The organism is Halomonas sp. HNIBRBA4712 (assembly GCF_043558675.1).
Taxonomy (GTDB): Bacteria; Pseudomonadota; Gammaproteobacteria; order Pseudomonadales; family Halomonadaceae; genus Vreelandella.
This window is the reverse complement of the sequence record NZ_JBIFXR010000003.1, coordinates 168,110-222,494: the sequence shown is the minus strand read 5'-3', so window position 1 is coordinate 222,494 and position 54,385 is coordinate 168,110. Positions and strand designations below refer to the sequence as shown.

Genomic DNA, 54,385 nt, shown 5'->3' with positions numbered 1-54,385 from the left:
CGCGCGCCCGTGATGGCGACGGCGACGAGGCCTATCGGCTCTCGCGCTTTGCGCTTTGCTGGCCGCTGGCGTTTCTGGGCAACGCGCTGTTGATCGTCTCCCGCGATGTGGCGAGTTTCTATCTCGGCTTCGCGCTGATGACCTTCGCCGCCTACTCGCTGGTGTTGCACCACCAGAGCCTTGATGCCAAACGCGGCGCCAGCGCCTACTTGATACTGGCGGTGATCGGCGAAGGGCTGATCCTGGGCGGGCTCCTGTGGGCGGCGGGTAGCGGTGAGGCGACCACGCTCGAAGGCGTGCGCGAGGCGATCACCCAAGCGCCCGGCGGGGTGTGGATGGCGCTTTTGCTCTGGCTCGGCTTTGGGGTGAAGGCCGGCGTGATCGGCCTGCACGTTTGGCTGCCGCTGGCGCATCCGGTCGCCCCGGCACCGGCCAGCGCCGTGCTGAGCGGGGCGATGATCAAGGCGGGGCTTCTGGGCTGGCTGAGCTTTCTGCCGCTGGGGGCCGAGGCGTTGTCCCCGGCCTTTACCACGCTTGGCGAAGCGATGCTCGTGGCCGGCTTCGCCGCCGCCTTTGGCGCGGCGCTTTATGGCGTCGCCCAGGCGCACCCGAAGGCGGTACTGGCCTACTCGAGCATCAGCCAGATGGGCATGCTCACCGTGCTGGTGGCGATGGGCCTGGTCAACGCCGAGGTGTGGCCGCTGCTGCTGCCCGGTATCGTGCTCTTTGCCGGGCACCACGCGCTGGCCAAGGGGGCGCTGTTTCTGGGTACCAGCGTCAGCGAGCACATGCCGCGACTTCCCCGCGCGCTTTTATGGCTTTTGCTGGCGCTGCCCGGGCTTTCGCTCACCGGTGCCTTCGGCGCGGGGCTGGTCAGCAAGTACACTTTCAAGCACGCGCTGGAGGAGATGGCGCACGCCCGCATCGTCTTTTTGCTTACTCTGGCGGCGGTGGGCACCGCGGCGCTGGTGAGCGTGTGCCTGTGGCGCCAGTGGCAAACCCGAAGCGCCGGTGGCAGCGATGCCTGGCAGGTCACGGCTTGGACGCTCGCCGCCGTTGCCGCGCTGGCCGCGCCCTGGTGGCTGCCGCTGCCTGAGGGTAGCGTGTACGTACCGTCGCTCTCATCGCTTGGCTCGCTGGTGTGGCCGCTACCGGTTGGGGTCGCACTGGTGGCGCTGGGCGTGGCGCTTGGCCGGGCGCTTTCGCTTTCGCCCTGGCGCCCCGGCGATCTCTGGTGGGGCTACCGGCCGCTCGGGCTTTTCGGCGTGGCGCTGTGCCAGCGCTTGGCCCAGGCGTGCGGCCGGGTCAAGGGAGGAAGCGTTGACGCCGCGCTCGCCCTCGAGCGGCGCGCCATGGCATGGTTGACCCATACGCTCGAAGGCGAGACGTGGCTTCGCCGCCACGGCAGCGGGCTGATGATGGCGCTGGCCGTGGTGCTGGCGCTGCTACTGATCTGGGAGGGACATGGATGAGCCGATCGAAGCCGGAGGCGACGTCGCGCGGGCGGCGGGCGAAAACCCCCGAGGAGATTCCCTCACCGGGGCTTGTGGACGTGGGCTGGCGCGTGGTTCGCGCCGCGCGGCGCAACCGGCTGACCATGCTGGCGGCCAGCACCGCCTTTTACGCGCTGCTGGCGCTGTTTCCCACCATCGCGGCGGTGATTTCGCTGTGGGGGCTTCTGTTCGACCCGCTGGAGGCGGCCCAGCAGCTTTACGAGATCAGCCGCTTCATGCCGCCGGACACGGCGAACCTGATCGACCAGCAGGCCGAGCAGGTAGTCGAGAACACCGAAACCGGCAACTTCATGGCGGCGATGATCGGGCTTGGGATCGCCATGTTCGTCGCCTCGAAAGGGGTGGCGGTGCTGGTGGTGGGGCTCAACGTCGTCTATGGCGAAAGCGAAAAGCGCCCGTTCCTGCGGCGCACGGTGCTTCTGACCGTGCTCACCCTGGGGCTGATCGTCATGACGTTGATTTCACTTGGCTTCATCGCGCTGATTCCGATGGCGGTGGAGTCGCTCGCCGTCCAAGCGCCGCTCGACAGCGTGATCAACTGGCTGCGCTGGCCGGTGCTTCTGCTCATCACCAGCTTTCTGATCGCGCTGCTCTACCGCTTTGCCCCTTACCGGCGCAAGCCGCGCTGGGAGTGGCTCAACTACGGCACGCTGTTCGCGACCGTGGCCTGGCTTCTGGGCTCCGCGGCGCTGTCGTTCTACGTGCGCACCTTTACCACCTTCAGCGAGGTGTACGGCTCGCTGGGGGCGGTGGTGGCCATGATGATGTGGTTCTGGATCTCGGCGTTTCTGGTGCTGTTCGGCGCCGAGCTCAACTGCGAACTGGAGCGCCAGACCCTGAAGGATACGACGGTGGGAAGCCCGCGCCCGCTCGGCGAGCGCGAGGCCTTCGCCGCCGACACGGTCGGGGTGACCAACCCGATGAGCGAAGACAAGAACGCCGATAGCCAATGAAAACTAGCCAATGAAAACGCCGCCCGAAGGGGCGGCGCAGATAGGTGATCACGCTTGGGTTATACAACCAGAGCCATAGAACCAGCGCTATAAAAGCTCTTCGGCGGCCAGCGCCAGGCGCGAGCGCTCGACGCTTTTCAGCGTGATGTGCCCGGCGTGGGGCCAGTCGCGAAAGCGCTCGACTACCGCCGCCATGCCGCAGGTATTGGCGGTAAGATAGGGCGTGTCGATCTGGCCGACGTTGCCAAGGCAGACGATCTTGGTGTTGCGCCCGGCGCGGGTCACCAGGGATTTCAGCTGCTTGGGAGTGAAGTTCTGCGCCTCGTCGATGATCAGGAAGGTGTCGTTCAAGGTGCGCCCGCGCATGAAGCTCGGCGAGCGGATCTGCACCCGCGAGCCGATCAGCTGGCGGGTCGCGCCGTTGTCCCAGCTCGACTCGCCGTCGTCGTTACGCAGAAGGTTATCCATGTTGTCGTGAAACGCCCCCATCCAGGGCGACATTTTCTCCTCCTCGGTGCCGGGTAGAAAGCCGATGTCCTCGCCCATGGGGATCGGCGCGCGGGTGAACACGATGCGCTCGAACTGCTTGGCATCCAGGGTTTGCTGAAACGCTGCGGCCAGCGTCATATAGGTCTTGCCGGTACCGGCGTTGCCGGCGATGGTGACCAGGTCGATCTCCGGGTCCATCAGCAGGTTCAGGGTGAAGTTCTGGCGGCTGTCGTGGGCGTGTACGCCCCAGACGCCGGCGTGATGGCGGTAGTTGGTCAAAAGCTTGAGCGTGGCGCTTTTGGGTCCGAGCTCGCGTACGACGGCCTCGAATTCGGCGCCGTTTTCGCTATCCGAGACCAGCATGCCGACGTGCCACTGGCGGGGCATGTCGCCTTTCAGGTGGTAGAAGGTGTGGTGGCCTGCGCGCTCGACGTCGACTTCGACATTGAGCGCCTCCCAGAGCGACGAACCGGCGATCCCCACCTGCTCGTAGACGCTTGCGCCTTCGATCATGGCGTCGCTGTCTTCGAAGGCGCGGTCGTTGTGGTAATCCTCCACCGGCACCTTGAGCGCGGCGGCCTTGATGCGAAGGTTGATGTCCTTGGTGATCAGGATGACCGAGGCGTCCGGTTGCTCGTCGCGAAGCCTACAGGTTTCGGCCAGTATGCGGTTATCCGGGGTGTCGCTGACTTCGTTTAAAAGCTTTAGATCGCTGTAGCAGAGAAAGTGCAGGCGGCCGCTGTCGCCGCTGATGCGGGGAATGGGAACGCCGTCGTGAACTTCCTTGAAGGTGACCTGACTGGTGAGATCCGAGAGCGTACGGCTGATCTGGCGCGCCGTGCGGGCGATTTCGCGAATGCCGTTTTTATGCTTGTCCAGCTCCTCGAGGACGGTCATGGGGATGACCACGTCGTGCTCTTCGAAATGGTAAAGAGCCGCAGGGTCGTGAATCAGAACGTTGGTGTCGAGCACATAAAGCCGTTTGGCTTTCTTATCGAGTTTGACCATCGTGGAAGTCGCTCCTGGGTTGACGGCAACATCGACACTGGCAGGGCTTTTTGACGCACGCATGACACTGCCCGTGTTTACGCTCTAACGTGGTCGGCTTTCTCCTCCTCTGTTTTTTTATAGCGTGGTGGGCATCGCCTATTTGCGCCAGTAGCGTTTTTCAACGAAACGCGGCTGAGCTGCGTGCGCTAATTTGTGCGGGCGAGAAAATGGCTCACCCGCTGCAAAAGCTGAGTGGCCACCGGCCCCTGGTGGGCGTGGGTCAGGGTGCGGTAGTGGTGGCTCTCGAAGGCGAGTTCGTGGGGCAGGCGGCAAAGCGTGCCGGCCTTTAAAGCGTCGCTGACCAGCAGCGATGGCAAAAGCGCCCAGCCGGTGCCCTGGATCGCGGCGTCGCGCATCAGCTCGAACATCGTCACGCTCAGGTAGTTGGCGGAAAACAGCGCTTCGCTCACCAGCCGGTCATCCTGCAAATGGCTCAGGCACACCTGGGTGTACTGGGCGAGATCGTCACGGCGTACGCTGGGCAGCCGGCTCAACGGGTGGTGCGGCGCGGCGACCAGGCGCATGTCGACCGGTGCCAGGCGCTTTGCGTAGTGGGGCAGGGCCTGGTCGGTGTAGAGGCCGAAGGCGATATCCACCGTTTGGCGGGCGATCAGCGCCGGGTGGGTCTGGGGCGGGGCAAGATACACTGACACTGCGGTCAGCGGAAAGCGGGTCTTGATCTCGTGCATCACGCCCTGCCAGAAGCTCTCCGGTAGCGCGTCGTCGCGGGCGATGCAGAGCTGGCTTTCCACCCCCAGCGTGTGCTGCTGGCAGTACTTGTCGATGCGGGTGGCGCTGGTCACCAGGCGGTAGCAGTCCGGCAGGATACTTTCGCCAAGCGGCGTGAGCGCAAGACTATTGCCGGAGCGCTCGAACAGCGCCACGCCCAAGTGATCCTCCAGCGCACTGACAGCGGCACTCAGGGTGCTGCGCTTTGTGAGCGTTTGGCGCGCCGCAGCGGCGAAGGAGCCGTGTTCGGTAACGTCGATGAAAGCCTGGATCTGTTCGATACGCATGACGCATCCTTTTTGAACGTATTTTTAGATTAGCGGATGCGTTAGCGTCGAGCGACGAAAAAAGTGGCGCTGAGCGATTCGCCCTGCCCAAGCGCTTTGGGTAGGCTACGCGCTGCTTGATATGCCTCATAACCTTTCATGTTGGAGCAGTTCCCGATGTCCCCCCTGATTGCTGAGCGGCGTGCGCTGAAATTTTCGGCCGTCTCCGCCAGCCTGTTCGCCCTGACCGGGCTCGTGCTGGGCCTTGCCAGCGGCTCGATCACCATCCTTTTCGATAGTGCCTATTCACTCCTGAGCCTCGTGTTGGCGTCGCTATCTTTACTGGCACTCCAGCAGGCGCGCAAACCCGCCGACGAACACTTTCCCTTTGGGCGGCTCACCGTCGAGCCGCTGGCGGTGCTGCTCAAGGGCGTGGTGATTGCGCTGGTGTGCCTGTTCTCGCTGGTATCGGCGCTGTGGAGCCTGGTGCAGGGCGGGCGCGAGGTAACGCTTGGTTTGGCGCTCGGTTTCGGTATCGTCAACGTGCTCGGGTGTGTGCTCACCTGGGGCGTGCTCAAGCGCTATGCTCGCATCGCCAACTCCTCACTTCTGCGCGCGGAGCTGCGCCAGTGGCAGATGGATACCTGGCTGAGCACCGCTGTCGTGGTAGGCTTTATGCTCACGGTGGGGCTAACGCTAAGCCCCTGGGCCGCCTACGCCCGCTTTGCCGACCCGGTGATGGTGCTGCTGATAGCGGGCTATTTTCTGCCCATACCGGTGCGCATGATGCGCGAAGCCCTGCGCGAACTCATGTTCGGCGTGCCCGCCGGGCCCATCCAGCGCGACGTGGTACGTGAGATAGAGGCCTTCGACGTCGAACCCGAAGACGTGCGCATCGCCCAGGTGGGCAGCTTCTTGATGGTGGATATCCAGCTCGACAAGCAGCAGATCGAGACCGCCGAAGAGATCGTCGATAGCGTCGAGGCGCGCTGCGAGCGACTCAATCTGCGCCCGGTTACCAGTATTACCTTGGTTACCTGAGACTTAATGAGCTGAGAGAAAATGGGGGCGGAGAGGAAAAAGATTGACCCGGTCATGAGGCGAATGATATTTAGCGCTACCGACAACGGGTGTCGGTCTTGTATCGCTTCTTGAGGGTTCGACGACATGCCTTTGCGCCGCTGTTTGTCCGTACTGATGGTGACCGCTGTGGTCGCCGGTTGTGCCAGTAACACCATTGCACCGCGTTATACCTCCGACCACCCCGATATCCTGCGAATCGGCGGCGAGCGCCCGGCCAATAAAGACACCGTCGTCGAAAACGCCGGCTCCTTCTGCCTCGAAACCTCCGAGCGCTGGAACGATCACGGCCGCACCCCCGACGGCCAAACGCTATGGGCCAAGGATACGCTGCGGCGTGTAGTGCCGTGTAACTAAGTTTCGTGTATCTGGGCTCCGTGTGGTTATTGAGCAAAGGGCAGTATCAAGCCTTTGTTAAAAAATCTCGCGGGGCTTGATATTGTATATAGTTCAAAGGCTTGGGTTTTTTTAAACATTTTTCAGAGAAGTTCAGCGTTATGGACAGGTCGCTCCGTAGTGGCCTTGAGAAAGCAAGCTATGCTGTACTGTAGTGATAAACTATCAAGTGGCAGCGAATTTATACGTTATAGTAGCCATTCATTCGGAGATCATTCAAAAATCAAGAAAGAGAGTGATAACAATTTAAGGGGACAAAATGCTGTACGCCTGGGTTAATGGAATGAAACGTCCGCCCATTATCAAAGGCGAAAACACGACATGCCGTGATTGCGGGGGCATACTTACTTCCGTCATTCCCATCGAGAACGTAAAGCACTGGCGACACAAGGCGGGCGATTGTGACTCCTGGAGCGAACCAGAAGGCCCTTGGCACCTCGGCTGGAGAGAGGCATTCCCGGAGGATTGCCGCGAGATCGGCCTAATCGACCCCATGACAGGTGAGCGCCACAGAGCAGATGTGCTTTGCGGTGCTGGCACGCCGCGCGCGACCGTACTGGAGCTGCAATACTCCCCGATATCCGAAGATGAGCGCGCTGCACGCGAGGCCTTTTACCGGCAAGACCATCGCATGTTTTGGCTCGTACATGTCCATGACAGTTCATCGAGTTTCACGGGTTGGAGTTTCTCCGCGTCGCTGGATTGGCAATCTCTGCCTGTCGATATCGATGGTCGGCGCTTTGCAGTCATGCAATGGTTCGGTCGTAGCAAACAGTTCATTGAGAAATGGAAGCGTGCGACTGCGTACGTCTTCTTCGAGTGCCAGGATCGAATTTTCTTTCTCGCAGGCGATGCGCTAGCACGGCGCATAATGGGTGGCGCTCCGCTAAAAAAAGGTCAATACGCCCTGTGCCATCTGACGCGTGACGAATTCATCCGCTCCATTCAAGGAAGCAACTAACGATGACCGACGATGGCGTGCGCGTTGTGATTGAAGGCGGGATCGAGTCCTATATGGCTGCCGCCGATGAAACGACGGCCGAATTACTAGCGTCTCACGATCCGATAGTTGCGGCACTTCGGGAGTACGACACCTATTTTCGTGAAGGGCTTTGGCGGCAGTATCAGCCATCTGCTGTCCCCCTCATGCTCTGCATGAACGCGTATCAACTTTTCCTAGCTAGTTCGCGCATGGCTTTGAGCGGCCATTGCGCCGCCGTTTTCCCACTGCTGCGCACAGCGCTTGAATCTGCGGCATATGCAAGCTTGATGACGCAAAAACCTGAATTGCAGGAGGTTTGGACCCGCCGACATCACGGCGAGGCTGAAAAGAAAGCCTGCCGCAAAGCATTCACTTTCGAGAAGGCAATCGGAGTACTGAAAGATCGTGCTCCCGATATTCATGCGCTTGCTGTTCTTGGCTATGAAGGGGCAATTGACTACGGAGCGCATCCCAACGTCAAAGGCGTTTTCGGCCACGTGTCCATAGACGACCAGGACGATGACTTTTTCGCAGTCAGCCATACCAGTCTTTATGGGGCAACTCACATCGATACAATCCGCGGCCTATGCTCCTGTCTCGATTTCGGCTTTGCCATTATCGGTATCATCGCACTGTCATCCCACGAAATCAGCGATATACTACTGGCCGACCTTAGTCACCTCAATGAGGCAAAGAACGCCGCAACTGAGCGCTACGAGCCAGCAGCCGATGCAGTGGCGGAAAATCATGTCTGAGCTGAATCCAATCCGCATTGCCCATTTGCTTGGCCGGCCGCGCTTGCCCACCGCGTTGGGGAAGTAGGGCGGCGACAGCGCATCGTCCAGCCGCTGCCATGGAACCAGGGCATTCATCTGGAGCAGGAACCGTTCTCGGCGGGTAACCTTCTTCTTGTTCTGGTACTCTGCCTGAGCGAACAAGATCTGCTTCATCGGATGGCTCTGCCACATATTGGCGGTGTAGCCCGATTTTACCCCGTCGGTGGTTACCAAGTAGTTCCGGCGGGTTTTATGCAGCTTTTCCTTAAGCGTCTGCTTCTGGCCGATATCGGACATTAGCGAATTCTGTTCATATTTTGCTACTTTTGCCTGGCCACAGCCTGAGCCCCAGGATGACTCAGCCTAGTGAAGTGAAACACTGGTGTCGCTGCGAAAAAAGCGCCCAACGGCAACACCGCCGGGCGCTTTTCATTCGATACGACCTCAATCCCCTTTCTTCTCAGGCTTACCCTTGCGCTTGGTGCTGGCGAAATCCTCGAGCTCCTGCTCGTTCATCGAGTCGTACATCTCCTTCGATGCGCCGACCAGCTCGCTGGGTTTGGTGTCGCCGCGTTTGGCGGAAAGGGCGGCACCGGCGGCTTTTTGCTGGGCTTTTGATTTTGCTGGCATGGTGGATCCTCCGTTATCCTGTCGCCTCTGTTTGGATGCACTGCTTACCTTGGGAAGTCTAGCACTCGCTCGAGCGCCGACCAGCCGTTGAGGATCACCATGACGCCCGCTATCAATACCGCCAAAAAGGCGGGGATTACGTTCAGGATTCACGAGTACGTGCATGAGAGCGGCGCTCCCTCCTATGGCCTGGAAGCCGCCGAGAAGCTGGCGGTCGCGCCCGAGCGGGTGTTCAAGACGCTGGTAGTGGCGCTCGAGGGCAAGGCGCTGGCGGTGGCGATCGTGCCCGTGACCCATCAACTGGGGTTGAAGCAGGTGGCCAAGGCGGCCGGGGCGAAGAAGGCGGCGATGGCCAGTGCCGACGTGGTGGAGCGTACGACCGGCTACGTGCTGGGCGGTGTGAGCCCGCTGGGGCAGAAAAAACGCTTGCCGCTGTTCATCGATGAAAGCGCCGAAGCGCAGCCGACGATTTATGTCAGCGCTGGCCGCCGAGGGCTCGAGATCGAACTCGCGCCCGGTGATCTTGCGGCGCTGACCCAGGGGCGCTTCGTGGCGCTTTCGGTATGACGCGCGCGGCGCCTTCTTCGGCCGTCACTTTCTGGTAAGGTGGCGGCTATTGTTTCCCCTTACTGCTACGAGACGCTGCCGTTGACCGCCACCGCCTTTGACTCGCTTCGCCTGCCGGCGGAGCTGCTCGATAACCTTCACACCCTGGGCTACCACCAGATGACCCCGGTGCAGGCCCAGAGCCTGCCCTTGATGCTCGAAGGCCGCGATGTGCTGGCCCAGGCCAGAACCGGCTCCGGCAAGACGGCGGCCTTTGGCCTGGCGCTGCTGGCCAGGCTTTCGCTCTCTGGCACGAACGTTCAGGCGCTGGTGCTGTGTCCCACCCGGGAGCTGGCCGATCAGGTCGCCGAGGCACTGCGCAAGCTCGCCCGCACGCTTGCCAACGTGAAGGTGCTTACCCTATGCGGCGGCGCGCCCTTCGGCCCTCAGCTCGCCTCGCTCGAACACGGCGCGCACATCGTGGTGGGCACGCCCGGGCGTATCGACGAGCATCTGCGCAAGGGGTCGCTGTCGCTTGCCGGGCTCACCACCCTGGTGCTGGACGAAGCCGATCGCATGCTCGACATGGGCTTTCGTCCGGCCATCGAGGCGATCATCCAGGCCACCCCGAAGACGCGCCAGACGCTCTTGTTCAGCGCCACCTTCCCCGACCAGCAGGGCGAAGGGGAGCTTGCGACGATGACCCGGGGCGTACTCACCGAGTACGCAAGCGTGATCGTCGAGGAGGAGCACGACGCGAGCACCATCGAGCAGCACTTCTACGATGTGCCTGCCGACAAGAGCCGAAGCGGGGCGCTGGTGGATCTGCTTTTGCACTACCGGCCCGCCACCAGCGTGGTGTTCTGCAATACCAAGCGCGAAACCGACCAGGTGGCGGATCAGCTCTCAAGCGCGGGCTTCAGCGCCGTGGCGCTGCACGGCGATCTCGAGCAGAAGGATCGCGACCGGCTGCTGGTGCTGTTCGCCAACCGCAGCGTGTCGATTCTGGTGGCTACCGACGTGGCGGCCCGGGGGCTTGACATCGAACGGCTCGACGCGGTGTTCAACTACCAGATCGCCCGCGAGCTGGACGTGCACGTTCACCGTGTAGGGCGTACCGGCCGGGCCGGCGAGCGCGGCATCGCCGCGACCCTGGTCGCCCCGGAGGAGCATTACCGGCTGGAGCGGTTGGGCGAGCGCGTTGGTGAGGCACTCGCCCTGGAACCCCTGCCCAAGCCGCGCGACCGGGGCCCCTTCACCGCCCCCATGACGACGCTGCAGCTCGGCGGCGGCAAGAAGGACAAGCTGCGCCCGGGGGATATCCTCGGGGCGCTCACCGGCGAAGGCGGCCTGCGCGGCGATCAGGTGGGCAAGATCAAGGTTCAGGCAAAGAGCGCCTTCGTTGCCGTGGAGCGCGGCGTGGCTGACAAGGCGCTGGGCAAGCTCGAGCGCGACAAGCTCAAGGGCCGCGCCTTTCGCGTTCGCCGTATCGACTATTGATATGGTCAGCATGACGCTATTTCGCATACGCACTCAATCAAGGAGCGACGGCCGCAAGCCATGAAGATACCCAAACGACTACAGCCGCTGGTCGATGACGGCCTCGTCGACGAGGTGCTGATGCAGCTGATGAGCGGCAAGGAAGCCCAGGTGTACGTAGTGCGCGCAAGCGGTGAGAAGCGCTGCGCCAAGGTGTTCAAGGAGGCCAAGCAGCGAAGCTTCAAACAGGCCGTGCAGTACCAGGAGGGGCGCAAGGAGCGCAACAGCCGCCGGGCCAGGGCAATGGCGAAAAAGACCCGCTATGGCCAGAAGGAGCAGGAGCAGGCCTGGCTCAGCGCCGAGGTCGATGCGCTCTACCGGCTCAATGGCGCCGGCGTGCGCGTGCCCACGCCCTACGGCTTCGTCGACGGCGTGCTGCTGATGGAGATGATCACGGACGCCGAAGGCGACGTGGCCCCCAGGCTTGGCGACGTCGAGCTCACTGAGGCCCAGGCGCTTGCCTACCATGACAAGGTGATTCGGGATGTGGTGCGCATGCTCTGCGCCGGGCTCGTGCACGGCGATCTTTCCGAGTTCAACGTGCTCGTCGATGCCGACGGCCCGGTGATCATCGACCTGCCCCAGGCGGTGGACGCCGCCGGCAACAACAGCGCCGCGGCGATGCTCGAGCGCGATGTGAACAACATGCGCGCCTATTTCGGCCGCTACGCCCCGGCGCTTCTAAAGACCCACTACGGCAAGGAGATGTGGGCGCTTTATGAAGCCGGCAAGCTCACCCCGGAGAGCAAGCTGACCGGCCACTTCGAGTTCGATACCAAAAGCGCCAACGTCGCCGAGCTTCTCGACGTCATCGACGACGCGAAAGAGGAAGAGGCCGAGCGGCTGGCCCGGCTTCGCGGCGATGAAGATGACTTTAACTAGTGTGCCTTTGTTGTTTTGCCTCGTGGGAAAGTAGTGTCCGGGCCGTTTGTAAGACGTTCTCGACCGTAAAGCCGAAGTGCTTGAACAGATCCCCCGCCGGGGCGGACTCGCCAAAGGTGGTCATGCCGATCACCCGGCCGTCGAGACCCACGTACTTGTACCAGTAGTCGGCGTGGCCGGCTTCGATGGCGATGCGTTTGGTCACCGCGCGGGGCAGCACGCTCTCCTTGTACTCGGCGTCCTGCTCGTCGAAGCGGTCGGTCGAAGGCATCGACACCACGCGCACCGCGTGGCCCTGGCCTTCGAGGGCGGCGGCGGCGTCCATGGCCAGCGCCACTTCCGAGCCGGTAGCGATCAGGATCAGCGACGGCGTGGCGTCACTCTCCTTCAGCACGTAGGCGCCGCGGCGGATATCGGTCAACTGCGCCCGGGTGCGTGCCTGGTGCGGCAGGTTCTGGCGCGACAGCACCAGCGCCGTGGGGCCAGAGCGACGCTTGAGCGCCGCGTCCCAGGCCGCCATGGTTTCGACGGCGTCACACGGGCGCCAAGTGGCGAGATTCGGCGTGGTGCGAAGGCTGGTGAGCTGCTCGATCGGCTGGTGGGTCGGGCCATCCTCGCCAAGGCCAATGGAGTCGTGGGTGAACACGTAGACAGCGTGATTACCGATCAGCGCAGCCATGCGCACGGCGTTGCGCATGTACTCCATGAAGATCAAGAAGGTCGCCCCATACGGCACGAAACCGCCGTGAAGGGCGATGCCGTTCATCACCGCGCCCATACCGAATTCGCGCACGCCGTAGTGCAGGTAGCTGCCGCCGGGGTTCTCGGCGGTGATCGCCTGGGTGCCTTCCCAGTAGGTCAGGTTCGACGGCGCGAGATCGGCGCTGCCGCCAAGAAGCTCCGGCATCTGCGGGCCGATGGCGTTGAGCGCGGAGAGCGACGCCTTGCGCGAGGCGATGCTCTCGCCTTTCTCCTGGGCTTTCTCGATCAGCGCTTCGGTGCCAAGTTCGGCCGGCAATTCGCCTTTCATGCGGCGCTGGAACTCACGGGCGAGCTCCGGGTGGGCGTCCGCGTAGCGGGCGAAGCGCTCCTCCCAGGCCTCTTGCTGCTTCTTGCCCGCCTCGCGAGCGTCCCAGGCGGAGTAGATCGGCTCGGGAATATGGAAGGGCGCGTGCTCCCAACCCAACTGCTGGCGCGCCGCCGCCACTTCCTCGTCACCCAGCGGGGCGCCGTGAGCGTCCTCCTTGCCCTGCTTATTGGGTGCGCCGAAGCCGATGATGGTCTTGCAGATGATCAGGCTCGGCTTGTCGCTCTGCTTGGCGAGTTCGATGGCGGCCTTGATCTCATCGGGTTTATGGCCGTCGACGTTGGGCACCACGTGCCAGCCGTAGGACTCGAAGCGCTTGGCGGTGTCGTCGGTGAACCAGCCCTCGACCTCGCCGTCGATGGAGATGCCGTTGTCGTCATACAGCGCGATCAGCTTGCCCAGCTGCTGGGTACCGGCAAACGACGCCGCCTCGTGGGAGACACCCTCCATCAGGCAGCCGTCGCCGAGAAAGCACCAGGTGTGGTGATCGACCACGGTATGGTCCGGACGGTTGAACTGCGCGGCCAGGGTACGCTCGGCCAGGGCAAAGCCCACGGCGTTGGCAAAGCCCTGACCCAGCGGGCCGGTGGTGGTCTCGATCCCCGGGGCGTAGCCGAACTCCGGGTGGCCGGCGGTGGGCGAGTGGAGCTGGCGAAACGCCTGCAGGTGCTCCAGGCTCACGTCGTAGCCGGTGAGGTGCAAAAGCGAGTAGAGCAGCATCGAACCGTGGCCGTTGGAGAGCACGAAGCGGTCGCGGTCGGCCCACTTCGGATCCTCCGGATTGTGCTTGAGGAAGTCGTTCCACAGCACCTCGGCGATGTCCGCCATTCCCATCGGGGCGCCGGGGTGGCCGGACTTGGCCTTCTGGACGGCATCCATGGAAAGGGCGCGAATGGCGTTGGCCAGCTCAAAACGGCTGTTCATATATCGATATCCCTTGGTATTCGTTGTTGTATCGGAGCGACTAACGTGAGTTACGGCCCTCCAAGAGCGGCTACCCGCGGGCCGCCAAGCGTTGGTCGATCAGCGACTCCAGGGTTTGCTGGTCATGAGCAAAGCGGCGAATTCCATCGGCCAGCATCTCGTTGGCCATCGGATCCTGATTGTGCCTCCAGCGGAAAGTCGATTCCGAAAGAGGCGCAGGCGCGGCGCGCCGGGGCAGGTCGGTTTGAATGCGTGAGGACACCTCGCCTTCCAGATTATCGAGCTGCTCGAGCAGGGCCGGGGAAATCGTCAGGCGATGGCAGCCCGCCAATGCCAGCACCTGATCGGTCGTGCGAAAGCTGGCACCCATTACGATGGTGTCGTAATGCCAAGCCGCAGCGCGCTCGCAAATGCCCTTGACGAAGGCCACGCCGGGGTCTTCAGCGGGGGCGTATGGTTGATCGGCTCTCTTTTTGTACCAGTCGCTGACGCGCCCAACGAAGGGGGAAATCAGGTAGACACCGGCATCGAAACAGGCCTGCGCTTGAGCGTCGCTGAACAATAGCGTCAGGTTGCAGTGAATGCCGTCACGCTCGAGCTGCTCGGCGGCGCGAATGCCTTCCCAGGTGGACGCAAGCTTGATGAGAACGCGGTCGTGTGAGATTCCCGATTTTGCGTAACGCTCGATCAGCTCATGGGCCTTACGAATACTCGCTTGAGTATCGAACGAAAAGTGAGCGGAAACCTCTGTCGAGACGCGCCCTGGGATCACCTTGCAAATCTGCTCTCCGATAGCCACGCAAAGCTTGTCGACCACGTCCCCCGAGGCGATCTTTTCACGCCGTGATTCATCGATGATCCGCTCGATCATTGGTTGATAGCCAGGTAGCTCAAACGCTTTAAGAATCAACGAAGGGTTGGTCGTTGCATCCTGCGGTCTATAGCGCTCTAACGCGTCCAGATCGCCAGTATCGGCGACCACCAATGAGTGTTCGCGTAAACCTTCCAGAAGCGACATCGTTTTTCTCCTTGTATTATGAACGCTTGGTGATCAAATGATTATTTATTTTGGTCGGTATCGTCAAACATGACGCGCGATTTAAAGCCTCTTTTCGGACTATACAAAAGTATAATGCTGTTCATGACCACGTGATTATCTTGAAAAAAACTTTATTATTCATTGTTTTATTTAATTTAATGCCAATAATCTCGTTTTTATGCACCGTATCGCAGAAATAACTTTTGATCACTGTATTTACAAAAGAACGGTTGGTGATAGATTGAAAGCCTCGGTGGAAGGTCGTTCGCGATCATTTGATCGTCGCCGTTGGGACCGCCGGGAGTTTAATCAATCGAAAGGGGAGAACAGGAATGCTTGATGCGACGCCTTCTCTCAGAATCGCAGTCGGTGGTGATGAAGCGGCTTACGAGCTGAAAGAGATTCTGGTGAGTCATATTCGCGAGCTGGGCCATGAGGTCGAAGATTTTGGTACGTTCGCAGCCGAGCCCGTGCTCTATCCCGACGTTGCCTTCGAAGTGGCGACAGCCATCAAGGAGGGGCGCTTTGATCGAGCGGTGTTGGTTTGTGGAACGGGCATCGGTGTGGCCATTTCGGCCAACAAGGTGACCGGTATACGGGCCGCCCAGGCTCACGATACTTATTCGGCGGCCAAGGCCCAGACCAGTAACAATGCGCAGATCGTGACGCTGGGAGCCAGGGTCGTGGGGCCGGAGTTGGCCAAGTCGATTGTCTCGACCTTTTTGAGCAATACTTTCTCCGGCGGTGCTTCCGAGCTGAAGATCGCTAGGATTACGGAGTACGAGTCTCGCCTGAGCGATCGATAAACGTAAGCCGCAAGCATTCGTCGACACCGATCAAAAACAATACCGCGCAAGCTGTGATGACGCAGTTTGTCCTCCTTCCAGAGGATATAACGATGACACGCCTATTTAACGACCCGAATGATTTCCCCGAGGAAGCCCGCCTTGGGCTGGTGGCTGCCCACCGCGATAAGCTGATGGCCGTGCCCGGTGGGGTAGTGCGCAGCACGCGCAGCAAGCCTGGTAGTGTAGCCGTGGTGATCGGTGGCGGAAGCGGCCATTATCCCACCTTTGCCGGTTTGGTGGGTCAGGGGCTGGCCCATGGTGCCGTCATGGGTAATCTGTTTTGCTCGCCCTCGGCCCAACAGGTCTATTCGGTGGCCCGGGCGGCAAACAATGGCGGTGGCGTGCTGCTTTCGTTTGGCAACTACGCCGGCGATGTACTGCACTTTGGCGAGGCGCGTGAGCGCTTGATCGAAGAGGGTATTGCCTGCGAGATCGTGCTGGTCACCGATGATGTGGCCAGTGCCCCTTTGGATGAGTTCGACAAGCGCCGCGGTATCGCCGGTGACTTGACGGTGTTTAAGGCCGCCGCTGCCGCCGCCGAGAAGGGGCTTTCGCTATCGAGAGTGGTCGAGGTCGCGCAAGAGGCGAACCGCCGCACTCGCTCGTTCGGCGTTGCCTTCGCTGGGTGTACCTTGCCGGGTGCGCCGGATGCGCTTTTTCACGTGCCCGAGGAAAAGATGGCGATCGGGCTAGGCATCCATGGCGAACCGGGGATCGATGAGGCGAGTATCCCTACGGCCGATGGGTTGGCGCAAATGCTGGTGGAGCGCTTGTTGGAAGAGGTGCCGGAAGGGGTGCGCATCGACGGGGCGCGCGTGGCGCCGATACTCAACGGCTTGGGTACGGTCAAGTACGAAGAGCTGTTCGTGATCTATCGTAAGGTAGACGAGCTCTTGCAAGAGGCGGGTATACAGGTCGTGGAGCCCGATGTGGGGGAGCTCGTCACGAGCCTGGATATGGCCGGCGTTTCACTGACGCTTTTCTGGCTCGATGAGAAAATGGAGCCACTATGGACGGCGGCCACCGATGCGCCTGGCTATCGTAAAGGTAGTGTGGCGCCCGCACAGTTGCTGGACCCGGCCGATGTGGATCTGGTCGAGCAAAAAGCCATTCCCCGGGCGAGTAAGGCGTCACGCCAGCTGGCGCACGGTGTGGTAGAAGGGCTTGAAGTTCTCTCGCGCACAATGGAGGAGCACCATGAGCTGCTGGGTAGGATCGACGCGGTCGCAGGCGATGGTGATCACGGAATTGGTATGCAGCGCGGTAGTCGCGCAGCTCTCGAGGCATCTCGCGAAGCGCTCGCGCAAGGGGCTGGTGCCGAGACCGTGCTTCAGTGGGCGGGGCAACGCTGGTCGGATAAGGCTGGTGGTACCTCCGGCGCCATCTGGTGCGTCATCCTGAAAACGCTGGGTGAGGCGTTTGGCGACGAAAAGCCGCTCTCTGCCGGGCGCATGGCGGGTGGTGTCGACCGGGCGCGGCAGCGTGTTATGGAGTTTGGTAAGGCCGAGCGCGGTGACAAAACGCTGATCGACGTTCTGCTGCCTTTCACCGAGGCGCTATCGAGCGAGGTGGAAAAGGGGGCTGCGTTGGTCGCTGCCTGGGAGGTCGCCTCGCGGGTAGCCAACGAAGCGGCGGAGGCGACGGCGCAGTTGCTGCCACGGGTGGGGCGTGCGCGGCCGCTGGCGCAGAAGAGCCTGGGAACGCCCGACGCGGGCTCGGTGTCGCTGGCGCTGATCACTCAAGCGCTCGTTCCCGTGTTGAAAAAATGCGAGACAAGCTGACATCATACGCTTTTGTGCAGGCTTCGCCCTCGCTGGGCGCATCCCGCTCTTTCGAGCGTCGCGTGACGCTTTTGGACCACACTGGATGCCACGAATGAACAGCCAGGATGCCGCCGACATCGATCTGATGACGGAAATTTCAACGCTTTATTATGTGCAGGGAGAAACGCAGGAAGCGATTGCTAACCGTTTGGGGCATTCACGCGTTCGCATCGGGCGGCTGCTCAAGCGTGCCCAGGCCGAGGGTATCGTGGATGTTCGGGTGCGCCTGCATCCGGCCGTCAGTGTCGAGATCGAACAGGAGCTCAAGCGTCGCTTCGGCTTGAAGCGCGCGCTGATCGCGCTGGATAACTCGGACCCCGAGGTGCAGCGATCCGCCGTGGCCAGTCTGGTGGCGGATCATCTGTCGCGTAGTTTGATCGATGGTCAGATCGTGGCTGTCGGCATGGGCCGCAACGTTGCCGCCGTGGCGGATAATGTTTTTCGGGCCGAACCGCTCAGGGCGTCGTTTGTATGCGCGATAGGCGGCTCGCTGCGCGCTGGCGAGTACATGAACCCGGATCATATCTGCCGGCGTTTGGCGAGCCGCTTCGGGGGTGACAGCGAAACACTTTACGCGCCGGCGCTGGTGCAAAACAGCGAGGTGAGAGATGCACTCTATGAAAACTCCACCGTGCGCCAGGCCCTGGACCGAGCTCGACGAGCGGACGCGGCGCTGATTGGCGTTGGCGATGTCAGTGAAGACAGCAACATGGTTCGTATGGGCTGGTTTTCGGCCCAGGAGATCGCGGAGGCCAGGCTTTCCGGTACCGTGGGTGACATGATGGGGTACGACTTCATCGACATTCATGGCCAGCCCTCCGACACGCGCATGCAGGGGCGGATCGTGGGGCTCAATATACAGGATCTTGGGCGTATACCGGATGTCATCGCGGTGGCCAGCGAGAACACCAAGGCGGTGGGCATACTCGGAGCGCTACGCACTGGCGTCATTGATACGCTGGCCACCAGTGTAACCAATGCCCATACCATTCTTCGTCTCGATAAGGCGACCCAAGCCGAATAAAGCCCGGTCATCTTTCACCGGCCCCCGGTCGTCTGGTAAGGCGCCGGGGTTGGAGTGTCTGATTGCGTCATCCGTGTTGGTCGATCGAACGCTTTGCCCGCTCTTTTCTTGAAAAATCTTTCATATTCCGCATGGCAGGATCGGGCAGCCATGGCTCGCTTGCACCGGTGACTTATTCATTATTCGGCATCTCTACGCCGCTTTAGCTGAACATTTGAAATATGCTTGACCATAAATCGACGGTGACTTTTTTTAGTCCTGCTGTTATTTCCTCTCGAGAGGGCGGAATATTTATGAGCTTTTATTTTAATTTCATATATTTGAGCGGTAGCCTAAAGTATTAGTCTGATAGAAGCCCAAATCCATTGACTCTTCAAGCCTTAAGGTACTTAATTCATATGTACATCACATGATCTTTTGTAAAAGTGTGGTTGCTGGCCGCCGCACTACGAGGAGTCGGTTATGAACAACAACAGCCAATACCCAAAACTACCATCGACCATGCGTGCGGTTGTAGCCTACGCCCCCGGTGATTATCGCCTTGAAGAGGTCGCCGTGCCCGAGGCGGGCGAAGGTGAGGTACTGATCAAGGTTGAAGCATGCGGTATCTGCGCTGGAGATCTAAAGGCATACGAAGGAGCGCCCAGTTTTTGGGGTGATGAAACTCAACCGGCTTACATAAAAGCGCCAATGGTTCCGGGGCACGAGTTCATCGGTCATGTGGTAGCGCTCGGCGAAGGTGTGACCGAGTTCGCTATTGGCGAGCGCATCATCTCCGAACAAATTGTGCCCTGCTGGAACTGCCGGTTTTGCAACCGTGGCCAGTACTGGATGTGTGAAAAGCACGACGTTTACGGTTTTCAAAATAACGTTAACGGCGGTATGGCCGATTATATGGTTTTCCCCAAAGAGGCGATCAACCACTCGTTGCCAAGCGACATTCCCATGGAGAAGGCAGTGCTCGTCGAGCCCTACGCATGTTCACTGCATGCGGTTAAGCGCGCCCAGATTGAACTTGGCGATGTGGTCGTATTGTCCGGTGCGGGTACGTTAGGGCTCGGCATGATCGGCGCGATCAAGAAATCCGGGCCGGCCAAACTGGTGGTGCTGGATCTTAACGAAAAGCGCCTGGCGCTTGCCAAGGAGTTCGGGGCGGACATCGTGTTAAACCCTGCCGAAGTCGACGTGGTCGAGTATGTGAAAAGTATCACCGATGGTTACGGCTGCGATATCTATATCGAGGCGACGGGTGCGGTTCAGTCGGTGCAGCAAGGCCTTTATATGATTCGTAAACTTGGCCGATTCGTCGAGTTTAGCGTTTTCAAGGAACCGGTGACGGTGGATTGGAGCATTATCAGCGATCGCAAGGAGTTGGATGTACTGGGTGCTCACTTGGGGCCTTATTGCTATCCATTGGTGATCGAAGGCATTGGTAACGGTGACTTTCCGACCGATCATGTAGTGACGCACACGTTACCCCTGGAGAAGTTTCACGAGGGGCTGGAGTTGATGCGCAACGAGCCCGACGCATTAAAAGTGGTGCTGATTCCCGGGGCTTGATAGTAGGTCCACCTTCATTTTGATAGCTACAGCTCACAATAAGCAGCTACTGACTATCATCGATAACGCTAACCGGGGTAGTTATGTCGGCGACATCCAATTCCGTACCCGATACCAGGCGTATCAAACTCTACGCGGTGAGTATTTTCGCCGTCGTGCTTCTGATGCTGATGGCCCTGGATACCAAAGTAGTCACGCTCTCCGAACTCGAAAGCGAAGTTGGATTTTCCCCGGAGCAGTTTGCCCAGGATAGCTTTTCCGATATTCGCGAGTATATCGAAGCCAACGCCGTCGAGGCGTCGATTCTGGCGCACGAAGCGCTTCAAAGTCCGGGGGATGCGGGCGAGCAGTACGGTATTGCCTCGGGCATCGGTCATGTTATCCCGGTCTCTGTGACGGGCACGGCCATCGAGCAACAGGCCGGTATTTACACCTTGGAGGTGGAGGGCGTCTCGGACGAGGTGGTCGTGCGTGTCCAGATGGGGCCGGCCATCAACGGTACGGTGCTACGCGATACGACTGGCAACATTCAATTCAGTGATTTCACCAATCAGATTGAATATCAGGATGCCGGAGCCGCCCTGAACGAGGAGATGAAGCGCCAAGTGCTTACCGGCGTCTCCACGCAGGACTTGATTGGTCAAACGCTCAGCATTACTGGATCTTTCAACATGATCAATCCGCAAAACTGGTTGATCACGCCCGTTAACGTCGTGGTCGATGAGTAAGGAGGGGATATGAGTGACAATCAAACCTCAGTCATGGAGAGGGCGCTCCCCGAGGTGATCCTGTCGGCACGCCACGTCGAGAAGCGTTTCGGCGCCGTACAAGCGCTCAAGGAAGTGAACTTCGATATTCACCGGGGCCAGGTAACGACGCTTTTCGGGGAAAACGGCGCGGGCAAGTCTACATTAATGAAGATTCTTTCCGGCGTTATACCTCAAAGCGCCGGCGAGATCGTACTGGAAAACGAGACGGTGCGTTTTTCGTCGCCCGCGGACGCCGAGGAGCTGGGCATCACGATCATTCATCAGGAGCTTAGTTTGGCTCCCAATTTGAACGTGCGCGATAACATCTTCATGGGTCGCGAGCTCACCAAAGGAGTCGGTAGCGTCGACTATGAAGAGCAGGCGCGCCAGACGCGCCTGCTAATGCAGGAGCTGGATGAGCCCATCGACCCCCTTACCCTCGTGGAGGATTTGCGCGTAGGTCAGCAGCAAATCGTCGAGATCGCGCGCGCCTTGTCCAAGAACTCTCGTATTCTCATCATGGATGAGCCCACCTCTGCCTTGAGCGCCACCGAAGTTGAGACACTGTTCAAGGTGGTCAGAGACCTCAAGGGCAAGGGAGTGTCGATCGTCTATATCTCTCATCATCTCGAGGAGGCGCTTCAGATCACCGATCACGCGGTGGTTCTGCGCGATGGCGTCATGACGGCTTATGCACCGCGTGACCAAATCGATCTCCAGTGGATCGTACGGCACATGGTGGGAGAAAGCTTTGACCTTGGGTCGCCACCGACCGGCTATGAGCTGGGCGAGCCGGCGCTCTCCATTCAGGGGCTTTACCTAAACGACGATGCCACCGGCCGTTACGTTATCGATGACGTATCGCTCGATGTCCGTGCCGGCGAGATCGTGTGCATTTATGGCTTGATGGGCGCCGGCAGAACGGAGCTTCTCGAATGCCTGGCCGGAAGAGGTCGGCCAAGCCGGGGAGCGATTCTGCTTCAAACCAACGACATCGCGCATTTGAACATCGCTCAGCGTATCGAGCGCGGCCTGGTGCTTGTGCCCGAGGACCGTCAACGTGATGGACTGGTACCGACCATGAGCGTGGGAGGCAATCTCTCTCTTGCCAGTATCGATGCGTTCACTCGTCAAGGGTTGACGTCATCGAGGCTCGAAGACGCCATGATCGACTCGGCGATAAGCCGGGTTCACATTAAAACCGACGGTGGCAAGGCGGGAATAGGCTCCTTGTCCGGTGGTAATCAACAAAAAGTCGTCATCGGCAAGATGCTCGCCACCAACCCCAGAGTGTGCATGCTCGACGAGCCAAGCCGCGGTATCGATATTGGCGCCAAGGCGGAAGTGTTCAAACTGCTCAGCGAAGGGGCACGCCAGGGGCTCGCGGTCATGTTCACCACCTCCGAGGTTAGCGAGTGTTTGAGTATTCCGCACCGCGTGGTGGTGATGAACAAGGGGAAGATCGTCGCGGAGTTTGGCCCGGGCGTGACGAAAGACGAAATCATGGCCGCCTCCGGCGAGTCATTCGCCGCATGATTATTCATTCCAGGGGTATTTAGTATGTCTGATCACAACAATAACGGTTCGCGGGTTCAAAAGCGCGATATTGATATCACCAGGATATTGCTGGAGGGCCGCGCTTTTTTTGCGCTGATTGCCATCATCATCGTTTTTTCAATCCTGTCGCCCGTGTATTTTTCGATGGGTAATTTTTTGACCATGTCCTCCCACGTGGCGGTGTTCGGCTTGCTGGGAATTGGCATGTTATTCGTCATTTTGACCGGCGGTATCGATTTGTCGGTGGGCTCGACCCTGGCGCTTTGCGGCGTGTTCGCCGGATTGTTGATGGGCGGTGTGGAAATTCAGGCACTGGATTTGGTGTTTTTCCCGCCGGTATGGGTGGTGGTGGTACTGACCTGCCTGCTGGGCGCGCTGGTCGGCAGCATCAACGGTGTGTTGGTGGCTTACTTCAAGGTGCCCGCGTTCGTGGCCACTCTGGGCATGCTTTACGTGGCGCGCGGTGCGGCGCTATTGCTGACCGATGGGCTGACCTTCAATAACTTGAGCGGTGACCCGGCGCTGGGTAATACCGGGTTCGAGTGGCTCGGGTTCAACAGACTCATGGGCATTCCTGTCGGCGTATTGATCCTCTTGGCCGTGGCCGTTGTTTGCATGCTGGCACTGGGACGCACGCCTTTCGGTCGCTGGATCTACTCAACCGGCGGCAATGCGCGCGCCGCCGAGCTCTCTGGTGTGCCGGTGAGGCGCGTCACGCTCTCGGTCTATGTCATCTCCGGGGTGTGTGCCGCCATAGCGGGTATCGTACTGGCCTCGCAGTTGACCTCCGCCGGCCCTACGGCGGGTACCACCTACGAGTTGACCGCTATCGCCGCCGTTGTCATTGGAGGAGCGTCACTGATGGGCGGGCGAGGTTCGGTAAGAAACACGCTGCTCGGCGCCTTCGTCATTGGCTTTTTGGCCGATGGGTTGGTCATTATCGGTGTATCTGCCTACTGGCAAATGGTCTTCACGGGCAGCGTCATCGTTTTCGCCGTCATGCTGAATAACGTCCAGTACAGGGTGAAGCGCAAGCCCACCGAGCCCGCGCAAGAAAAGCTCGTGGAAACCACCAGGAGTTCTAGCGCAACGGCCACTTGAATGGCCATGCCTGGAAGTATGGCCTCAAGAGGCCGATCACCAATGCTCTAACAAAGATAACGATGGAGTCGTAAAGATGTTTTCAATCAAGAAGAAACTGGCCTTAACCGCCATCGCCGGGGCCTCCATGATGCTGAGCGGCGTGACGGCCGCCCAGGAGAAGGGGCTCATCTCCATTATCGTGAACGACATGTCCAACCCTTACTGGCAAACAGAGGGTACGATCGCCGAGCGCACCGCTCGGGAGCTTGGCTATGAGGCGAACGTGAGCTCGCACGTTGGAGATACCAATACCGAGAGTAACCAGGTCGATACCGCCATCACCAACGGCGCGGACGCTATCATCCTCGACCCGGCCAATGCCGATGGCTCTATCGGCGCCGTTCGTCGCGCCGTCGATGCAGGCATTCCCGTATTTATTATCAATGCGGAGATCAATCAGCAGGGGCTTGCACAGGCGCAGCTGGTATCGAACAACGCGCAAGGTGCCGCTCTTGGGGCTCAGGAGTGGGCGAGGCAGCTAGGCGGCGAGGGCTCGTATATAGAATTACAGGGGCCGCCCTCCGACAATAACGCGGCCACCCGCTCCAACGGTTTTGACACCGTGCTTAGCCAGTACCCCGACCTGACGTTAGCAGCGTCCGATATCGCCAATTGGGACCGCACCGAAGGGCGCAATAAGATGCAAAGCATGTTGCGCTCCAATCCCGATATCCGCGGTGTGATCAGCGGTAACGACGAAATGGCGCTGGGCGCTATCGTGGCTTTGAAGCAGGAGGGCTTGCTGGATGACGTTCTCGTCGGCGGATTCGATGGTTCTCCCGACGCGGTGGATGCGGTGCGTGCCGGCGAGCTGGCCTATACGGTGCTGCAGCCGGTTGCAGTGTTTGCGCAAGCCTCCGTCGAAATCGCTGACCGATACATCGAGACGGGTGAGACGGGTCTCGATAGTGAAAAACAGCTTTATGACTGCATTCTCATCACGCCCGATAACGTTGATGCATACATCTCACCGTTCGTGCTCGAAGGGTAAAAAACGCCGCAGAGCTTCATCAGGCCGGCCAGCTCCCAAGCTGGCCGGCTTTTCTTATGTGTGGAGAGTCTCATGATATTCAACTACGGCTCCATCAATATCGACCATACCTACCGCGTGAGCCATCTCGTGCAGCCGGGTGAAACCTTAACCAGTGATGACTACAGCGTCAGGTTGGGAGGAAAGGGGGCCAATCAGTCGTTGGCGGTGGCCCGCGCGAATGGACTGATAAGCCACTGGGGATGCATATCGTGCCACGATAGCTGGATCATCGAGACGTTGAAAAGCGAGGGCGTCGATACACGTGGCGTGGCGTTAACGCAGGATCCCAGTGGGCATACAGTGATTCAGGTAGATGAAAAAGGAGAAAATGCCATCGTGCTCTACCCCGGCGCGAACGCCTGTTTCGATGAGGCGCGTATCGTCGCCTTGCTTTCGATGACGCGGCCGGGCGACATGCTGCTCATTCAAAACGAGTGTAGCGGCCTTGAGCGCATTATCCCGATGGCGGTGAGCCACGGCTGTCGCGTCGCCTTCAATCCCGCGCCCATGGGAGCGAACGTCAAGGAGCTGGCGCTCGACCAGTGTGAACTCCTCTTTTTCAATCGTGTGGAAGCGGCTTCGCTGCTCGGTATGCCCATCGAGTCAAGCGCCCGGGATCTACTGAGGCGTTTGCACCATGTATTGGGTCAAGTCGATGTCGTGCTGACCCTGGGTGGGGAGGGGGCGTGGTATCAGTGCGCCACCGAAACTCATTTCCAAGCTGCGCTGAAGGTAGAGGTCAAGGATACAACAGCGGCGGGCGACACTTTTATTGGCTACTTTCTCGCCGCTCGCCAAGCGGGGGCCTTGCCACGCCAGTGCTTGAGAAAAGCCACTGCCGCCGCCGCCCTAACGGTTCAAAGGTATGGTTCTTCGGCCAGCATACCGGCCCACGAAGAGGTGGAAGAGCTGCTCCAACAAATAGGCGCGTTCTAAACATATTCTCTGCCCCCTTGGCGATGACTCGATTATGATAGGCTTTGTTCTTATTTAGCCGCTTAACGATTGGCGTTGATCGTGCCCTGGCCAGAGAATTTTAGTGAAGCACGTACCAAGTAAACACACGATCATGGGGTTTTTGACCTCACTTGGTCTTGGCGCGGTGGGTGGGGCGGTGTTTCAACTGACCGGCTTGCCGCTTGCCTGGATGCTGGGCCCCTTGATTGCCAATCTGCTGCTCTCCTCCAACGGCGTGCACGTGGTGGTGCCCGAGCGGGTGCGTAGCGTTTTTCTGGCGGTGATGGGGCTGGTGTTGGGCAGCCAGGTGACGCCGCAGCTGGCTCATCGCGTAGGCGACTGGCCGGTCTCGGCGGTGCTTTTACTGTTGGGCGTGGCGGCTTCGACGGCCGTCGCCGCCGCCTGGTATCGCCGCTGTGGCTTCGATTCGACCAGCGCCTGGTTCAGCGCCGCGCCAGGGGCGATGACTGCGATGATTTTGCTTGGCGATCAGTGCGGGGGCGACCCGCGGCGTATCGCCGTTGCCCAGTCGCTTCGCGTGGTGCTGGTGATACTCTTCTTGCCTGCGTTTTTCTGGCTCGTTAGCGGCGACGGGCCCAGCGCCGAGCCGCCCGACACCGTGCTGTCAGATGGCTGGATGCTTTTACTGATCCCTCTCGTGCTGCCTCTGGGGCGCTGGCTGCGCGTGCCCAGTGCCGCGCTGCTGGCGCCGCTTTTGGTCGCTGCGGCGCTTTCGGGGTTCGATATCGCAAGCCTTACGCTACCGGAGTGGGGCATGAATCTCATGCTTTGGGTGCTGGGCAGCGCCATCGGTTCGCGCTTCAAGGGCCTGAGCGGGCGCCAGCTCTCGCGCTACATGTGGCAGTCCGGTGTGGCCACGCTGCTTGCACTCGCGGTGTTGGCGCTATTTGCCGAACTGATCCACCAGTTTCTGGGCGTGGGGCGCGATGTCGCGATTCTGGCACTGGCGCCCGGCGGTATTGGTGAAATCGCCATTCTGGCGGTCGCGCTCGAGATCGACCCGGTGTTCGTCGCCTTTCATCATCTGCTGCGCATGATCACGCTGATGATCGTGGCACCGTTCTGGGCGCGCTATCTCGCCGGTCGTCGCTAACGCGGTTCAGCCCACTTTTCCACCACCTTTTTAACCACGGGTTTCAAGGACCTTCCATGCTCGCTCGCTCGATGAAATCGATCTTTCACTATTTCGAAAGTCGCGTGAATCCCTACCCGGAAGGGCGGGTCGAAACGCCGCCCAGGGGGCTCTTGCCCTTCATCTGGCACTTCTCGAAGCCGATCTGGCCGCTGTTGCTGGCGATGTCGCTGGTCACCGGCGCGGTTTCTGCCGCCGAGGTGTTCTTTTTCAGCTACATGGGGGAGCTTGTCGACTGGCTCGGCGAGGCCGAGCGCGCGGGCTTTTGGGCGCAAAACGGCGCCTGGCTCGCCGGGGCGGGGCTTCTGGTGATCGTTGGGCTGCCGCTTTTGGTGCTGTTGCAGTCGCTGATCACCCACCAGAGCATTTTCGGCAACTACCCGATGATCGGGCGCTGGCTTTCGCATAGGCACATGCTGAGCCAAAGCCTGGCGTTCTATCAGGATGAGTTCGCTGGCCGCGTGTCGCAAAAGGTGATGCAGACCGCACTCGCCATCCGCGAAACCGTGACCAAGGTGATGGACCTGCTGGTCTACGCGCTGGTCTATTTTACCGGCGCGGCGTTTCTGCTCGGCCGCGCCGATCCGTGGCTTTTGCTCCCCTTGGGGCTTTGGCTCGTTGGCTACCTGGGCATCATGCGCTACTTCGTGCCGCGGCTTCGCGATGTCTCCATGGCTCAGGCGGATGCCCGCGCCGAGATGACCGGGCGGGTGGTGGATAGCTACAGCAACATTCAGACCATCAAGCTATTTGCCGATACGGTGCGCGAGCAGCATTACGCCAAGAGCGCGATGGAAGGATTTCTGACCACGGTGCACCGCCAGATGCGCCTTGTCACGGTGATGAGCGTGTGCCTGACGCTGCTCAATACGCTGCTGCTGGTGGGCATTGCCGCCATGGCGATCAGCGCCTGGTATTTCGAGGCGATTTCGCTCGGGGTGCTGGCGATTGCCATTGCACTGGTGATGCGCATACGCTTCATGTCCGACTGGATTTTGTGGGAAGTGGCCGGGCTTTTCGAGAACATCGGCACCGTGCAGGACGGCATGAACACCATCGCCCAGCCGCCGAGCATCAACGACGCCCCGAATGCGGCGGCGCTCACCGTGCCCAGCGGCGAGATCAAATTCGAGGCGCTCACTTTCCACTACACCCAGGCGAAGGGCGAGCACCGCACCGTGTTCGACGGCTTCGATCTGACCATCAAGCCCGGCGAGAAGATCGGCCTGATCGGCCGCTCCGGGGCGGGCAAGTCGACGCTTGCCAATCTGCTTTTGCGTTTTTATGACCTGCAGGGCGGGCGCATTCTGATCGACGGCCAGGACATCAGCCAGGTGACCCAGACCTCGCTTCGCCACCGCATCGGCATGGTCACCCAGGACACGTCACTTCTGCACCGCTCGCTTAGAGACAACATCCGCTACGGAAGCCCCGACGCCAGCGACGAGGACGTATGGGAGGCGGTGCGCCGGGCGCATGCCGATACCTTCCTCGCGGATCTGGTCGACCCCCACGGGCGGCGCGGGCTAGACGCCCACGTCGGCGAGCGCGGGGTCAAACTCTCCGGCGGGCAGCGCCAGCGTATCGCCATCGCTCGGGTGCTTTTGAAGAACGCGCCGATTCTGGTGCTCGACGAGGCGACCTCGGCGCTCGACTCCGAAGTCGAGGCGGCGATTCAGGAGCAGCTCGACGCGCTGATGGAGGGCAAGACCGTGATTGCCATCGCCCATCGGCTTTCGACGATCGCCATGCTCGATCGGCTGATCGTGGTCGACGGCGGCGAGATGGTCGAAAGCGGCACCCACCAGGAGCTGCTGGCGAAGGGCGGCATCTACGCCAACCTCTGGCAGCGTCAGTCCGGCGGCTTTTTGGGGCTCGACGTGTCGGATGGGGATTCGTCTGCTAACGTGACGTAGACGCAGTAGACCAGTTGATTAATGGATCAATCAGGAGGATTGAATGGCCAACCGTACCGTTACCCTGAAGGCCCCGGGCGGGCTCGACCAGCTCCAGGTGCAGGAGCGCGAAGACGCCGCCGCGCCAAACGCGGGCGAGATTCGCGTGCGCCTGCACGCAAGCTCGCTCAATTTTCACGACTACGCCGTGGTCGCAGGCATGATCCCGACCCATGATGGGCGCATCCCGATGTCCGACGGAGCCGGTGTGGTCGAAGCGGTGGGCGAGGGCGTCAGCGAGTTCGCGAAGGGCGACCGGGTCGTCTCGACCTTCTTCCCCGCTTGGCTGGAAGGCCCGGCTCGGGTCGGCGATTTTCGCACCACCCCTGGCGACGGCGTCGACGGCTACGCCCGCGAGCAGGTCACCCGCCCGGCCACCTGGTTCACTCACCAGCCTGACGGCTACAGCCACGCGGAGTCCGCCACGCTTACCACCGCAGGGCTGACCGCCTGGCGGGCGCTGGTGGTGGATGGCAAGTTAAAGGCCGGCGACACCGTGCTGGTGCTGGGCACCGGCGGGGTCTCGATCTTCGCGCTGCAGTTCGCCCGGATGATGGGCGCGCGCGTGATTGCCACGTCTTCTTCCAACGAGAAGCTCGAAAAGCTCAAGGCGCTTGGCGCCGAGCACGTTATCAACTACCGAGAGACGCCGGAGTGGGGCAAGAAGGTCAAGGAGCTGACCGGGGGTGAAGGGGTGGATCACATCGTCGAAGTGGGCGGGCCGAAAACGCTGCCCCAATCCATCGACGCGGTGAAGATCGGCGGGCACTTGGCGCTGATCGGTATTCTGACCGGCCGCGAAGGCGATATCCCGACCGCCAAACTGATGGCCAAGCAGGCCACGCTCAAGGGGCTGATCGTCGGCAGCCGGCGCGACCAGCTCGAGATGATCCGCGCTATCGAAACACGCGATGTGCGCCCGGTCATCGACCGCGAGTTCGATCTGGCCGAGATCGCCGATGCGTTTCGTCATCAGGAGTCGGGCAAGCACTTTGGCAAGATCTGCCTGACATTCTGATTTATTCGAGCCAAAAAACGCCGCACGCTCGAAAGCGTGCGGCGATAGCTGAAATAATCGGATGACCCCGGCGAGCGCCGGGGTTTTGGCGTCAAGCGCGCTGCTTGACCGGCTCGCTGATGCGGCTGTACACCACGCCCTTGACCTCGAGCTCCTGGATTTCCTGATAGGGGTGAATCACGCCCTCGATGTCGCCCAGGTCACCCGCAGTGTTCTTGATCAGCGCTTCGGGAATCACCCGGACGCCCTTGGTGCCTGCGTGCTGGATGCGCGCGCTGAAGCGATTGCCGTCGTGCTCGATCAACACGCGCTCGCCAGCGATGCACTTGCTCAGTTTTTCGTGAAGCTCACTCTCATTAACCGGAACAACGCTCATTGCGACCTCCCGTTTTGCACTCGCTCACGTTTGCCCTGAATACGCTAACGGCCTCATTGAAGACCGGGGTATTCGAGGCAGGGGTGAGCTTTCAAGTTACACCCTTACTGCGACTATTTCCTGGCCGGTAAGTTCGAAGCGCCGTCGCTTGGCTCGCATCGTGCTACGCTTGAGCGTCCATACAATCACTTGAGAAGCTACATGGCCAAGCGTTTCGCCGATGCCGCGCCCGGATGCTGGGAGGTCGTCGAACTGGAGGCGTTTTCTACCCCGAAGAAGACTCGCCAATCCCGGCGCCAGCGCTATCTGAATGCGATCAGGATCTGGCTGAACGGCAAGCGCGATGCCGAGCGCCAGGCGATGGAGGAGAAGTCGCTTCGCAAGCTGCCGGAACTGCGCCTTGCTCATCTTGTGCCGCCGATCGACTGGCGCCGTGCCGCCGCGCCCTTGAACGAGGCGATCACGCGCGGCCACGCCGACGAACCCGTGGTGTTTTTCATCACCCCGCCTCACGGCGGCCACGCAAGCATCGTGCGCGAGTGGGCGCGCACTCAAGCGGTGGCTGTGTGCGAGGCGCCTAACAGCGACGCGCTGCTCGAAGGGAGGAGTGACTGGATCGCGGCCTTCGACGGGAAACCCCGCTGGGCGCTGCCCGATCTGGAGCACTGCTTTCTGCGCAACCGCGACGGCGTTCAGGGCGTGCGTGCCTTTCTCCAGGCCGCGCTGACCGGCCAGCTTGGCCAGGGCGTGATCGGCTGCGATAGCTGGAGCTACGCCTACCTCAAGCACCTGGTGGGCCTGGACAGCGTACCCACCCTGACCCTGCAGGCCCTGGAGGGGGACCAGCTAGCTGCGTATTTTCTTCGCCAGGACCAGCACGGGCTAACGGTCTACAGCACGCGCACCGGCAAACCGCTAATCGGCAGTGAACACCGCGCCGAAAGTGAGTTGGAGGAGCTGGCCGCCTACTGCCGCGGGCATCTGGGCGTTGCCTGGCACTACTGGCGCGAGCGGCTTCGCGAGCCCGCCCCGGACATCGATGAAAAGGCGAAGCGCGACGATAAGCTCTGGCTGGTCGATGCGCTCAACGACGCCGAACTCACCAGCGACACCGGCGATGTCGCCGTGCTGACGCTACATTCGCTGTTGATCCATGGTGGCCTCGACGACCAGGCGCTTTGCAAGGTGCTGCCGTTCTCCGATTACGAGACGCTGAATGCCCGGCTGACGCTTGCCCGACTCAAGGTGGTGGATCAGTTTGATCAGCGCTGGCAGGTGACGCCCTTGAGCTATACCAGCGTGCGCGAGCTTCTCGCCTCGCGTAACTATCTGGTCGACCCGCTCTAACGGGGTTTCGATTCAACCGGCGCCGCGAGCGGCGCCTTCAGGAGAGCCCATGGACGAGCGCAGCGACTACGCCAAGCTGTTCAACGATATCGGCACCCCCGAGGTCATAACGGTGGCGGCGATCGTGCTGGCCACGCTTTTGTTGATCGTACTCAGCCAGCGCGGGCTCAACTGGCTGGCCAATCGGCTTCACGGGCAGCTGCGTTTTCGCGTCTTTGCGCTGGTGCCGCTGACCAGGCTTTTGATTCTGATCGCGGCGATCGTGTTGATCGTGCCGATCATCATCGAGCCGTCGCTGCGTAACATGGTGACGCTGTTCGGCGCGCTGGGGCTCGCAATCGGGTTCGCGCTGAAGGATTACGTGAGTAGCTTGATCGCCGGCGTGGTATCGGCGGTGGAGCTTCCCTACCGGCCCGGTGACTGGGTGAAGATCGAGGACACCTACGGCGAGGTCAAGCACGTGGGCATGCGCACGGTGCATATCCAGACCCCGGACGACGACCTGGTCGCCATGCCGCATCTCAAGCTGTGGGATACGCCGGTGTACAACGCCAACAACGGCGGGCCCACGCTTCAGTGCGTAGCGAGTTTCTATCTCTACGTGGAAGATGCGTCGGGCTGGGTGCGCGAGGCGCTCAAGGATGTGGCGCTGACCAGCGCGTATTTGAAGTTCGACGCGCCGATCATCATCGTCGCCGAAGAGAAGCCCTGGGGGACGCACTACCGCATTCGCGCTTATCCAGTCGATCCGCGCCAGCAGTTTCTGTTCATCACCGATTTGACCGTGCGCGGCAAGAAGGTGCTCAGCGAAGGCGGGGTCACTTCGGCGCTACTGCCGCCGGATACCGCGCTGGACGCTGGCGGAGAAGTGGCGGGAGCGTCGAGCTCGCCGCGCGGTTAGCGCGCGGCGTGGCCTGAGCTTACGCAGACTCCGGCAGCTCGGCGCTGTGGAAGACGTTCTGCACGTCGTCCAGGTCGTTGAGCATGTCGAGAAATTTCTCGAACATCACCGCGTCGTCGCCTTCCACCGGGGTGGTGGTCTGAGGCAGGAACTGGATCTCGTCGGCGTCGAAGTCGATCTCGCCGAAGGCATCGATCAGCGCCTGCTTGGCCCTGGCGTACTCGGTGTGCGGGGCGAAAACGGTGATCTGCTCCTCCTCCTGTTCGATGTCGGTGACATCGACATCGGCTTCCATCAGCGCTTCGAGCACCGCTTCCTCTTCCTTGCCCTTGAAGGCGAAGATCGCGCAGTGGTCGAACATATGGCTGACGCTTCCGGGGGTGCCGATCTTGCTTTTGGTCTTGGTGAAGCAGCCGCGCACGTCGCCGAAGGTGCGGTTGGGGTTATCGGTCAGGCAGTCCACGATCACCATCGCGTTGCCGGGGCCGAAGCCTTCGTAGCGGGCGGTGGAGAAGTCCTCGCCGCCGGCGCCGGAGGCCTTGTCCAGCGCCTTGTCGATCACGTGCGAGGGTACCTGGTCCTTTTTCGCCCGCTCCATCAAACCGCGCAGCGCCAGATTGCCGTTGGGGTCGGTGCCGCCGGACTTGGCGACGACATAGATCTCGCGCCCGTACTTGCTGTACACCTTGGTTTTTGCCGCGGCCGTCTTGGCCATCGATTCCTTACGGTTTTGAAACGCCCTACCCATATCAACGTCCTTTCATCGCCTAAAGCTGCCTGAACGTCAGGCGCCTGTTCATCCGGTTTATGCCCATCGAAGGGAAAAATTTTACCCAACAGCGTAACATGCGAACAGCGTTATTTAAGGATGCGCGAGGGCGGGTTGCGTTCGTGTGCGTGGCCCGCAGGCTCCATCAATAAAACGAAAAGGGAACGCAATGCCGCTATCACTTTGGCTGTCGTTGGCCGCCATTTGCGCCATGGGGGCGATGTCGCCGGGGCCGAGCCTGGCCCTTGTACTGCGTCATACGCTCGGCGGGGGGCGCCTTTGCGGGGTCACCGCGGCGCTGACCCACGCGATGGGTGTAGGTATCTACGCGCTGCTCACGGTGCTGGGGCTGGGTGCGCTGATCATTCAGTACCCCCAGGCGTTTCAATGGGTCACCTGGCTGGGGGCGGCGTACCTGGCCTGGCTTGGGGTGAAGGCGCTGCGCGCGGGGCGCGCCGGAGTGCTGTCACCGGCGCACGTGGCGACCACTCAAGCCCAGGCCGCGCGGGAAGGGCTCACGGTCGCGCTGGTCAACCCCAAGCTGATTCTGTTTTTCGTCGCGCTTTTGAGCCAGTTCGTCAGCCCCGACATGGGCCTTGGCGCCAAGCTGATCATCGTGATGACAGCGGTGGTGATCGACGGCGGATGGTATCTGATCGTGGCGCTGGGGCTTTCACACTCTTCCGTACTGCCCTGGCTTCAACGCCACTCGCACTGGATCAATCGCATCACCGGCGTTATTTTGTTGGCGCTGGCACTACGCGTGGCCGCAGGCCCGCTCATCTGACGGCGCGCCCCGAGCGGGCCGTCATGCCACCCATTCAAGACATTCAGCGGGGCTTTCAATGACCATTTTCGAGCAGGACTGCTATACCCACCAGGGCGACCCTTTCAACCTGCGCGCGTTGAAAGGGCAGGTGCTCTTGGTGGTGAACGTGGCCAGCCAGTGCGGCTTTACCCCGCAGCTCGAGGAGCTCGAAAGCCTTTATACCCGCTATCGCGACCGGGGTTTCACCGTGCTGGGGTTTCCCTGCAACCAGTTTGGCCGCCAGTCGCCGGAGAGCGCCGAGGCCTTCTGCCGCTTCGGCGAGCAGCGCTTTGGGGTGCATTTTCCGCTGATGGAGAAGGTCAAGGTCAACGGCCCCGACGCGCATCCGCTGTTCACCGCGCTCAAGGGCCAGGCGCCGGGGGTGCTGGGCACCCGGGCAATCAAGTGGAACTTCACCAAGTTTCTGGTCGGCCGCGACGGCGAGGTGATCGCCCGCTTCGGGCCCAGAGAGCACGGCGTTACGCTTCGCAAGGCGGTAGAGGCAGCGCTGGACAAGTAGGCCGATTGAGACCGTCGACAGGCAGGGTTAGACCTCGCCGCGTGCGACCATCAGCCGGTTCATCAGCGCCCCCCAACGGTGGCGTACCATCATGGTGGTGAGCCCCGAGAAAAGCGCCCAGCCCTTGCGCCGCCAGCCTTTCAAACGCAGGTTGTGAGAAACCAGCTGCTGCATCAGCTTGCGGTCGTCGAACGCCCGCCATTCGCTGGCAATGGAGAGCTGGTGGCGAGACATCACCGGTGCCAGCTCCAGTCGAAACAGCCACTCCAGCTCCTTTGGCGATAGCCCGTGGGCCTGAATCACCTCGATCATGTGGGCGTAGTCGCGCTCACCGGGCTCGCGGTCGAGCCAGAGCGGGGCCAGCGCCAGCCACACATCGCCGCGTTCATCGACTAACTGCTGTGCGTTCATCGGGTTTTCGTCACTCTTTTTGCCCGCCTCGAAACGGCGGTTGGCTAAACCTGAATATCCTGACGCGAAAGCCTGGCAACCTCAAGTGCGGACAGCGCCGCCCCGGGCCGCTAGAATAGGCACCAACGCGGCGGCTTAACGCTTGCGACGGCCATTTTTCGATAAGGAGATCCCTGTGATCATCAAGCCCAAAGTACGCGGTTTCATCTGCACCACCACCCACCCCAAGGGCTGCGAGCAGAACGTGCGCGAACAGATCGAAGCGACTCGCGCGCGCGGTCTGGATAAAAACAACGGGCCGAAGAAGGTGCTGGTGATCGGCGCTTCCAGCGGCTACGGCCTGGCCGCGCGCGTCACCGCAGCGTTTGGTTACGGCGCCGACACTCTGGGCGTGTTTTTCGAAAAGCCCGGTACCGAGAAAAAGCCCGGCACCGCCGGCTGGTACAACAGCGCGGCGTTCGACAAGTTCGCCAAAGAGGAAGGCCTCTACAGCAAGGCGATCAACGGCGACGCTTTCTCCCATGAGGCGCGTGAAAAAGCCATCGAGCTGATCAAACAGGACCTGGGCCAGGTGGATCTGGTGGTTTACTCGCTCGCCTCACCCGTGCGCAAACTGCCGGACTCCGGCGAGCTCAAGCGCTCGAGCCTGAAGCCGATCGGCGAGACCTACCGCGCCACGGCGATCGACACCAACAAGGACACCATCATCGAAGCCGAGGTCGAGCCCGCAACGCAAGAGGAGATCGACGACACCATCACCGTGATGGGCGGCGAGGATTGGGAACTCTGGATGAAGGCGCTGGATGAGGCCGGCGTGCTGGCACCGGGCGCGAAGAGCGTGGCGTTCAGCTACATCGGCACCGAGATCACCTGGCCGATCTACTGGCACGGGGCGCTTGGCAAGGCGAAAGAGGATCTGGATCGCGCCGCCACCGCCATCGACGACAAGCTGGGTGAAACCGGCGGCCAGGCGAACGTGGCGGTGCTCAAGTCCGTGGTCACCCAAGCCAGTGCGGCGATTCCGGTCATGCCGCTCTATATCGCCATGGTCTACCGGATCATGAAAGAGCAGGAGTTGCACGAAGGCACCATCGACCAGCTCAATCGTCTGTTCGGCGAGCGCCTCTACGCCGACAAGAGCGCCCAAAAGCTCGACGAGATGGGGCGTTTTCGCCTCGACGACTGGGAGCTTCGCGACGACGTGCAAAAGGCGTGTCAGGATCTGTGGCCAAACGTCACCAGCGACAACCTTTTCGAGATTACCGACTATGCTGGTTACAAGCATGAGTTCCTGAAACTGTTTGGCTTCGAGCGCCAGGACGTCGACTACGACGCCGAGGTCAACCCGGAGGTCGACTTCGACGTGGTCTCGCTCTAGCGCTCGGCGCTACCCTTGAGAGGCGGGCGCGCGAGCGCCCGCCCACGAGAGGCGACCATGGATACGCGCGAAAGCAGCACCCGCGAAGAGGAGAAAGAGCACGTGTTGGGCCAGCGCGACCCCGAACGCGAACCCCAACCGCCTGCCCACCGCCAGCCCGAAGCCCGGCGCTCCCCCCGCGGGCTTTACAAACTCCTGCCCATTATCGTTGCGGCGATTTCCGTGACGCTCGCTCTGATCATCATTGTCGGTATCGTTGGCGGCGAGTGACGCTTTGACCGCGCTTCCCGAGCGTTGAGCGCGCGGGCGCAAAAGAGTTTGCGCATCCTCGGTTTGCTCACTAGCTTCAATAGGGTCGACCCACAACAAGGAGATACCCCATGAAACGGACAGCATTGGCGGTTGCCATCGCCGCGATTTGCGCCGGCATGTCGTTCAACGCGTTGGCTCAGCAGGATGAGGCAACCAGCGGCGGCTCCAACGAGCAGCAGGAAACATCGGGGGCGGCGGCACAGGGCGCGCAGGGTGCACAAAGCCAGACCAGCACCGAAGATGACACCGACGGCAGCGACGTTCAGAGCGGCGACACCAGCGCCAGTACGGAGTCAGCGACCGACACCGAGAGCGATGCGGATAGCGCGACCACGGGCGGCGACGATGAAGCCGCAGGCCAGATGGACGGCGAGCAGGGCGCTACCGACAGCGACGCCATGAGCGACGACGAAAGCGACAGCGAAGGCCAGATGGCGCAGCCGATCGACTCCGACGACGCCACCTCCGAGGAGGCCACTTCTACCACCTCTGCCGAGGCCGTTTCGCCGGATGACGATGAAACCGCCGGTAACGCCGAGGGCGAGATGGAAAGCCAACCCATCAACTCGAGCGACGCCACCTCCGCCGATGCCATTCCCACGGATGACGACGAAACCAGCGCCGGCGACGAAGACGCCGAGGGCCAGATGGGCAGCGGTAACGAAGGCCGCACCACCAACGCGCTGGAAGACCCGGACAACCGCGAGCCCGACGAGAGCCTGGCCGAAAACGATACCCAGGGCGGTCTGATGTCGCTGACCATCGGCGATGTCGAGGGTATGACCGTGGTCAATCAGCAGGGCGAAGAGATCGGTGACGTGGATCGCGTCGTCGAGCACAACGACTCCGGCGATCTCTACGCGATCGTCTCCATCGGCGGCTTCTGGGGCTTCGGCGCCACCGACGTTGCGCTGGCGCTGCAGGAGATTACGCTGGAAGACGATCAGCTCGTCATGCAGACCACCTACGGTAGCGACGAGATCGAGTCCGCCACCGAAGAGTACAACGAAGACAACTACACCCAGGTCGACGGCACCATGCAGGTGGGCGAGCTGGCCAATCACCCGAATCGTAACCAGTAACGGCGTCGTACCCGCACCACGAGAAGGCAGGGCGTTCCCTGCCTTTTTTTTCGTACCCACACGTCGATACACCGCTTTACCCCGCGCCGCGCTGATTTAAAAGCCTCGATTGGTTAAAATGAGCGCTTCTCTTCAATTGGCGGTTTTTCATGGCGCACGCCCCGCACTCTTCACCGTCTTCGGCTTGCCAGCGCATTGGCGTGCTGCTGCTGCCCGGCTTTTCGCTCATGGCTCACGCCTGTTTGGTCGAGCCGCTGCTGCTCGCCAACCAGCAGCGCGGTCAGGGAAGCTACCAGATCGTGACGCTGGGGTTGGAGAAGGGGAGCGTACGCAGCGGCGCGGGGCCCCGTATCGAAACCGATTACGGGCTCGACCAGGTACAGGGCGATTTTGACGGAGTGTTCATCGCTGCGCCCTCGCCGCTGCCGTATCCGCTGCCGGCGCGGCTGGTGGGGTGGCTTGGCTCGCTTGGTACCCGCACGGTGCTCGGGGGGCTGGCCGGGGGGAGCGAAGTGCTGGCGCGCTGTGGTTTACTCGATGGCTACAGGGCAACGCTCGACCCGCCGCGGCTGGACGCGCTGGGCGGGGCCTATCCGAGCGTCACCTTCACCAGCGGGCCGTTTGAAATCGACCGCGACCGCATGAGCAGCGCTAGCGGCATTGCCACGCTCGAGCTGGCGCTGGCGCTGCTTCAACGCCGATGGGGCGAGGAGGCCGCACGCGCGGTCGGCAAGCAGTACGCCGGGTCGCGCCCTGGCTTTGAAGAACCTTCGCCGTGCGCGCACGCAAGCAAGCCAGGCCACGCTCCGCAAAGCCTCACTGAGGCGCTGGCGCTAATGGACGCCAACCTCGAGGAGCCGCTGTCGACTCAGGAACTCGCCGCGCACTTGGGTATTTCGCGCCGCCAGCTCGAGCGGCTCTACAAGAAGTACCTGCATACGGTGCCCAGCCGCTACTACCTGAATCTGCGCCTGCGTGAAGCGCAGCGGCGGCTGCGCGAAAGCGACCAGCCGATCGGCGAGATCGCGCTCGGCGTCGGGTTCTCGTCCGGGGCGCACTTCTCGACCGCCTATCGCAACCACTTCGGCCTTACGCCCCGCGAAGAGCGGCTGGTGCCCTGAGGCACAAAAAAGCCGCGGACGCGCCGCGGCTTTTGCAGGCATTTGGCATCAGGCCATGGTGTCGACGATGCCGCCCTCGACGCGCAGCGCCGCACCGGTGGTGGCGCTGGCCTGCTCGGAGGCGACGTAGACGCACAGATTCGCCACTTCCTCGGGCTCGGCGACGCGATGAATGATCGACGAAGGGCGGTTTTCATCGATGAACTGCGTCTCCGCCTCCTCCACCGAGATACCCTTTTCGCGGGCCATGTCTTCCATCATCTTCTTGACGCTGCGCGAGCGCGTCGGGCCGGGGAGGATGGCGTTGACGGTGACGCGGGTGCCGGACAGCGTCTTGGCCAGCCCGCGCGAGACGGCCTGAAGGGCGGCCTTGGTCATGCCGTAGTGCACCATCTCGGTGGGAATGTTCAGCGCCGACTCGCTGGAGATGAACTGAACGCGGCCCCAGTCGCGCTCGCGCATGCCCTTGGCGTAGTGGCGTGAAAGACGCACCGCGCTCATCACGTTGGTATCGAAAAAGCGCTGCCAGGTCTCGTCGTCGGTATCGAAGAAGCCGCTGGGCTCGAAAGTGCCGACGTTGTTGATCAGAATATCGGCCTCGGGCACGCGCTCGATCAGCGTCTGGCAGCCGTCGGCGCTGCTCAAGTCCGCCGCCACGCCAGTGGCGCTGGCGTTGTCGACTTCGCGGCTCAAGGAGTCGAGCGCCTGGTCCACGCTCTCCTTGCTGCGCCCGGTGATCACCACCCTGGCGCCAGCGGCGGCGAGCCCCTTGGCAATCGCGTAACCGATGCCGCCGGTCGAGCCCGTGATGACCGCACGCTTACCGCTCAAATCGATGTTCATGCTTCTCTCCCTGAGTGGATCTTGCCCTGAGTGAATATTGCCCTGAATGACGCTTGCTCTGAACACATCGTAGACAGCCTCGTCAGCCGGCTCCGTGTTAGCAGGCTAAGCACTAACGTCTACTACTATGGTCGCCAGCCACGGAAAATCAAGTCGGTAACGCCGCCGGGCGCGTGTCGTTGCTGGCGGTTTGAACGGGATTTTCGTAAGCCGGGGCGCCACTTTACGCAATTCGCCGTCCCATTCGTGAAAGTGCGAAACATCACAAGCTGCGTATACTGAATCTCTTTTACCTCAACGGAGAGTCCCATGAGCCATACGCCCAGCCGCCAGGATTTCGATACCTACATGACGCCGAACTACGCGCCCCAGCAGGTGGTGCCGGTGCGCGGCGAGGGCAGCCGCCTGTGGGACCAGAACGATCGCGAGTACATCGATCTTGCCGGCGGCATCGCGGTGAACTCGCTCGGCCACTGCCACCCCGCGCTGGTGGGCGCGCTCAAGGAGCAGGGCGAAAAGCTCTGGCACCTCTCCAACATCTACACCAACGAGCCGGCGTTGAACCTGGCCAAAAAGCTGGTCGACGCCACCTTCGCCGAGAAGGTGTATCTCTGCTCCTCCGGCGGCGAGGCCAACGAGGCAGCGCTGAAGCTGGCCCGGCGCTACGCTTATGATCACTTCGGTGAGCGTAAGGACAAGATCATCTCCTTCAACCAGTCCTTTCACGGGCGCACGCTGTTCACCGTCAGCGTTGGCGGCCAGCCCAAGTACTCCCAGGGGTTCGGGCCGATTCCGGGGGCCATCGAGCACGCCGAGTACAACGATCTCGACAGCGTGCGCGCGCTGATCGATGACAACACCTGCGCAATCATGGTCGAGCCGATGCAGGGCGAGGGCGGCATCATTCCGGCTACCCAGGCATTTCTCGAAGGGCTGCGCGCGCTGTGCGATGAGCACCAGGCGCTGCTGATCTTCGACGAGGTACAAACCGGCGTCGGCCGCAGCGGCAAGCTCTACGCCTACGAGCACTATGGCGTGACGCCGGATATTCTCACCAGCGCCAAGTCGCTGGGCGGCGGCTTCCCCATGGGCGCGATGCTGACCACCGCGAAGATCGGCGCTTCGCTGGGGTTTGGCACCCACGGCTCTACCTACGGCGGCAACGCCCTGGGCTCGGCGGTGGCGCTTGCCGCGCTCGAAGTGATCGACACCCCGGAAGTGCTCGGCGGCGTCGAAGCGCGCCACCAGCGGTTTCGCCAGCATCTCGAGGCGATCAACGAGAAGTACGGCGTGTTCAAGGAGATTCGCGGGCTGGGGCTTCTGATCGGCGCGCAGATGAGTGACGCGTACGAGGGCCGGGCCAAGGATATCCTGCCGCTCGCCATCGAAGAGGGGCTGATGGCGCTGATCGCCGGGCCCAACGTGCTGCGCTTGGCGCCGTCGCTGGTGATCCCCGAGGCGGACATCGACGAGGCGATGGCGCGTCTCGAGCGCGCCATCGAACGCTTCGTGCGCTCATGAGCGTGGGACAGGCGCAGATGCCTGGCGGGCTCGAGGGCCTGGTGGTGCGGCCGGTGGCGATGGCGGATCTCGACGCGCTGACACGGCTTGCCGAGAACGCCGTGCCCAGGCTCACCAACCTGCCGGCCAACCGGGCGCGGCTCGAGGAGCGCATCGCGCGCTCGCTCGAGGCCTTCGCCCGCCAGGCCGAGTTTCCCGGCAACGAGCACTACACCTTCGTGCTGGAAAAAAGCAGCGAAGGCGGCGCGCCCGGCGAGGTGCTGGGTACCGCCACCATTCGCGCCCAGGCCGGGGCCACGGACGCCTACTACACCTACCGCCAGGAAACGCTGATCCACGCCTCCCAGCAGCTCAACGTGCGCCGCGAGGTGCAAACCCTGGCGCTTTCCCACGAGGTGTCCGACGCTACGCTCTTGTGCGCGTTCTCGCTCGATGCGCGCTACAAGGGCACCCACGCCGAAAGCCTGCTGCGCCGCGCGCGGCTTCTGTTCATCGCCCAGTACCCGGAGCGTTTTTCGAACGTATTGGCCGTGGCGTTTCCAGGCTATCTCGACGACGCACAGCAGTCGCCGTTCTGGGAGAGCGTGGGTAATCACTTCTTCGCCCGCAGCTTTCAGGAGATCAATCACATTGCCGGGATGCGCTCGAAGAGCTTCATCGCCGAGGTGATGCCGCAGTTTCCGCTCTACCTGCCGCTTTTGACGCCCCAGGCGCGCGCCGCGATCGGCCGCGAGCACCCGGTGCACGAAGGCCCGCTTCAGGAGATGCTCGCCGAAGGGTTTCTGCGCTCGCGCCACGTCGATATTTTCGACGCCGGGCCGATTCTCAAGGCCGAACCGCAGCGGCTCGAAACTTTCCGCCAAGCGAGCTGGCACCCGGTGCGCATTCGCCCGGCCCATACGCTGCCGGATGCGGAACCCGCACTGATCGCCAATCAGAGCGACGACTTTCGCTGCCTGGTGGCGCGCTACGCGCTTTCGCCCACCGGTCAACTGATGCTCGACCCGGAGCACGCCAGGCGGCTCGAGGTCGAGGAGGGGCGCGCGGTACTGGTGGCGCCGCTCACCCTGCCAGGCGCCCAGGACGTTCTCGACGAGGGAGAGATGTAATGCGCATTCGCCCCATTGCCCGCGATGACCTCGACGGTCTTCAGACGCTGGCACAGCAGGCCGGCGTCGGCTTTACCTCGCTTCCGGATAACCGCGAGTTTCTCGCCGGCAAGATCGAATCCGCCGCTCGCGCCTTCGAGGAGCGCACGCCTGTAGACGACCGGCTCTACTTCTTCGTGCTCGAGGACGACGCCACCGGCGAGCTCGCCGGCTGCTGCGCCATCGAAGGCCAGGTCGGACGCGAGGTACCGTTCTACCACTACCGGCTGGGCACGCTCGCCCACTCCTCAATACAGCTCGATTTGCACCGCACCGTCGATACCCTGTTCTTGAGCTCGGACCACACCGGCGACGCCGAGGTGTGCTCGCTGTTTCTACGCCCGGAGTTTCGCGGCGAGGCGAACAAACACCTGCGCAACGGCGCGCTGCTCTCCAAGGCGCGCTGGCTCTTCATCGCCCAGTTTCGCGACCGCTTCCCGGACAAGGTGCTCGCCGAGATGCGCGGCGTCTTCGATGAGGAGAACCGTAGCCCCTTCTGGGAGAGTTTGGGCAAGCACTTCTTCCCGATGGATTTCAACGAGGCCGACCGGCTCACGGGCCTAGGGCAGAAGAGCTTCATCGGTGAGCTGATGCCGAAGTTTCCGATCTACACCACCTTCATGTCGGCCGAGGCGCGCGCCTGCATCGGCCAGGTACACCGCCACACCCGCCCGGCGCTCGAGATGCTGAAAAAAGAGGGGCTGCGCTGGGAGGGTTACATCGACATCTTCGACGGCGGCCCCACCGTCGAGGCCTATATCGACGACGTGCGCGCGGTGCGTACTTCTCACGTCTACCCGGTGGAGATCGCTCGCCACGCCGCGCCCCAGAGCATCAGCCGCTGGCTGGCGGCGACCACCGGGATCAACGCGTTCCGCGCCGCCTGGGTCGGGCGCGGGCCGGACGAGAACGGCACACTCGTGCTCACTGAAGAGGAAGCAAGACGGCTGGAGGTGAGCGCCGGCCAATCGGTTCGATTACTCGATACGAAGGAGACGTCATGACCGCATCCCTACTCAACGCCCGGGCGCAGCAGCTGATCAATGGCCGCTGGCAGCCAGGCGAAGGCGCCGAGCTTCTTAAACAGGACCCGGTCGGCGGCAACATGCTATGGCATGGCCCGGCGGCCAGCGCCACCCAGGTGGGCGAGGCGGTGGAAGCCGCCCGCAGCGCCTTCGCCGAGTGGGCGCGTACCTCGTTTGAACAGCGCCGGGCGCTGGTCGAGCGCTTCGCCGAGGTGGTCAAGGCGCGTAGCGAGGAGCTGGCTGTGGCCATCGCTTCCGAGACCGGCAAGCCGCACTGGGAGGCGCGCACCGAGGCGGCGGCGATGGCGGGCAAGGTGGCGCTTTCGATCAAGGCGCACGATGAGCGCGCCGGCGAGCGCGAAAAGGCGGTCGGTAGCGCGAAAGCCGTGTTGCGCCACCGCCCCCACGGCGTAATGGCGGTGTTCGGCCCCTACAACTTTCCCGGTCACCTGCCCAACGGCCACATCGTGCCGGCGCTGTTGGCGGGCAACACCGTGGTGTTCAAACCGAGCGACCAGACGCCCCTGACCGCGGATCTCACGCTTCAGTGCTGGGAAGAGGCAGGCCTGCCCAAAGGGGTGATCAACCTGATCCAGGGCGGTGTCGAGGTCGGCCAGGCGCTGGCGGGGGATGCCCGCATCGACGGGCTGCTGTTTACCGGAAGCGCGCGGGTGGGCGAGCTGCTGCAGCGCCAGTTCGCCGGCCAGCTCGACAAGATTCTGGCGCTCGAGCTTGGCGGCAACAACCCGCTGGTGGTCAAGGACGTGCGCGATGAGCGCGCCGCCGTCCTCACGATTCTACAGTCGGCGTTTCTCTCCGGCGGGCAGCGCTGCACCTGCGCGCGGCGGCTGATGGTGCCGAACGGCGAGGCGGGGGATCGACTCATCGATGCGCTCTCGAAAGCGATCGAGTCGCTTCACGTGGCCGGTCAGTTCGAAGAGAACCCGGCGCCGTTCTACGCGGGGCTGGTAAGCCCGGAGGCCGCCGAGAGCCTTTTGAACGCTCAGGAGGAGCTCGAAGCGCTGGGCGGCCGGGTGATCAACCGTATGCGCCGCCTGAAAGAGGGCACGAGCCTTGTCAGCCCCGCGCTGATCGACGTGACCGGGCTTGCCGTGCCCGACGAAGAGCATTTCGGCCCGCTTTTGAAGATTCATCGTTTCGATGGCTTCAGCGAAGCGATTGAGCTTGCCAACGACACCCGCTACGGGCTCTCCGCCGGGCTGATCGGCGGCGACCGCCGGGACTGGGACGAGTTCTTGCTGCGCATTCGCGCCGGTATCGTCAACTGGAACCGCCAGACTACCGGCGCCTCCGGAGACGCGCCCTTCGGCGGCGTCGGCGACAGCGGCAACCACCGCCCCAGCGCCTATTACGCTGCGGACTACTGCGCCTACCCGGTCGCCTCGATGGAAGCCGAGTCGCTGGAGCTGCCCGACACTCTGCCGCCGGGAGTCACGCTATGAGCCGCGTCGATGAGAGCGTGCGGGAGGTCAACTTCGACGGTCTGGTCGGCCCCACCCATAACTACGCAGGCCTGGCGGCAGGCAACCTGGCCTCAAAACGCCACCAGGGCCTCACCGCCAACCCGAAAGAGGGCGCGCTTCAGGGCCTGGCCAAGATGAAATCGCTGATGGAGGCGGGCTACGCTCAGGGAGTGCTCCCACCCCAGCAGCGCCCGGATATCGGCGCGCTGCGCGAGCTTGGCTTTGGCGGCAGCGACCGCGACGTGCTGGCCCACGCCGCCGACCAGGCGCCGGAACTGCTGCGCGCGGTGTGCTCGGCCTCTTCGATGTGGACCGCCAACGCCGCCACCGTGACGCCGAGTGTGGACGCGCCGGATCGCCGCGCGCACTTTACCCCGGCCAACCTGCAGTCGAGCTTCCACCGCTTTCTGGAGCCGGAGACGACCGGGCGAGTGCTCAAGGCGATCTTTCGAAACGAGCGCCACTTCGCCCACCACCCGGCGCTGCCCGCCACGCCTGCGTTTTCTGATGAAGGCGCGGCGAACCACACAAGGCTTGGCGGTGAGCACGGCGAGCCGGGCGTGCACCTGTTCGTTTATGGCCGCCGGGCGTTTGGCTCTGTGGCGGGCGATGGGCGCGAGCCGACCCGCTACCCGGCGCGCCAGACATTGGAAGCGAGCCAGGCCGTGGCCCGCCAGCATGGCCTGACGGATGCGCAGACCGTCTTCGCCCAGCAGCACCCGGACGCGATCGACGCCGGCGTCTTCCATAACGACGTGATCGCCGTGGGCAACGGCCCGGTACTGCTCTACCACGAAATGGCCTTTCTCGACGAGGAGAGCACTTTGGAGGCGCTGCGCGCCCGGATGGAAACGCCGCTGATCCCGGTGCGCGTGCCCGTCGAGGCGATGAGCCTCGACGACGCCGTCGGCTCGTATCTCTTCAACTCGCAGCTTTTGAGCAATCCGGACGGCAGCATGACGCTGGTGGTGCCCGGCGAGTGCCAGGCAAACGAGACGGTCTGGCGGGTGATTCAGGATCTGATCCTGGCGGGCCACAATCCAATCGGAGAGGTGATCGTCAAGGACGTCAAGCAGAGCATGCAAAACGGCGGCGGCCCGGCGTGTCTGCGCCTTCGCGTGGCGCTTTCGAGCGCCGAGCGCGAGGCGATCAAGGCCCGCGTGCTGCTCACGCCTGCGCTGCATGAGGATCTCACCGCTTGGGTCGAGCGCCACTATCGCGACCTCTTGGCCCCTGAGGATCTGGCCGATCCGCAGCTAGCAAGTGAGTCGCTCACCGCGCTCGACGAGCTGACCGGGCTTCTGGAAATCGGCTCGGTGTATCCGTTTCAGTTGGGGTAGGCAGTAATACAAAAAGTAGTGTTTAGGGTAATGCTCTTTAGTCACGCATGGATAGCCCTTGTGGGAGGGAGCTTCAGCTCGCGACGGGTTGCCAGGCCAAGGCACCTGACGGCGCCATTCGCTGAGCTCTCGGCACACGGAAGTATCTACCCATGCTTAAGCGGCCTTCCACGGTAGATTAGCCAAGCTCCATGGGTAGTTAGATACCTTAACTGACCGGCATTGGAGCGTGCTCGGTCGGTAATGCCAAGGCGGTTATGCAGTACGCCCGTGCCGGGATAGCAATAAGGATCCTGGCCGGTGCCGTACTTGTCCATTAGCGCGCTTTATATCTTGTGTACTTCGACAGCACCTCGGCCTTGTTCGCTTTGGGTGCCCGAGAATCGACCGATATACCTTCAAGTGCCATGCTGGCCAGGTAGTTCGAGCGGCGTGCCTTGGCATGGTAGCGACGTTTGGTTTCAAGCGTAGCATTGTTCATGCTTCCTCCTTTCTCCGGCTTAGTATAACCCAAGGAGGGGCAGGCCTCATCCAGCAAACGGGAAGGAGAGCGTCTTGAAAAAGACGGAAATGTCGATCATTCCCACCCGCGATCACGCCTTCGCCTCGGCGCTTATTCAGCGCAACATGGGCGGCTATTTCGAGGCGCTGGGCCTTCGCTGGGACGAGGCGCTGTTCGCGCGTCAGTGGCGTGAGATGGAAAGCTACCTGCTCGTACGCGACGACTGCCCGGTCGGGCTTTTATGCCTCGACCCGACTTGGGCGGCGTGTCATATCCGCGAGCTTCAGATAGAGCCTGCGTGGCAGCGCCAGGGGCTGGGGGCGGTGGCGCTCGATTTCGCGCTTTCGCGAGCCGTTCAGGCGGGTAGCGCCGCGCTGCGGCTCCGGGTGTTTTGCCGCAACCCGGCGGTGGCGTTCTATGCGCGCCACGGCTTGGGTATCGTCGAAACCGGCACCCATACTCTCGTCATGGAGCGGCGGCTGGATTAAAGCGCCCACGGCGCGGTTTTGCTATCGTTTCACCCTGCCAAGGTTGAGCAGCGCGATCCCCGCGCCGATCAAGAGCGCGCCCGGCAGTAACCCTTCCGGAGCGCTTTCGCCCTGTAGAAGGATTGCCACCGGCACGCCGAACAGCGCCCCCACCGAGCCCAGCAGGCTCAAAAGCACCGGGCCGCCGCTTTTTTGCAGCAAAAACAGCAGCAGAAACTGCCCGGCGAAGACCAGCGCTTGAACCGCTACCAGCAGAAGCGTTTTGAATCCAGCAGGCATCGTGAGCGAGAAACCCGGCAGCAAGCTCACCCCCAGTAGCAGCGCCACGGCGGCGATGAGCATACCCGGCGCCAGCGCTTCGCTTGCCACGCCCGGCGGCCAGCGCAGGGTACGGTAAAGATTGCCGATGGCCAGCAGTACCGGGCCGACAAGCGCCAGCAGCACCCAGCGCACGTCGGCCTGCGGGGCGGCGAGCTTGTGGGCGGCAAGGGTGACCGCGCCACCCAGCGCGAACGCCACGCCCAGCGCGCGCAGTGTCTCAAAGCGCTCCATTCTTAGTGCCAGCGCCCCGAGGTAGGTCAAAAGCGGCGGCAGGGTGATCACCAGCGCCACGAACCCGGCGCCGATATGGGCAATGGCGGAGAAGAACAGCAGGTTGGAGCCCGCCACCCCCACCAGCGCCGAGACCCCGTAGTACTCGATCGTGCGGGTGTTGACCGGCGGCCACTGGCCGCGCAGAGCGGCCAGCACGAGAAGTATCAGCGCCGCGCCGCAAAGCGACCAGAACAGAAACGCCAGCGGTGAAAGCGCCAGCTCCCCGGCGAACTTGGCCAGGTTGGTCGAAAGCCCCAGCAGCATTCCGCCGGCCAGTAGATAACCCAGTGGTACCAGGCGCGTACCCTTTGACGGCGCAATCGCTTTGGGAGTAAGAGAAACATCGTCAATTCGGGCCATACTCATACTCGGTGATTTATCTTGAGTTCAAGGTATATGTCGATTTGTCTTGACGTCAAGATAAAATATCGTAAGCTCGCCGTATGGATCATATCGCTTCGATACTTACTCAATGGCGGCGCGAGCGCCCGGAGCTCGATGTTGCCCCCATGGGCACACTTGGCCGGCTCAAGCGGCTCGATCACGCCCTGATGCGCACCATGGAGAAGACCTGGGCGCGCTTTGGCTTGAGCGAATCGAGCTTCGACGTGCTCGCCACGCTGCGACGCGAAGGCCCGCCGTTCGCGCTTTCGCCAAGCGCCTTGATGGCCTCCACCCTGGTAACCTCCGGTACCATGACCCACCGGATTCAGCAGCTCGAAAAGGCCGGTCTCATCGAGCGGGTCAAGAACCCCGCCGATGGGCGCGGCTTTCTCATTTCGCTCTCCGAGAAAGGTTTTGCGCTGATCGACGAAGCCGTGACCGCCCACGTCGAGACCCAGCACGCGCTGGTCAGCGGCCTGAGTGATGCCGAGCGCAGCGAACTCGATGCGCTGCTCACCCGGATGCTGGCGAGTCTCGAACCACCCACCCACGAATGAACACGAGGTAAGCCGCGATGGCGCTCGTATTGAAATGTCTGCTCGGGGCGCTGGCGGTGCTCTTGATCGCGCTGCTCTCGCGCACTAAAAGCTTCTTCATCGCCGGGCTGGTGCCGCTGTTTCCCACCTTCGCGCTGATCGCCCACTACATCGTCGGCTCTGATCGCGGCATGGCGGATCTGCGTACCACGGCGCTGTTCGGGCTCTGCTCGCTGATTCCCTACGCGGCGTACCTCGCCGCCATCTACTACGCCAGCTACCGCTTCACCCTGACCGGCACGCTGACCGTGGCCACTCTGGTGTGGCTGCTCTGTGCTCTGATACTGCTCTGGGGCTGGACGCGGCTTTATTCGGGCTAGCGAGCGAACGGTTCAGGTCGAGCCGGCCATCCGCTGGCGTATGCCCTCGGTCATCGCTTCCATGAAGGCGCGCACGCGGGCCAAGTGGCTAAGGTCAGGGTGTGTCAGCAGCCAAAGCGGCGTGGCCAGCACCTCGATAGGGGGCGTAAGTCGCACCAGCGCCGTATCCGCATCGCCCAGATAGCAGGGCAAGACCCCCACGTCGGCGTCGTGGTGCAGCGCAAGCTGTATCCCCAGCAGGCTGTCCAGCCGGTAGCGCGTCGGCTTGTCTTTCATCCATGTCTCCAATACCGGGTCGCCCAGATGAACATCCGGGCCGATCCAGCTCTGCGTGCTCAGGGTGTCTTCGGCTAACGAAGCGCAGGTCTGCCAGTGCGCTTTGGCGCCGTAAACCGCTTGGGTAATGAACTCTACCCGCCGACCCACCAGCGTCTCCGGCGGTGCGGGGGTTGGGCGTAGCGCAATATCGGCTTCACGTTTGGAGAGGCTCTGCTGCTGATTCGAAAGGACCACCTCGAGGGTGGTGTCAGGATAGCGTCGGCGAAAATCCGCGAGCAGCGGGCTCACCAGACCGGCAAAAAGGGTATCCGTGGTGGTCAGGCGAATCGTGCCGCCAGGCTTGTCGTCCTGGCCGGCCAGGCGCCGCTCGGTGGCGTGAACCTCGGCCTCCACCCGGGTAGCGGTGGCGGCCAGATCCTCCCCGGCGGCTGTGGTGACGTACCCTTGGCGATGACGCTCGAACAGCTGTACGCCCAGGCGCTGTTCAAGCTGCTGCAGACGACGAAAAACCGTCGCGTGGCTCACCTGCAAGTGACGGCTGGCCCCGGAAAGCGAACCCGCCCGGGCGACGGCGAGTACGACCTCGAGGTCGTTCCAGCGAAGGCGCTGTTCATTCATGCAAAGTTGATTCTCTTTTTTGGGGAATCCAAATGCGGGTTTGAACAGATTAATCTCTGTCGACCCCCAGCGATAGAGGATACTTTCATGAACGTACTGATCATTCTGGCGCATCCGGAGCGGGCGTCGTTCAACGGCGCGCTGGTTGACGTGGCCGTCACCGAGCTCAAGCGAGCCGGACACACCGTGGAAGTGAACGATCTGTTCGCGGCTGGCTTCGAGCCTGTCGAGCAGGCCGACCGCTACGCGAAGCTCGAGCCCGACGCTGCTTTCGCACCCCTGGACGTACAGCGGACCCATTACGAAAACGATGCCCTGCCGGCGGATATCGAGCGCGAACTGGCAATGCTCGATTGGGCGGATCTGGTGATCTTTCAATTTCCGCTCTGGTGGCACGCGCAACCCGCCATCCTCAAGGGGTGGTTCGACCGCGTGATGGTCTATGGCGGGCGCTATACCAGCCGGATGCGCTACGACCACGGCTATTTTCGCGGCAAGCGAGCAATGCTATCGGTGACTGCTGGTTCTCCCGAGGCCACCTTCCAACCTTTTGGCCGCGCGGGGGATATGGTGGCGTGGCTCTGGCCCATTCATTCGTCGCTTTACTACGTGGGCTTCGATGTACTGGCGCCTCAGGTCAGCTATGGCGTGCAGGGCGGCGGCATCCGCTACCAGCAGGAAAGTACGCTGGCTACCCACCTCGAAGCATGCAAGACCCGCTGGTCGACACGACTTTCCCGGTTGAGTGACGAGACGCCGATTCCCTTTGCCGGCTGGGCCGACTGGAATGACGAGGGTGTACTCGATCGAGCTGCGCCGCTGCGCTGGCGGCTGGGTTAGCTTCTCAGGCCGGTAGCTCGGTGCCCGTGACACGCTCGAGGGCGTCGAGCAGCGAGGCGCGCAGGGTGTCGCCGTGGGTGAGGCCGGGAAATTCCCGGTAGCTGACCTCGAGTTCGGGAGAGTGACGAAGCCGCTCGGCCAGTTGAAGCGTGGCGTCGCGGGGGACGCTTGCCACCCGGCGAAGATGGGCGCGTACCCGCGGGTCGCCGAGATCACGCTGGCGGTCGTCCCGGTGGCGCTCGCCGCCGCCCAATGTCAGGCGAAGCCGCGCTGGGGAAGCGCTGCGGGCCAGAAAATCGCGCTCCAGGCGGCCCAGCAAGGCGCCTTCGTGCCACCAGAGCGAGGGGCTGGCCGCGGCGTAGGTGGTGAACGCGCCCGGGCGTGTGTAAAGCGTGTAGAGCGCGAACAACCCGCCCAGCGAGTGGCCCCAGAGGGTGTGCCGTTGGCTCAACGCGACGCGCTTGGCGATGGCCGGGCACGCCTGGCGCTTCAGGGTATCCAGTAAGATATCCGCGCCGCCACCCCGGTAGGGAGTAGGCAGCGGCTCGTCCTCTGGCAAGACGCTGAACGGGTAGTCGCGCCAGCGGGCCGGGTCGGTGCGCAGGTCGCTGTCGTGGCTAACGAAGATTAGCACCGGTGGGGCGGGACCGTCGGCGAGGGCGCTTAGCTGGGCGGGGTCGAACGTCATCATCGCGGCGTTGCCGTCGAGCATCCAGAAAGCGTCGAAACCCTCGGTCGGCGCGCTTAGCCGGGGGGTGGCCAGCGTGATGCGCCAGCGGCGCGGGTGTGCGGGGCATTCGATGACGAATCGCTCGACCTGGTACTGGGCGGGCGGGTCGTCGAACACGGTGCGGCCCATGAGCCGCGTGGGGTCGCGCTTGGCTGCCAAGGATCAGACTCTCATGAAATGAAGTGAAACGGGCTGCCAGTATGCCTTCATCTGGGCAATTTGATAGGCCACCGGCACGCGCCGGTGGCCTGTTTGCATCAGCCGGCCGGCTGCAAGCGGCGGATGCGATCGCCTTCGGGGTCGTCCTCACCGCGCGCCTTATTGACGGCGAACACGTGGCCCTGGCCGTCGGCGTGGACGTGGTTGGGGAAGTTGCCGCCGTCGAGATTGGCGACGAGTTCGCCGTCGCGGTCGAGCACGGCGATGGTGCCGGAGGCGCGATTGCTGACGTAGGCAAGCCCAGATGCGGCGTCGAAGGCGACGTTGAGCGGCCCCGCGCCCACGGGTACGTCGTGGACGATCTCGCCGGATTCTACGTCGACGTAGAGCAGGTTGTCGGAGCCCTGCGAAACGACCAGCAGCCGGTCGTTTTCGGCATCGAAGGCAACGCCGGAGGCGCGGCTGGCGTTGGAAAGCGCGATGACCTTTTCGACGCGGTCGTTTTCGGTATCGATGACCACCGCTTCCGGGGTGGCGATGCTCACGGTGAACAGGCGCCCGGAGGCTTCGTCCAGCGCAAGACTCATCGGCGTGAACTGCTCGCCGCGCATCTCGGAGGCAATCTCGATCTCACCGGTTTTCTCGAGGGTGGTAGCGTCAAACACCGACAGGGTATTTTCGCCGGTCGCCGAGGCGTAGACCTTGCCGCGCTGAGCGTCGACGATCACGTCGCGAGCGTGGGGTACCGTGCCGGGCTCGAACTGCTTAACCAGCGATAGATCCGCCTGATCATAAACGGCTACGGTGTTTTCCCGCGTATTGGTGACCCAGACGTGCCCGTTGGCATCGTCCACACCCACGCCATACACCGCAAAGACACGCGCGTCATCGAAGCCGGGCACTTCTTCCGGCGCGGCCTCGGCAACCACGTCCAGGGTGTCGGGGTCGAGCTTCAAAAGGCCCGACTGGGTGACCGGCGGGCGGCCCACGGCTCGGGTGACGAACAGCGCGTTGCTCTCATCGCTGTAGGCGCTCTGATACAGGCCGGCGGGCAGGGCGGCATCGACCACGTCGAAGACGTCTTCACCGGCGAGCGCGATCTCCGGCGAGATCTTGAGCTCGACGATGCTCGCCGCGTAAGGGTTCTCGGCGAGTATCACCAGCGGGTGACGGCCGGGAACGGCGTCCTCGGGCAGGGTGAACGTGGCGGTGAAGCTGCCCTCGTCATCGGCGGTGTAGGGCTCGTCGTTGAGCGCGGTGGTGCCGCGGTAGAGCGTGACGGTCTGGCCTGGCGTGAAGTGGCGGCCGACGAATTCGACGTCGCTTCCCGGCTGAATTAGCGGCGTGGAGGGGGCGACCCCACCCTGAAAGTCGGTCGCGGGCGGGCCGAAGACCTGGGCCATGGAGAGCGTCGGCAGAGACCACAGGGTGACGGCGATCGCCGCCAGAGGCTTCAGGCGAAAACGTTGGGAAAGGCGCTGCATGGCGTTACTCCATCGAGGGTCGTTCATGAAAGCGATGACGAAATGTCATCGAAGGGTGCCGCGGGTGCTGCTGTAATCCGTGATGCCAGTCGTTTCGTGCAAGGCGTCCATGAGTGAGGCACGAAAGGTCAGGCCGTGGGTCAATTCCGGGAATTCGCGGTACGTCACGTCGAGCCCGGCTACCTGATTGAGGCGCTCAGCCAGGCGTACGGTCGAGTCCGGTGGGGCGTTGGCGACGCGTCTGAGATGCGCCTGCACGCGCGGGTCGCTCATGTCCCGGTGGCGGGTGTCGCGCTCGCGTTCGCCGCCGCCCATGCTGAGCAGCACGCGCGCCGGGTGGCCAGCGTTGTTGGCACGAAAGCGTGCTTCCGGCTCGCCCAGAAGCGCGCCATCGGCCCACCAGAGCGACGGGCTGCCGGCGGCGTAAGTGGTGAAGGCGCCGCTGCGGGTATAGAGCGTGTGCAGTGCGAACAGCGCGCCGAAGGAGTGACCCCAGAGCGTTTGCCGGCTCGGGTCGGTGGCCACGCGGCGGGCGATTTCCGGTCGTATGGTGCGTTCGATCACCTCCAGAAACGCGTCGGCGCCGCCGCCGATGCGCTTCGGCGGGGTATCGTCGGAGCGGTAAGGGTCCATCGCGAAGGTGTAGTCCCGGGTACGCGCCGGGTCGATGCGCAAATCGTTGTCGTAGCCGACGAACACCAGTACCGGCGAATCCAGTTGGTCGCCCAGCTCCTCGAGCAGCGGCGCATCGAACTCCATCAGCGCGGCATTGCCGTCGAGCATCCAGAACGCGGGAAAGCCGGTGTCCGGCGTCGCCTCTCGGGGGATGCCCAGTGTCACGCGCCAGCGGCGCTGCTCGTCGGCACTTTGTACGGTGAAACGCTCGAAGCGGTAGCTCCGGAACGTTTCGTCGAGCACGCTGTGTTGAAGCGAAAGGTTGGGGTCACGCTGTTGGGCTTGGGCGATGCCCGCCAGCGCCAGCATCATGGCCAGCGCCAGTAAGGTGATGGCCGCGCGATGGGCGCGCGGCAGAGATCGAGTGTCGTTGAACATACAGGGTGTGATCAGAAGTCGACGTTGAGAGACATGAAGTAGGCGCGGCCCGGCTCGTTGTAGGTCGCCGCGCCGGCACCGTTGCTGTTGCTTTCGCGGAACAAGCGTTCGTCGAAGAGGTTCTCCACACCGGCACCGATGCGCACATCCTCGGTCACGTAGTACTGGGCGTTCAGACCCCACACGCTGTAGGGGCTGCGCGTGTCGAGCGCGTCGCCGGTCTGGGGGGTTCCGCTGATGCTGCGCGTCG

General features: G+C 62.3%; 54 protein-coding genes and 1 pseudogene (2 of these 55 cut by a window edge). 38 read left to right on the top strand and 17 right to left on the bottom strand.

Going from position 1 to position 54,385, the window contains the following annotated elements; all coding sequences use genetic code 11:
* Both ACGK9R_RS08285 and ACGK9R_RS08280 read left to right on the top strand, forming a co-directional pair.
* A protein-coding gene (locus tag ACGK9R_RS08285; protein ID WP_394580134.1) for a proton-conducting transporter membrane subunit crosses the window boundary here: on the top strand, nucleotides 1–1,472 show its 3' portion. The gene continues 295 nt to the left of window position 1, outside the view; 1,472 of the gene's 1,767 nt are visible here — the last part of the coding sequence; its start codon lies beyond the left edge, outside the window; it ends in the stop codon at nucleotides 1,470–1,472.
* Nucleotides 1,469–2,467 carry a YihY/virulence factor BrkB family protein gene (locus tag ACGK9R_RS08280; protein ID WP_394580132.1) on the top strand — a complete coding sequence of 333 codons (999 nt, stop codon included), beginning with the start codon at nucleotides 1,469–1,471 and terminating at the stop codon, nucleotides 2,465–2,467. Before ACGK9R_RS08285 ends, ACGK9R_RS08280 begins: the two co-directional genes overlap by 4 nt.
* Before the next feature lie 87 nt (nucleotides 2,468–2,554).
* On the opposite strand, the gene ACGK9R_RS08275 is transcribed toward ACGK9R_RS08280, so the two are convergent.
* Nucleotides 2,555–3,964, bottom strand: coding sequence for a PhoH family protein (locus ACGK9R_RS08275; RefSeq protein ID WP_394580130.1), 1,410 nt, complete (start codon nucleotides 3,962–3,964; stop codon nucleotides 2,555–2,557).
* A 188-nt stretch (nucleotides 3,965–4,152) separates the two neighbouring features.
* Nucleotides 4,153–5,022 carry a LysR family transcriptional regulator gene (locus tag ACGK9R_RS08270; RefSeq protein ID WP_394580128.1) on the bottom strand — a complete coding sequence of 290 codons (870 nt, stop codon included), beginning with the start codon at nucleotides 5,020–5,022 and terminating at the stop codon, nucleotides 4,153–4,155.
* 156 nt (nucleotides 5,023–5,178) lie between these two features.
* Between ACGK9R_RS08270 and ACGK9R_RS08265 the strand changes: the two genes are divergently transcribed.
* From ACGK9R_RS08265 to ACGK9R_RS08250, 4 genes are all read left to right on the top strand, one after another.
* Nucleotides 5,179–6,042 (top strand): cation diffusion facilitator family transporter, encoded by an 864-nt coding sequence (locus tag ACGK9R_RS08265; RefSeq protein ID WP_394580127.1) that lies wholly within the window; start codon nucleotides 5,179–5,181, stop codon nucleotides 6,040–6,042.
* Between the two features lie 126 nt (nucleotides 6,043–6,168).
* Nucleotides 6,169–6,438 carry a hypothetical protein gene (locus ACGK9R_RS08260; protein ID WP_394580125.1) on the top strand — a complete coding sequence of 90 codons (270 nt, stop codon included), beginning with the start codon at nucleotides 6,169–6,171 and terminating at the stop codon, nucleotides 6,436–6,438.
* A 298-nt stretch (nucleotides 6,439–6,736) separates the two neighbouring features.
* Nucleotides 6,737–7,438: a hypothetical protein gene (locus tag ACGK9R_RS08255; protein ID WP_394580123.1), complete on the top strand. Its 702-nt coding sequence runs from the start codon at nucleotides 6,737–6,739 to the stop codon at nucleotides 7,436–7,438.
* Nucleotides 7,439–7,440: 2 nt separating this feature from the next.
* Nucleotides 7,441–8,214, top strand: coding sequence for a hypothetical protein (locus ACGK9R_RS08250; RefSeq protein WP_394580121.1), 774 nt, complete (start codon nucleotides 7,441–7,443; stop codon nucleotides 8,212–8,214).
* Nucleotides 8,215–8,244: 30 nt separating this feature from the next.
* Here ACGK9R_RS08250 and ACGK9R_RS08245 read toward each other — a convergent pair.
* Together ACGK9R_RS08245 and ACGK9R_RS08240 are read right to left on the bottom strand one after the other, a co-directional pair.
* Nucleotides 8,245–8,409: pseudogene (locus ACGK9R_RS08245) on the bottom strand (IS5/IS1182 family transposase); the annotation flags it as partial.
* A 270-nt stretch (nucleotides 8,410–8,679) separates the two neighbouring features.
* Nucleotides 8,680–8,865 (bottom strand): DUF3008 family protein, encoded by a 186-nt coding sequence (locus tag ACGK9R_RS08240; protein WP_259036118.1) that lies wholly within the window; start codon nucleotides 8,863–8,865, stop codon nucleotides 8,680–8,682.
* Between the two features lie 99 nt (nucleotides 8,866–8,964).
* Here ACGK9R_RS08240 and ybaK point away from each other — a divergent pair, with 99 nt between their 5' ends.
* From ybaK to ACGK9R_RS08225, 3 genes are read left to right on the top strand one after another with little or no spacing between them, the layout of a single operon-like run.
* Entirely contained in the window at nucleotides 8,965–9,432 is a 468-nt protein-coding gene (gene ybaK / locus ACGK9R_RS08235; RefSeq protein WP_394580118.1) for a Cys-tRNA(Pro) deacylase, read from the top strand.
* 39 nt (nucleotides 9,433–9,471) lie between these two features.
* Nucleotides 9,472–10,911 carry an ATP-dependent RNA helicase DbpA gene (gene dbpA, locus ACGK9R_RS08230; RefSeq protein WP_394580116.1) on the top strand — a complete coding sequence of 480 codons (1,440 nt, stop codon included), beginning with the start codon at nucleotides 9,472–9,474 and terminating at the stop codon, nucleotides 10,909–10,911.
* A 60-nt stretch (nucleotides 10,912–10,971) separates the two neighbouring features.
* Entirely contained in the window at nucleotides 10,972–11,832 is an 861-nt protein-coding gene (locus ACGK9R_RS08225) for a PA4780 family RIO1-like protein kinase (RefSeq protein ID WP_394580114.1), read from the top strand.
* On the opposite strand, the gene tkt is transcribed toward ACGK9R_RS08225, so the two are convergent.
* Nucleotides 11,825–13,843, bottom strand: a complete 2,019-nt coding sequence (tkt, locus tag ACGK9R_RS08220) for a transketolase (RefSeq protein WP_394580112.1) — start codon at nucleotides 13,841–13,843, stop codon at nucleotides 11,825–11,827. The two genes, ACGK9R_RS08225 and tkt, sit on opposite strands and share 8 nt — an antisense overlap.
* Before the next feature lie 70 nt (nucleotides 13,844–13,913).
* On the bottom strand, nucleotides 13,914–14,861 hold the full coding sequence (gene tal, locus ACGK9R_RS08215; RefSeq protein WP_394580110.1) for a transaldolase: 948 nt from the start codon (nucleotides 14,859–14,861) through the stop codon (nucleotides 13,914–13,916).
* A 353-nt stretch (nucleotides 14,862–15,214) separates the two neighbouring features.
* Here tal and ACGK9R_RS08210 point away from each other — a divergent pair, with 353 nt between their 5' ends.
* From ACGK9R_RS08210 to ACGK9R_RS08155, 12 genes are all read left to right on the top strand, one after another.
* Nucleotides 15,215–15,688: an RpiB/LacA/LacB family sugar-phosphate isomerase gene (locus tag ACGK9R_RS08210; protein WP_394580108.1), complete on the top strand. Its 474-nt coding sequence runs from the start codon at nucleotides 15,215–15,217 to the stop codon at nucleotides 15,686–15,688.
* 92 nt (nucleotides 15,689–15,780) lie between these two features.
* The gene (locus ACGK9R_RS08205; protein ID WP_394580106.1) at nucleotides 15,781–17,511 is read left to right on the top strand and encodes a dihydroxyacetone kinase family protein; all 1,731 of its coding nucleotides are present in this window, start codon (nucleotides 15,781–15,783) and stop codon (nucleotides 17,509–17,511) included.
* A gap of 94 nt (nucleotides 17,512–17,605) precedes the next feature.
* A complete protein-coding gene (locus tag ACGK9R_RS08200; protein WP_394580104.1) occupies nucleotides 17,606–18,577 on the top strand; it encodes a sugar-binding transcriptional regulator in 972 nt (323 codons plus the stop codon).
* A 462-nt stretch (nucleotides 18,578–19,039) separates the two neighbouring features.
* Nucleotides 19,040–20,137 (top strand): alcohol dehydrogenase catalytic domain-containing protein, encoded by a 1,098-nt coding sequence (locus ACGK9R_RS08195; RefSeq protein WP_394580102.1) that lies wholly within the window; start codon nucleotides 19,040–19,042, stop codon nucleotides 20,135–20,137.
* 83 nt (nucleotides 20,138–20,220) lie between these two features.
* On the top strand, nucleotides 20,221–20,865 hold the full coding sequence (locus ACGK9R_RS08190) for a DUF2291 family protein (protein ID WP_394580100.1): 645 nt from the start codon (nucleotides 20,221–20,223) through the stop codon (nucleotides 20,863–20,865).
* A gap of 9 nt (nucleotides 20,866–20,874) precedes the next feature.
* Nucleotides 20,875–22,422: a sugar ABC transporter ATP-binding protein gene (locus ACGK9R_RS08185; protein ID WP_394580099.1), complete on the top strand. Its 1,548-nt coding sequence runs from the start codon at nucleotides 20,875–20,877 to the stop codon at nucleotides 22,420–22,422.
* A gap of 24 nt (nucleotides 22,423–22,446) precedes the next feature.
* Nucleotides 22,447–23,544 carry an ABC transporter permease gene (locus tag ACGK9R_RS08180; protein ID WP_394580097.1) on the top strand — a complete coding sequence of 366 codons (1,098 nt, stop codon included), beginning with the start codon at nucleotides 22,447–22,449 and terminating at the stop codon, nucleotides 23,542–23,544.
* A 76-nt stretch (nucleotides 23,545–23,620) separates the two neighbouring features.
* The gene (locus ACGK9R_RS08175; RefSeq protein WP_394580095.1) at nucleotides 23,621–24,577 is read left to right on the top strand and encodes a D-ribose ABC transporter substrate-binding protein; all 957 of its coding nucleotides are present in this window, start codon (nucleotides 23,621–23,623) and stop codon (nucleotides 24,575–24,577) included.
* Nucleotides 24,578–24,649: 72 nt separating this feature from the next.
* Entirely contained in the window at nucleotides 24,650–25,555 is a 906-nt protein-coding gene (locus ACGK9R_RS08170) for a ribokinase (protein WP_394580093.1), read from the top strand.
* A gap of 133 nt (nucleotides 25,556–25,688) precedes the next feature.
* Nucleotides 25,689–26,690: an AbrB family transcriptional regulator gene (locus tag ACGK9R_RS08165; RefSeq protein ID WP_394580091.1), complete on the top strand. Its 1,002-nt coding sequence runs from the start codon at nucleotides 25,689–25,691 to the stop codon at nucleotides 26,688–26,690.
* A gap of 56 nt (nucleotides 26,691–26,746) precedes the next feature.
* The gene (locus tag ACGK9R_RS08160) at nucleotides 26,747–28,645 is read left to right on the top strand and encodes an ABC transporter ATP-binding protein (protein WP_394580089.1); all 1,899 of its coding nucleotides are present in this window, start codon (nucleotides 26,747–26,749) and stop codon (nucleotides 28,643–28,645) included.
* 43 nt (nucleotides 28,646–28,688) lie between these two features.
* Nucleotides 28,689–29,702 (top strand): NAD(P)-dependent alcohol dehydrogenase, encoded by a 1,014-nt coding sequence (locus tag ACGK9R_RS08155; protein WP_394580087.1) that lies wholly within the window; start codon nucleotides 28,689–28,691, stop codon nucleotides 29,700–29,702.
* 91 nt (nucleotides 29,703–29,793) lie between these two features.
* Here ACGK9R_RS08155 and ACGK9R_RS08150 read toward each other — a convergent pair whose 3' ends face one another.
* A complete protein-coding gene (locus tag ACGK9R_RS08150; RefSeq protein ID WP_394580085.1) occupies nucleotides 29,794–30,078 on the bottom strand; it encodes a hypothetical protein in 285 nt (94 codons plus the stop codon).
* Nucleotides 30,079–30,279: 201 nt separating this feature from the next.
* Here ACGK9R_RS08150 and ACGK9R_RS08145 point away from each other — a divergent pair, with 201 nt between their 5' ends.
* Together ACGK9R_RS08145 and ACGK9R_RS08140 are read left to right on the top strand one after the other, a co-directional pair.
* A complete protein-coding gene (locus ACGK9R_RS08145) occupies nucleotides 30,280–31,425 on the top strand; it encodes a hypothetical protein (protein WP_394580083.1) in 1,146 nt (381 codons plus the stop codon).
* A gap of 49 nt (nucleotides 31,426–31,474) precedes the next feature.
* Nucleotides 31,475–32,326 (top strand): mechanosensitive ion channel family protein, encoded by an 852-nt coding sequence (locus ACGK9R_RS08140; protein ID WP_394580081.1) that lies wholly within the window; start codon nucleotides 31,475–31,477, stop codon nucleotides 32,324–32,326.
* A 19-nt stretch (nucleotides 32,327–32,345) separates the two neighbouring features.
* Here the strand turns inward: ACGK9R_RS08140 and ACGK9R_RS08135 are convergent, their stop codons facing one another.
* A complete protein-coding gene (locus ACGK9R_RS08135) occupies nucleotides 32,346–33,074 on the bottom strand; it encodes a YebC/PmpR family DNA-binding transcriptional regulator (protein WP_394580080.1) in 729 nt (242 codons plus the stop codon).
* A 190-nt stretch (nucleotides 33,075–33,264) separates the two neighbouring features.
* Here ACGK9R_RS08135 and ACGK9R_RS08130 point away from each other — a divergent pair, with 190 nt between their 5' ends.
* Both ACGK9R_RS08130 and ACGK9R_RS08125 read left to right on the top strand, forming a co-directional pair.
* Complete coding sequence (locus ACGK9R_RS08130) at nucleotides 33,265–33,882, top strand: LysE family translocator (protein WP_394580078.1); 618 nt, start codon at nucleotides 33,265–33,267, stop codon at nucleotides 33,880–33,882.
* 58 nt (nucleotides 33,883–33,940) lie between these two features.
* The gene (locus ACGK9R_RS08125) at nucleotides 33,941–34,423 is read left to right on the top strand and encodes a glutathione peroxidase (protein ID WP_394580076.1); all 483 of its coding nucleotides are present in this window, start codon (nucleotides 33,941–33,943) and stop codon (nucleotides 34,421–34,423) included.
* A gap of 27 nt (nucleotides 34,424–34,450) precedes the next feature.
* On the opposite strand, the gene ACGK9R_RS08120 is transcribed toward ACGK9R_RS08125, so the two are convergent.
* Entirely contained in the window at nucleotides 34,451–34,834 is a 384-nt protein-coding gene (locus tag ACGK9R_RS08120; protein ID WP_394580074.1) for a hypothetical protein, read from the bottom strand.
* A 175-nt stretch (nucleotides 34,835–35,009) separates the two neighbouring features.
* Between ACGK9R_RS08120 and fabV the strand changes: the two genes are divergently transcribed.
* The 4 genes from fabV (at nucleotide 35,010) to ACGK9R_RS08100 (ending at nucleotide 38,727) form a co-directional block, all read left to right on the top strand.
* Entirely contained in the window at nucleotides 35,010–36,212 is a 1,203-nt protein-coding gene (gene fabV / locus ACGK9R_RS08115) for an enoyl-ACP reductase FabV (RefSeq protein WP_394580072.1), read from the top strand.
* Nucleotides 36,213–36,269: 57 nt separating this feature from the next.
* Nucleotides 36,270–36,482: a hypothetical protein gene (locus tag ACGK9R_RS08110; protein WP_394580070.1), complete on the top strand. Its 213-nt coding sequence runs from the start codon at nucleotides 36,270–36,272 to the stop codon at nucleotides 36,480–36,482.
* A gap of 110 nt (nucleotides 36,483–36,592) precedes the next feature.
* Nucleotides 36,593–37,606 (top strand): PRC-barrel domain-containing protein, encoded by a 1,014-nt coding sequence (locus ACGK9R_RS08105; protein WP_394580068.1) that lies wholly within the window; start codon nucleotides 36,593–36,595, stop codon nucleotides 37,604–37,606.
* Between the two features lie 149 nt (nucleotides 37,607–37,755).
* Entirely contained in the window at nucleotides 37,756–38,727 is a 972-nt protein-coding gene (locus ACGK9R_RS08100) for a GlxA family transcriptional regulator (RefSeq protein WP_394580066.1), read from the top strand.
* 48 nt (nucleotides 38,728–38,775) lie between these two features.
* Here the strand turns inward: ACGK9R_RS08100 and ACGK9R_RS08095 are convergent, their stop codons facing one another.
* On the bottom strand, nucleotides 38,776–39,570 hold the full coding sequence (locus ACGK9R_RS08095; RefSeq protein WP_394580064.1) for an SDR family NAD(P)-dependent oxidoreductase: 795 nt from the start codon (nucleotides 39,568–39,570) through the stop codon (nucleotides 38,776–38,778).
* Nucleotides 39,571–39,879: 309 nt separating this feature from the next.
* On the opposite strand from ACGK9R_RS08095, the gene ACGK9R_RS08090 reads away from it, so the two are divergent.
* From ACGK9R_RS08090 to astB, 5 genes are read left to right on the top strand one after another with little or no spacing between them, the layout of a single operon-like run.
* On the top strand, nucleotides 39,880–41,091 hold the full coding sequence (locus tag ACGK9R_RS08090; RefSeq protein ID WP_394580062.1) for an aspartate aminotransferase family protein: 1,212 nt from the start codon (nucleotides 39,880–39,882) through the stop codon (nucleotides 41,089–41,091).
* Nucleotides 41,088–42,200, top strand: coding sequence for an arginine N-succinyltransferase (locus ACGK9R_RS08085; RefSeq protein ID WP_394580060.1), 1,113 nt, complete (start codon nucleotides 41,088–41,090; stop codon nucleotides 42,198–42,200). The genes ACGK9R_RS08090 and ACGK9R_RS08085 overlap by 4 nt, the downstream gene beginning before the upstream one ends.
* Nucleotides 42,200–43,243 carry an arginine N-succinyltransferase gene (astA, locus tag ACGK9R_RS08080; protein WP_394580058.1) on the top strand — a complete coding sequence of 348 codons (1,044 nt, stop codon included), beginning with the start codon at nucleotides 42,200–42,202 and terminating at the stop codon, nucleotides 43,241–43,243. The genes ACGK9R_RS08085 and astA overlap by 1 nt, the downstream gene beginning before the upstream one ends.
* Nucleotides 43,240–44,727, top strand: a complete 1,488-nt coding sequence (astD, locus tag ACGK9R_RS08075; RefSeq protein ID WP_394580057.1) for a succinylglutamate-semialdehyde dehydrogenase — start codon at nucleotides 43,240–43,242, stop codon at nucleotides 44,725–44,727. The genes astA and astD overlap by 4 nt, the downstream gene beginning before the upstream one ends.
* A complete protein-coding gene (gene astB / locus ACGK9R_RS08070) occupies nucleotides 44,724–46,088 on the top strand; it encodes an N-succinylarginine dihydrolase (RefSeq protein ID WP_394580055.1) in 1,365 nt (454 codons plus the stop codon). The genes astD and astB overlap by 4 nt, the downstream gene beginning before the upstream one ends.
* A 316-nt stretch (nucleotides 46,089–46,404) precedes the next feature.
* Here the strand turns inward: astB and ACGK9R_RS08065 are convergent, their stop codons facing one another.
* Entirely contained in the window at nucleotides 46,405–46,569 is a 165-nt protein-coding gene (locus ACGK9R_RS08065; protein ID WP_394580053.1) for a YhfG family protein, read from the bottom strand.
* Nucleotides 46,570–46,643: 74 nt separating this feature from the next.
* Here ACGK9R_RS08065 and ACGK9R_RS08060 point away from each other — a divergent pair, with 74 nt between their 5' ends.
* Entirely contained in the window at nucleotides 46,644–47,078 is a 435-nt protein-coding gene (locus ACGK9R_RS08060) for a GNAT family N-acetyltransferase (protein ID WP_394580051.1), read from the top strand.
* A 21-nt stretch (nucleotides 47,079–47,099) separates the two neighbouring features.
* On the opposite strand, the gene ACGK9R_RS08055 is transcribed toward ACGK9R_RS08060, so the two are convergent.
* Nucleotides 47,100–48,032, bottom strand: coding sequence for a DMT family transporter (locus ACGK9R_RS08055; protein ID WP_394580050.1), 933 nt, complete (start codon nucleotides 48,030–48,032; stop codon nucleotides 47,100–47,102).
* A gap of 83 nt (nucleotides 48,033–48,115) precedes the next feature.
* Between ACGK9R_RS08055 and ACGK9R_RS08050 the strand changes: the two genes are divergently transcribed.
* Both ACGK9R_RS08050 and ACGK9R_RS08045 read left to right on the top strand, forming a co-directional pair.
* Nucleotides 48,116–48,613: a MarR family winged helix-turn-helix transcriptional regulator gene (locus ACGK9R_RS08050; protein WP_394580048.1), complete on the top strand. Its 498-nt coding sequence runs from the start codon at nucleotides 48,116–48,118 to the stop codon at nucleotides 48,611–48,613.
* A 17-nt stretch (nucleotides 48,614–48,630) separates the two neighbouring features.
* Nucleotides 48,631–48,972, top strand: coding sequence for a GlpM family protein (locus tag ACGK9R_RS08045; RefSeq protein WP_394580047.1), 342 nt, complete (start codon nucleotides 48,631–48,633; stop codon nucleotides 48,970–48,972).
* 12 nt (nucleotides 48,973–48,984) lie between these two features.
* Here the strand turns inward: ACGK9R_RS08045 and ACGK9R_RS08040 are convergent, their stop codons facing one another.
* Nucleotides 48,985–49,869 carry a LysR family transcriptional regulator gene (locus ACGK9R_RS08040; protein ID WP_394580045.1) on the bottom strand — a complete coding sequence of 295 codons (885 nt, stop codon included), beginning with the start codon at nucleotides 49,867–49,869 and terminating at the stop codon, nucleotides 48,985–48,987.
* An 87-nt stretch (nucleotides 49,870–49,956) separates the two neighbouring features.
* Between ACGK9R_RS08040 and ACGK9R_RS08035 the strand changes: the two genes are divergently transcribed.
* Complete coding sequence (locus tag ACGK9R_RS08035) at nucleotides 49,957–50,709, top strand: NAD(P)H-dependent oxidoreductase (RefSeq protein ID WP_394580043.1); 753 nt, start codon at nucleotides 49,957–49,959, stop codon at nucleotides 50,707–50,709.
* Between the two features lie 4 nt (nucleotides 50,710–50,713).
* Here ACGK9R_RS08035 and ACGK9R_RS08030 read toward each other — a convergent pair whose 3' ends face one another.
* From ACGK9R_RS08030 to ACGK9R_RS08015, 4 genes are all read right to left on the bottom strand, one after another.
* Nucleotides 50,714–51,598, bottom strand: a complete 885-nt coding sequence (locus ACGK9R_RS08030; RefSeq protein ID WP_394580041.1) for an alpha/beta hydrolase — start codon at nucleotides 51,596–51,598, stop codon at nucleotides 50,714–50,716.
* 98 nt (nucleotides 51,599–51,696) lie between these two features.
* The gene (locus tag ACGK9R_RS08025) at nucleotides 51,697–53,082 is read right to left on the bottom strand and encodes a hypothetical protein (protein WP_394580039.1); all 1,386 of its coding nucleotides are present in this window, start codon (nucleotides 53,080–53,082) and stop codon (nucleotides 51,697–51,699) included.
* A 45-nt stretch (nucleotides 53,083–53,127) separates the two neighbouring features.
* Nucleotides 53,128–54,135, bottom strand: coding sequence for an alpha/beta hydrolase (locus tag ACGK9R_RS08020; protein WP_394580038.1), 1,008 nt, complete (start codon nucleotides 54,133–54,135; stop codon nucleotides 53,128–53,130).
* An 11-nt stretch (nucleotides 54,136–54,146) separates the two neighbouring features.
* Nucleotides 54,147–54,385, bottom strand: partial view of a TonB-dependent siderophore receptor gene (locus tag ACGK9R_RS08015; RefSeq protein WP_394580037.1) — the end only. It continues 1,990 nt past the right edge of the window; the window shows 239 of its 2,229 coding nt (coding positions 1,991–2,229); the start codon falls outside the window, past its right edge; the stop codon is at nucleotides 54,147–54,149.

What these genes read in the sequence shown, in the direction of transcription:
- ACGK9R_RS08280 (WP_394580132.1), top strand. Translation starts at nt 1,469, where the DNA reads ATGAGCCGATCGAAGCCGGAGGCGACGTCGCGCGGGCGGCGGGCGAAA.
- ACGK9R_RS08275 (WP_394580130.1), bottom strand. Translation starts at nt 3,964, where the DNA reads ATGGTCAAACTCGATAAGAAAGCCAAACGGCTTTATGTGCTCGACACC.
- ACGK9R_RS08270 (WP_394580128.1), bottom strand. Translation starts at nt 5,022, where the DNA reads ATGCGTATCGAACAGATCCAGGCTTTCATCGACGTTACCGAACACGGC.
- ACGK9R_RS08265 (WP_394580127.1), top strand. Translation starts at nt 5,179, where the DNA reads ATGTCCCCCCTGATTGCTGAGCGGCGTGCGCTGAAATTTTCGGCCGTC.
- ACGK9R_RS08260 (WP_394580125.1), top strand. Translation starts at nt 6,169, where the DNA reads ATGCCTTTGCGCCGCTGTTTGTCCGTACTGATGGTGACCGCTGTGGTC.
- ACGK9R_RS08255 (WP_394580123.1), top strand. Translation starts at nt 6,737, where the DNA reads ATGCTGTACGCCTGGGTTAATGGAATGAAACGTCCGCCCATTATCAAA.
- ACGK9R_RS08250 (WP_394580121.1), top strand. Translation starts at nt 7,441, where the DNA reads ATGACCGACGATGGCGTGCGCGTTGTGATTGAAGGCGGGATCGAGTCC.
- ACGK9R_RS08240 (WP_259036118.1), bottom strand. Translation starts at nt 8,865, where the DNA reads ATGCCAGCAAAATCAAAAGCCCAGCAAAAAGCCGCCGGTGCCGCCCTT.
- ybaK (WP_394580118.1), top strand. Translation starts at nt 8,965, where the DNA reads ATGACGCCCGCTATCAATACCGCCAAAAAGGCGGGGATTACGTTCAGG.
- ACGK9R_RS08225 (WP_394580114.1), top strand. Translation starts at nt 10,972, where the DNA reads ATGAAGATACCCAAACGACTACAGCCGCTGGTCGATGACGGCCTCGTC.
- tkt (WP_394580112.1), bottom strand. Translation starts at nt 13,843, where the DNA reads ATGAACAGCCGTTTTGAGCTGGCCAACGCCATTCGCGCCCTTTCCATG.
- tal (WP_394580110.1), bottom strand. Translation starts at nt 14,861, where the DNA reads ATGTCGCTTCTGGAAGGTTTACGCGAACACTCATTGGTGGTCGCCGAT.
- ACGK9R_RS08210 (WP_394580108.1), top strand. Translation starts at nt 15,215, where the DNA reads ATGCTTGATGCGACGCCTTCTCTCAGAATCGCAGTCGGTGGTGATGAA.
- ACGK9R_RS08205 (WP_394580106.1), top strand. Translation starts at nt 15,781, where the DNA reads ATGACACGCCTATTTAACGACCCGAATGATTTCCCCGAGGAAGCCCGC.
- ACGK9R_RS08200 (WP_394580104.1), top strand. Translation starts at nt 17,606, where the DNA reads ATGAACAGCCAGGATGCCGCCGACATCGATCTGATGACGGAAATTTCA.
- ACGK9R_RS08195 (WP_394580102.1), top strand. Translation starts at nt 19,040, where the DNA reads ATGAACAACAACAGCCAATACCCAAAACTACCATCGACCATGCGTGCG.
- ACGK9R_RS08190 (WP_394580100.1), top strand. Translation starts at nt 20,221, where the DNA reads ATGTCGGCGACATCCAATTCCGTACCCGATACCAGGCGTATCAAACTC.
- ACGK9R_RS08185 (WP_394580099.1), top strand. Translation starts at nt 20,875, where the DNA reads ATGAGTGACAATCAAACCTCAGTCATGGAGAGGGCGCTCCCCGAGGTG.
- ACGK9R_RS08180 (WP_394580097.1), top strand. Translation starts at nt 22,447, where the DNA reads ATGTCTGATCACAACAATAACGGTTCGCGGGTTCAAAAGCGCGATATT.
- ACGK9R_RS08175 (WP_394580095.1), top strand. Translation starts at nt 23,621, where the DNA reads ATGTTTTCAATCAAGAAGAAACTGGCCTTAACCGCCATCGCCGGGGCC.
- ACGK9R_RS08170 (WP_394580093.1), top strand. Translation starts at nt 24,650, where the DNA reads ATGATATTCAACTACGGCTCCATCAATATCGACCATACCTACCGCGTG.
- ACGK9R_RS08165 (WP_394580091.1), top strand. Translation starts at nt 25,689, where the DNA reads ATGGGGTTTTTGACCTCACTTGGTCTTGGCGCGGTGGGTGGGGCGGTG.
- ACGK9R_RS08160 (WP_394580089.1), top strand. Translation starts at nt 26,747, where the DNA reads ATGCTCGCTCGCTCGATGAAATCGATCTTTCACTATTTCGAAAGTCGC.
- ACGK9R_RS08155 (WP_394580087.1), top strand. Translation starts at nt 28,689, where the DNA reads ATGGCCAACCGTACCGTTACCCTGAAGGCCCCGGGCGGGCTCGACCAG.
- ACGK9R_RS08150 (WP_394580085.1), bottom strand. Translation starts at nt 30,078, where the DNA reads ATGAGCGTTGTTCCGGTTAATGAGAGTGAGCTTCACGAAAAACTGAGC.
- ACGK9R_RS08145 (WP_394580083.1), top strand. Translation starts at nt 30,280, where the DNA reads ATGGCCAAGCGTTTCGCCGATGCCGCGCCCGGATGCTGGGAGGTCGTC.
- ACGK9R_RS08140 (WP_394580081.1), top strand. Translation starts at nt 31,475, where the DNA reads ATGGACGAGCGCAGCGACTACGCCAAGCTGTTCAACGATATCGGCACC.
- ACGK9R_RS08135 (WP_394580080.1), bottom strand. Translation starts at nt 33,074, where the DNA reads ATGGGTAGGGCGTTTCAAAACCGTAAGGAATCGATGGCCAAGACGGCC.
- ACGK9R_RS08130 (WP_394580078.1), top strand. Translation starts at nt 33,265, where the DNA reads ATGCCGCTATCACTTTGGCTGTCGTTGGCCGCCATTTGCGCCATGGGG.
- ACGK9R_RS08125 (WP_394580076.1), top strand. Translation starts at nt 33,941, where the DNA reads ATGACCATTTTCGAGCAGGACTGCTATACCCACCAGGGCGACCCTTTC.
- ACGK9R_RS08120 (WP_394580074.1), bottom strand. Translation starts at nt 34,834, where the DNA reads ATGAACGCACAGCAGTTAGTCGATGAACGCGGCGATGTGTGGCTGGCG.
- ACGK9R_RS08110 (WP_394580070.1), top strand. Translation starts at nt 36,270, where the DNA reads ATGGATACGCGCGAAAGCAGCACCCGCGAAGAGGAGAAAGAGCACGTG.
- ACGK9R_RS08105 (WP_394580068.1), top strand. Translation starts at nt 36,593, where the DNA reads ATGAAACGGACAGCATTGGCGGTTGCCATCGCCGCGATTTGCGCCGGC.
- ACGK9R_RS08100 (WP_394580066.1), top strand. Translation starts at nt 37,756, where the DNA reads ATGGCGCACGCCCCGCACTCTTCACCGTCTTCGGCTTGCCAGCGCATT.
- ACGK9R_RS08095 (WP_394580064.1), bottom strand. Translation starts at nt 39,570, where the DNA reads ATGAACATCGATTTGAGCGGTAAGCGTGCGGTCATCACGGGCTCGACC.
- ACGK9R_RS08090 (WP_394580062.1), top strand. Translation starts at nt 39,880, where the DNA reads ATGAGCCATACGCCCAGCCGCCAGGATTTCGATACCTACATGACGCCG.
- ACGK9R_RS08085 (WP_394580060.1), top strand. Translation starts at nt 41,088, where the DNA reads ATGAGCGTGGGACAGGCGCAGATGCCTGGCGGGCTCGAGGGCCTGGTG.
- astA (WP_394580058.1), top strand. Translation starts at nt 42,200, where the DNA reads ATGCGCATTCGCCCCATTGCCCGCGATGACCTCGACGGTCTTCAGACG.
- astD (WP_394580057.1), top strand. Translation starts at nt 43,240, where the DNA reads ATGACCGCATCCCTACTCAACGCCCGGGCGCAGCAGCTGATCAATGGC.
- astB (WP_394580055.1), top strand. Translation starts at nt 44,724, where the DNA reads ATGAGCCGCGTCGATGAGAGCGTGCGGGAGGTCAACTTCGACGGTCTG.
- ACGK9R_RS08065 (WP_394580053.1), bottom strand. Translation starts at nt 46,569, where the DNA reads ATGAACAATGCTACGCTTGAAACCAAACGTCGCTACCATGCCAAGGCA.
- ACGK9R_RS08055 (WP_394580050.1), bottom strand. Translation starts at nt 48,032, where the DNA reads ATGGCCCGAATTGACGATGTTTCTCTTACTCCCAAAGCGATTGCGCCG.
- ACGK9R_RS08050 (WP_394580048.1), top strand. Translation starts at nt 48,116, where the DNA reads ATGGATCATATCGCTTCGATACTTACTCAATGGCGGCGCGAGCGCCCG.
- ACGK9R_RS08045 (WP_394580047.1), top strand. Translation starts at nt 48,631, where the DNA reads ATGGCGCTCGTATTGAAATGTCTGCTCGGGGCGCTGGCGGTGCTCTTG.
- ACGK9R_RS08040 (WP_394580045.1), bottom strand. Translation starts at nt 49,869, where the DNA reads ATGAATGAACAGCGCCTTCGCTGGAACGACCTCGAGGTCGTACTCGCC.
- ACGK9R_RS08035 (WP_394580043.1), top strand. Translation starts at nt 49,957, where the DNA reads ATGAACGTACTGATCATTCTGGCGCATCCGGAGCGGGCGTCGTTCAAC.
- ACGK9R_RS08025 (WP_394580039.1), bottom strand. Translation starts at nt 53,082, where the DNA reads ATGCAGCGCCTTTCCCAACGTTTTCGCCTGAAGCCTCTGGCGGCGATC.
- ACGK9R_RS08020 (WP_394580038.1), bottom strand. Translation starts at nt 54,135, where the DNA reads ATGTTCAACGACACTCGATCTCTGCCGCGCGCCCATCGCGCGGCCATC.